Annotated in this window: 59 protein-coding genes; 31 read left to right on the forward strand and 28 right to left on the reverse strand. The window is 62.6% G+C overall.

The genetic code is table 11. From position 1 onward, the window contains the following. From AC0L14_RS13065 to AC0L14_RS13095, 7 genes are all read left to right on the forward strand, one after another. On the forward strand, window positions 1-1,558 hold a 1,558-nt coding region (locus AC0L14_RS13065; RefSeq protein WP_473749765.1), incomplete at its 5' end, for a calcium-binding protein. 60 nt (window positions 1,559-1,618) lie between these two features. Further along, on the forward strand, window positions 1,619-1,990 hold the full coding sequence (locus AC0L14_RS13070) for a hypothetical protein (RefSeq protein WP_473749767.1): 372 nt from the start codon (window positions 1,619-1,621) through the stop codon (window positions 1,988-1,990). 155 nt (window positions 1,991-2,145) lie between these two features. After that, window positions 2,146-2,580, forward strand: a complete 435-nt coding sequence (locus tag AC0L14_RS13075; protein ID WP_473749768.1) for a lytic transglycosylase domain-containing protein — start codon at window positions 2,146-2,148, stop codon at window positions 2,578-2,580. Window positions 2,581-2,865: 285 nt separating this feature from the next. Then, entirely contained in the window at window positions 2,866-4,065 is a 1,200-nt protein-coding gene (locus tag AC0L14_RS13080) for an ABC transporter substrate-binding protein (RefSeq protein WP_473749770.1), read from the forward strand. 124 nt (window positions 4,066-4,189) lie between these two features. Further along, on the forward strand, window positions 4,190-4,801 hold the full coding sequence (locus tag AC0L14_RS13085) for a thermonuclease family protein (RefSeq protein WP_473749771.1): 612 nt from the start codon (window positions 4,190-4,192) through the stop codon (window positions 4,799-4,801). A 365-nt stretch (window positions 4,802-5,166) separates the two neighbouring features. After that, window positions 5,167-5,913 (forward strand): GGDEF domain-containing protein, encoded by a 747-nt coding sequence (locus AC0L14_RS13090; protein ID WP_473749772.1) that lies wholly within the window; start codon window positions 5,167-5,169, stop codon window positions 5,911-5,913. Between the two features lie 612 nt (window positions 5,914-6,525). Continuing rightward, a complete protein-coding gene (locus AC0L14_RS13095) occupies window positions 6,526-6,756 on the forward strand; it encodes a hypothetical protein (protein ID WP_473749773.1) in 231 nt (76 codons plus the stop codon). A gap of 48 nt (window positions 6,757-6,804) precedes the next feature. Here AC0L14_RS13095 and AC0L14_RS13100 read toward each other — a convergent pair whose 3' ends face one another. From AC0L14_RS13100 to AC0L14_RS13135, 8 genes are all read right to left on the reverse strand, one after another. After that, the gene (locus tag AC0L14_RS13100) at window positions 6,805-7,863 is read right to left on the reverse strand and encodes an ABC transporter ATP-binding protein (RefSeq protein WP_473749774.1); all 1,059 of its coding nucleotides are present in this window, start codon (window positions 7,861-7,863) and stop codon (window positions 6,805-6,807) included. Window positions 7,864-7,908: 45 nt separating this feature from the next. Continuing rightward, complete coding sequence (locus AC0L14_RS13105) at window positions 7,909-8,730, reverse strand: carbohydrate ABC transporter permease (protein ID WP_473749776.1); 822 nt, start codon at window positions 8,728-8,730, stop codon at window positions 7,909-7,911. Continuing rightward, window positions 8,731-9,690, reverse strand: coding sequence for a carbohydrate ABC transporter permease (locus AC0L14_RS13110; protein ID WP_473486890.1), 960 nt, complete (start codon window positions 9,688-9,690; stop codon window positions 8,731-8,733). After that, entirely contained in the window at window positions 9,690-11,027 is a 1,338-nt protein-coding gene (locus AC0L14_RS13115; RefSeq protein WP_473486892.1) for an ABC transporter substrate-binding protein, read from the reverse strand. The genes AC0L14_RS13110 and AC0L14_RS13115 overlap by 1 nt, the downstream gene beginning before the upstream one ends. Before the next feature lie 62 nt (window positions 11,028-11,089). Further along, window positions 11,090-11,749: a GntR family transcriptional regulator gene (locus tag AC0L14_RS13120; RefSeq protein WP_473486893.1), complete on the reverse strand. Its 660-nt coding sequence runs from the start codon at window positions 11,747-11,749 to the stop codon at window positions 11,090-11,092. A 23-nt stretch (window positions 11,750-11,772) separates the two neighbouring features. Then, on the reverse strand, window positions 11,773-12,657 hold the full coding sequence (locus AC0L14_RS13125) for a dihydrodipicolinate synthase family protein (RefSeq protein ID WP_473749779.1): 885 nt from the start codon (window positions 12,655-12,657) through the stop codon (window positions 11,773-11,775). A gap of 149 nt (window positions 12,658-12,806) precedes the next feature. After that, window positions 12,807-14,093: a D-tagatose-bisphosphate aldolase, class II, non-catalytic subunit gene (locus AC0L14_RS13130; RefSeq protein WP_473749781.1), complete on the reverse strand. Its 1,287-nt coding sequence runs from the start codon at window positions 14,091-14,093 to the stop codon at window positions 12,807-12,809. Further along, on the reverse strand, window positions 14,090-15,034 hold the full coding sequence (locus AC0L14_RS13135; RefSeq protein WP_473749782.1) for a sugar kinase: 945 nt from the start codon (window positions 15,032-15,034) through the stop codon (window positions 14,090-14,092). Before AC0L14_RS13135 ends, AC0L14_RS13130 begins: the two co-directional genes overlap by 4 nt. Window positions 15,035-15,274: 240 nt before the next feature. Between AC0L14_RS13135 and AC0L14_RS13140 the strand changes: the two genes are divergently transcribed. After that, entirely contained in the window at window positions 15,275-16,300 is a 1,026-nt protein-coding gene (locus AC0L14_RS13140) for a LacI family DNA-binding transcriptional regulator (protein WP_473749784.1), read from the forward strand. Here AC0L14_RS13140 and AC0L14_RS13145 read toward each other — a convergent pair. Both AC0L14_RS13145 and AC0L14_RS13150 read right to left on the reverse strand, forming a co-directional pair. Next, on the reverse strand, window positions 16,288-17,262 hold the full coding sequence (locus AC0L14_RS13145) for an alpha/beta hydrolase (protein ID WP_473749896.1): 975 nt from the start codon (window positions 17,260-17,262) through the stop codon (window positions 16,288-16,290). The genes AC0L14_RS13140 and AC0L14_RS13145 overlap by 13 nt on opposite strands. Window positions 17,263-17,286: 24 nt before the next feature. Continuing rightward, window positions 17,287-18,435, reverse strand: coding sequence for a Gfo/Idh/MocA family protein (locus AC0L14_RS13150; RefSeq protein WP_473749785.1), 1,149 nt, complete (start codon window positions 18,433-18,435; stop codon window positions 17,287-17,289). 315 nt (window positions 18,436-18,750) lie between these two features. Here AC0L14_RS13150 and AC0L14_RS13155 point away from each other — a divergent pair, with 315 nt between their 5' ends. The 7 genes from AC0L14_RS13155 to AC0L14_RS13185 are packed head-to-tail and all read left to right on the forward strand — an operon-like array spanning window position 18,751 to window position 24,157. Then, on the forward strand, window positions 18,751-18,894 hold the full coding sequence (locus AC0L14_RS13155; RefSeq protein WP_473749787.1) for a hypothetical protein: 144 nt from the start codon (window positions 18,751-18,753) through the stop codon (window positions 18,892-18,894). Window positions 18,895-18,946: 52 nt separating this feature from the next. After that, the gene (locus AC0L14_RS13160) at window positions 18,947-19,720 is read left to right on the forward strand and encodes a sugar phosphate isomerase/epimerase family protein (protein ID WP_473749897.1); all 774 of its coding nucleotides are present in this window, start codon (window positions 18,947-18,949) and stop codon (window positions 19,718-19,720) included. A 10-nt stretch (window positions 19,721-19,730) separates the two neighbouring features. Continuing rightward, window positions 19,731-20,807 (forward strand): Gfo/Idh/MocA family protein, encoded by a 1,077-nt coding sequence (locus AC0L14_RS13165; protein ID WP_473525563.1) that lies wholly within the window; start codon window positions 19,731-19,733, stop codon window positions 20,805-20,807. Next, window positions 20,807-21,625, forward strand: a complete 819-nt coding sequence (locus tag AC0L14_RS13170) for a sugar phosphate isomerase/epimerase family protein (protein WP_473749789.1) — start codon at window positions 20,807-20,809, stop codon at window positions 21,623-21,625. Before AC0L14_RS13165 ends, AC0L14_RS13170 begins: the two co-directional genes overlap by 1 nt. After that, a complete protein-coding gene (locus tag AC0L14_RS13175; protein ID WP_473486901.1) occupies window positions 21,625-22,458 on the forward strand; it encodes an alpha/beta fold hydrolase in 834 nt (277 codons plus the stop codon). Before AC0L14_RS13170 ends, AC0L14_RS13175 begins: the two co-directional genes overlap by 1 nt. Continuing rightward, window positions 22,455-23,177, forward strand: coding sequence for a ribulose-phosphate 3-epimerase (locus tag AC0L14_RS13180; RefSeq protein WP_473749791.1), 723 nt, complete (start codon window positions 22,455-22,457; stop codon window positions 23,175-23,177). Before AC0L14_RS13175 ends, AC0L14_RS13180 begins: the two co-directional genes overlap by 4 nt. Beyond that, window positions 23,177-24,157, forward strand: a complete 981-nt coding sequence (locus AC0L14_RS13185; protein WP_473749793.1) for an ROK family protein — start codon at window positions 23,177-23,179, stop codon at window positions 24,155-24,157. Before AC0L14_RS13180 ends, AC0L14_RS13185 begins: the two co-directional genes overlap by 1 nt. Before the next feature lie 348 nt (window positions 24,158-24,505). Here the strand turns inward: AC0L14_RS13185 and AC0L14_RS13190 are convergent, their stop codons facing one another. Together AC0L14_RS13190 and AC0L14_RS13195 are read right to left on the reverse strand one after the other, a co-directional pair. Continuing rightward, window positions 24,506-24,775, reverse strand: a complete 270-nt coding sequence (locus tag AC0L14_RS13190) for a hypothetical protein (RefSeq protein WP_473749795.1) — start codon at window positions 24,773-24,775, stop codon at window positions 24,506-24,508. A gap of 213 nt (window positions 24,776-24,988) precedes the next feature. After that, entirely contained in the window at window positions 24,989-25,525 is a 537-nt protein-coding gene (locus AC0L14_RS13195) for a TetR/AcrR family transcriptional regulator (protein ID WP_123150259.1), read from the reverse strand. Window positions 25,526-25,674: 149 nt separating this feature from the next. On the opposite strand from AC0L14_RS13195, the gene AC0L14_RS13200 reads away from it, so the two are divergent. Together AC0L14_RS13200 and AC0L14_RS13205 are read left to right on the forward strand one after the other, a co-directional pair. Further along, complete coding sequence (locus AC0L14_RS13200) at window positions 25,675-26,937, forward strand: efflux RND transporter periplasmic adaptor subunit (RefSeq protein WP_473749797.1); 1,263 nt, start codon at window positions 25,675-25,677, stop codon at window positions 26,935-26,937. Further along, window positions 26,934-30,017, forward strand: a complete 3,084-nt coding sequence (locus AC0L14_RS13205) for an efflux RND transporter permease subunit (RefSeq protein ID WP_473525572.1) — start codon at window positions 26,934-26,936, stop codon at window positions 30,015-30,017. The genes AC0L14_RS13200 and AC0L14_RS13205 overlap by 4 nt, the downstream gene beginning before the upstream one ends. A gap of 97 nt (window positions 30,018-30,114) precedes the next feature. Here AC0L14_RS13205 and AC0L14_RS13210 read toward each other — a convergent pair whose 3' ends face one another. After that, on the reverse strand, window positions 30,115-30,588 hold the full coding sequence (locus tag AC0L14_RS13210; RefSeq protein ID WP_473525977.1) for a L,D-transpeptidase: 474 nt from the start codon (window positions 30,586-30,588) through the stop codon (window positions 30,115-30,117). Between the two features lie 366 nt (window positions 30,589-30,954). Here AC0L14_RS13210 and AC0L14_RS13215 point away from each other — a divergent pair, with 366 nt between their 5' ends. Next, window positions 30,955-31,299 (forward strand): hypothetical protein, encoded by a 345-nt coding sequence (locus tag AC0L14_RS13215; protein WP_473749799.1) that lies wholly within the window; start codon window positions 30,955-30,957, stop codon window positions 31,297-31,299. Window positions 31,300-31,322: 23 nt separating this feature from the next. Continuing rightward, the gene (locus tag AC0L14_RS13220) at window positions 31,323-31,490 is read left to right on the forward strand and encodes a hypothetical protein (protein ID WP_123150255.1); all 168 of its coding nucleotides are present in this window, start codon (window positions 31,323-31,325) and stop codon (window positions 31,488-31,490) included. A 39-nt stretch (window positions 31,491-31,529) separates the two neighbouring features. Here AC0L14_RS13220 and AC0L14_RS13225 read toward each other — a convergent pair whose 3' ends face one another. Continuing rightward, a complete protein-coding gene (locus AC0L14_RS13225) occupies window positions 31,530-32,216 on the reverse strand; it encodes a response regulator transcription factor (protein WP_123150254.1) in 687 nt (228 codons plus the stop codon). Window positions 32,217-32,262: 46 nt separating this feature from the next. On the opposite strand from AC0L14_RS13225, the gene AC0L14_RS13230 reads away from it, so the two are divergent. Further along, window positions 32,263-33,042: a response regulator gene (locus AC0L14_RS13230; RefSeq protein WP_189522455.1), complete on the forward strand. Its 780-nt coding sequence runs from the start codon at window positions 32,263-32,265 to the stop codon at window positions 33,040-33,042. Between the two features lie 57 nt (window positions 33,043-33,099). Continuing rightward, window positions 33,100-35,187, forward strand: a complete 2,088-nt coding sequence (locus AC0L14_RS13235; protein ID WP_473525574.1) for a GAF domain-containing sensor histidine kinase — start codon at window positions 33,100-33,102, stop codon at window positions 35,185-35,187. A 122-nt stretch (window positions 35,188-35,309) separates the two neighbouring features. Here the strand turns inward: AC0L14_RS13235 and AC0L14_RS13240 are convergent, their stop codons facing one another. The 6 genes from AC0L14_RS13240 to AC0L14_RS13265 all read right to left on the reverse strand — a co-directional run bounded on the left by AC0L14_RS13240 (window position 35,310) and on the right by AC0L14_RS13265 (window position 40,526). Continuing rightward, window positions 35,310-35,714 carry a hypothetical protein gene (locus AC0L14_RS13240; RefSeq protein WP_473749800.1) on the reverse strand — a complete coding sequence of 135 codons (405 nt, stop codon included), beginning with the start codon at window positions 35,712-35,714 and terminating at the stop codon, window positions 35,310-35,312. Between the two features lie 276 nt (window positions 35,715-35,990). Continuing rightward, on the reverse strand, window positions 35,991-37,277 hold the full coding sequence (locus AC0L14_RS13245) for a flavin monoamine oxidase family protein (RefSeq protein ID WP_473749801.1): 1,287 nt from the start codon (window positions 37,275-37,277) through the stop codon (window positions 35,991-35,993). Window positions 37,278-37,413: 136 nt separating this feature from the next. Continuing rightward, complete coding sequence (locus tag AC0L14_RS13250; protein WP_473486916.1) at window positions 37,414-38,472, reverse strand: dipeptidase; 1,059 nt, start codon at window positions 38,470-38,472, stop codon at window positions 37,414-37,416. Between the two features lie 184 nt (window positions 38,473-38,656). Continuing rightward, complete coding sequence (locus AC0L14_RS13255; RefSeq protein WP_095494371.1) at window positions 38,657-38,956, reverse strand: GNAT family N-acetyltransferase; 300 nt, start codon at window positions 38,954-38,956, stop codon at window positions 38,657-38,659. Window positions 38,957-38,959: 3 nt separating this feature from the next. Further along, on the reverse strand, window positions 38,960-39,583 hold the full coding sequence (locus AC0L14_RS13260) for an alpha/beta hydrolase (RefSeq protein WP_473749804.1): 624 nt from the start codon (window positions 39,581-39,583) through the stop codon (window positions 38,960-38,962). Between the two features lie 10 nt (window positions 39,584-39,593). Continuing rightward, complete coding sequence (locus AC0L14_RS13265) at window positions 39,594-40,526, reverse strand: VOC family protein (RefSeq protein WP_473749898.1); 933 nt, start codon at window positions 40,524-40,526, stop codon at window positions 39,594-39,596. 217 nt (window positions 40,527-40,743) lie between these two features. Here AC0L14_RS13265 and AC0L14_RS13270 point away from each other — a divergent pair, with 217 nt between their 5' ends. Further along, window positions 40,744-42,321: an alkaline phosphatase family protein gene (locus AC0L14_RS13270; RefSeq protein ID WP_473486918.1), complete on the forward strand. Its 1,578-nt coding sequence runs from the start codon at window positions 40,744-40,746 to the stop codon at window positions 42,319-42,321. Window positions 42,322-42,371: 50 nt separating this feature from the next. Here the strand turns inward: AC0L14_RS13270 and AC0L14_RS13275 are convergent, their stop codons facing one another. Further along, window positions 42,372-43,769 (reverse strand): PRC-barrel domain-containing protein, encoded by a 1,398-nt coding sequence (locus AC0L14_RS13275; protein ID WP_473749805.1) that lies wholly within the window; start codon window positions 43,767-43,769, stop codon window positions 42,372-42,374. Window positions 43,770-44,062: 293 nt separating this feature from the next. Here AC0L14_RS13275 and AC0L14_RS13280 point away from each other — a divergent pair, with 293 nt between their 5' ends. Continuing rightward, a complete protein-coding gene (locus tag AC0L14_RS13280; RefSeq protein ID WP_473749807.1) occupies window positions 44,063-44,983 on the forward strand; it encodes a diacylglycerol/lipid kinase family protein in 921 nt (306 codons plus the stop codon). A gap of 29 nt (window positions 44,984-45,012) precedes the next feature. On the opposite strand, the gene AC0L14_RS13285 is transcribed toward AC0L14_RS13280, so the two are convergent. Continuing rightward, a complete protein-coding gene (locus tag AC0L14_RS13285; RefSeq protein ID WP_473486921.1) occupies window positions 45,013-45,213 on the reverse strand; it encodes a hypothetical protein in 201 nt (66 codons plus the stop codon). A 196-nt stretch (window positions 45,214-45,409) separates the two neighbouring features. On the opposite strand from AC0L14_RS13285, the gene AC0L14_RS13290 reads away from it, so the two are divergent. After that, window positions 45,410-46,927 (forward strand): sensor histidine kinase, encoded by a 1,518-nt coding sequence (locus tag AC0L14_RS13290; RefSeq protein ID WP_473749808.1) that lies wholly within the window; start codon window positions 45,410-45,412, stop codon window positions 46,925-46,927. A 102-nt stretch (window positions 46,928-47,029) separates the two neighbouring features. Here AC0L14_RS13290 and AC0L14_RS13295 read toward each other — a convergent pair whose 3' ends face one another. Together AC0L14_RS13295 and AC0L14_RS13300 are read right to left on the reverse strand one after the other, a co-directional pair. Continuing rightward, window positions 47,030-47,494, reverse strand: a complete 465-nt coding sequence (locus AC0L14_RS13295; protein ID WP_473525581.1) for a hypothetical protein — start codon at window positions 47,492-47,494, stop codon at window positions 47,030-47,032. Window positions 47,495-47,505: 11 nt separating this feature from the next. Next, a complete protein-coding gene (locus AC0L14_RS13300) occupies window positions 47,506-47,832 on the reverse strand; it encodes an ElaB/YgaM/YqjD family protein (protein WP_473525582.1) in 327 nt (108 codons plus the stop codon). A gap of 340 nt (window positions 47,833-48,172) precedes the next feature. Here AC0L14_RS13300 and AC0L14_RS13305 point away from each other — a divergent pair, with 340 nt between their 5' ends. Then, window positions 48,173-48,544, forward strand: coding sequence for a response regulator (locus AC0L14_RS13305; protein WP_473749899.1), 372 nt, complete (start codon window positions 48,173-48,175; stop codon window positions 48,542-48,544). A gap of 40 nt (window positions 48,545-48,584) precedes the next feature. Here the strand turns inward: AC0L14_RS13305 and AC0L14_RS13310 are convergent, their stop codons facing one another. Together AC0L14_RS13310 and AC0L14_RS13315 are read right to left on the reverse strand one after the other, a co-directional pair. Further along, a complete protein-coding gene (locus tag AC0L14_RS13310; RefSeq protein WP_029348707.1) occupies window positions 48,585-49,136 on the reverse strand; it encodes an RNA polymerase sigma factor in 552 nt (183 codons plus the stop codon). A gap of 3 nt (window positions 49,137-49,139) precedes the next feature. Then, window positions 49,140-49,334 (reverse strand): NepR family anti-sigma factor, encoded by a 195-nt coding sequence (locus AC0L14_RS13315; RefSeq protein WP_065007450.1) that lies wholly within the window; start codon window positions 49,332-49,334, stop codon window positions 49,140-49,142. 236 nt (window positions 49,335-49,570) lie between these two features. On the opposite strand from AC0L14_RS13315, the gene AC0L14_RS13320 reads away from it, so the two are divergent. The 6 genes from AC0L14_RS13320 to AC0L14_RS13345 all read left to right on the forward strand — a co-directional run bounded on the left by AC0L14_RS13320 (window position 49,571) and on the right by AC0L14_RS13345 (window position 53,164). Beyond that, window positions 49,571-50,365, forward strand: a complete 795-nt coding sequence (locus AC0L14_RS13320; RefSeq protein WP_258121726.1) for a response regulator — start codon at window positions 49,571-49,573, stop codon at window positions 50,363-50,365. Between the two features lie 233 nt (window positions 50,366-50,598). Next, window positions 50,599-50,766 (forward strand): DUF1328 domain-containing protein, encoded by a 168-nt coding sequence (locus tag AC0L14_RS13325; protein WP_023797107.1) that lies wholly within the window; start codon window positions 50,599-50,601, stop codon window positions 50,764-50,766. Between the two features lie 149 nt (window positions 50,767-50,915). Beyond that, window positions 50,916-51,950 (forward strand): sensor histidine kinase, encoded by a 1,035-nt coding sequence (locus tag AC0L14_RS13330; RefSeq protein WP_473749810.1) that lies wholly within the window; start codon window positions 50,916-50,918, stop codon window positions 51,948-51,950. A gap of 163 nt (window positions 51,951-52,113) precedes the next feature. Beyond that, the gene (locus AC0L14_RS13335; RefSeq protein WP_473636832.1) at window positions 52,114-52,296 is read left to right on the forward strand and encodes a hypothetical protein; all 183 of its coding nucleotides are present in this window, start codon (window positions 52,114-52,116) and stop codon (window positions 52,294-52,296) included. Window positions 52,297-52,512: 216 nt separating this feature from the next. Next, a complete protein-coding gene (locus AC0L14_RS13340; RefSeq protein WP_473749811.1) occupies window positions 52,513-52,839 on the forward strand; it encodes a hypothetical protein in 327 nt (108 codons plus the stop codon). An 82-nt stretch (window positions 52,840-52,921) separates the two neighbouring features. Then, window positions 52,922-53,164, forward strand: a complete 243-nt coding sequence (locus tag AC0L14_RS13345; RefSeq protein WP_473636830.1) for a YMGG-like glycine zipper-containing protein — start codon at window positions 52,922-52,924, stop codon at window positions 53,162-53,164. 95 nt (window positions 53,165-53,259) lie between these two features. Here the strand turns inward: AC0L14_RS13345 and AC0L14_RS13350 are convergent, their stop codons facing one another. Together AC0L14_RS13350 and AC0L14_RS13355 are read right to left on the reverse strand one after the other, a co-directional pair. Continuing rightward, entirely contained in the window at window positions 53,260-54,903 is a 1,644-nt protein-coding gene (locus tag AC0L14_RS13350; protein WP_473749900.1) for a CHASE domain-containing protein, read from the reverse strand. A gap of 113 nt (window positions 54,904-55,016) precedes the next feature. Then, complete coding sequence (locus tag AC0L14_RS13355; protein ID WP_065007457.1) at window positions 55,017-55,811, reverse strand: ATP-binding cassette domain-containing protein; 795 nt, start codon at window positions 55,809-55,811, stop codon at window positions 55,017-55,019. Window positions 55,812-55,818 lie beyond the last annotated feature (7 nt).

Consider the following 55,818-nt stretch of genomic DNA (forward strand, 5'->3'; position numbering starts at 1 on the left):
CGGCGGTGCAACCGACACCTTCGTCTACACCATCATGGACGGCGACGGCGACCTGTCGACGACGACGCTGACCATCACCCTGTCGGACGTCAACAATGCCCCGGTTGCCGCAAACACCCAGAACTGGATGTCGAGCGATCCGGCACAGCAAACTTTGAGCACGCCGAGCTATCCCGACGGATATCCCTTGCTGGTTACTATCCCGACCGATGCGGATGGCGATAACCTCATCGTCACCGCGACTGGGACGATCCCCACAGGCACGTTCTATTTCGATGGCGTCACCTACGTCGCCCTGACGGCCGGCACTGTGCTCTACGATCCGGCCGGCGGCATCAACCTGCTGGACGACCTGGTCTACAGGCCGACCGCAACGGTAACCGACACCGTCAACGTCAATCTGTCGCTGGACGTCTTCGACGGCACCGCCCACGTCACTCAGACTGTCGGCATCCACGAAGTCCCGCCGACCAGCTTGCCCAGCGATACCGCACAGGTGGGTAATGGTAACAGCCCGCTCACGTCCGGAAATGACCAGACCCAGAACCTGAGCCTCTCCCAAGCCACGGTAAGCGCCATAACGGCAGATCCTCATGGCTCGACACTAGTAGTCTACACCGACTTCCAGGAGTCTCCCTTCGTAACTCCGATCCCGCTAGGGGAGCGCAATCCAGGCGTCTTCGGAGACGGCAGTGCGGGATCGCATCGCGAGGCGGAAGTTCAAGTCGAGATCAGGATTGGAGCGAACCGTTTTGCAGTTGTTGAAGACGATTTGACTGCCGGAACGTTCGAGCAGAGTTGGACCTACGACCCGGCCACCGGACTGATGAAGGCGACCGTCGACTATGACCATATCTTCCTTCTCGACGGCGCCGGGGTCGCAACGACGACGACGCTCGCGGACTATCTGATCGCAAATCCACCGGCCGCCGGCGACACATGGACACTTTCCTATTTCGACAATGATGGCGGCAACTACCAGGCCCGTGCAGTCAGATTCGAATTCTTCTCCCATGATCCTGGCGATCCCGGAATCACGGTGAATGGCGATGCCACCTTGGCCGACCAGATCTATGGCACATCCGGTATCGATCACCTCAATGGCAATGGTGGCAATGACGTCATCATAGGCAGGGGAGGCAATGATTTCCTCAGCGGCGGTGGTGGCAGCGATCTTATCAGCGGTGGCGACGGCAACGATCTCCTCGTTGGAGGTTTCGGCCAAGACACAATGACTGGAGGAAACGGCGCTGATACGTTCAAACTCGACCAGCTGGACATCAAGGATCTCATCTCCGACTACAGCGGCGCCGGCGGCCAGGGCGACGTGATCGACCTGACGTCGTTGTTCGACACAGCCCCGGGGGGAGCCGATATCGGCGAGTTCGTGAACTACGATGCGGGGACCGGCACGCTAAGCGTCGATGCCGACGGTACGACCAACGGCACCAATTTCGTGGACGTGGCCACGCTAACGAACGTGCCGGTGTCCAGCACGATCACGCTGCTTTATGACGACGGAATAACCCAGCATACGACCACGGCCAACGCGGTTTAGGGGAATAGCGCACGGGCTAGGTGCCATGCTATACATTCGAATGGTAGAGGGGAATTCATCATGAAAAAGCCTGCAAGACTTCTGGCTGCCGGTACAACACTGTTCCTGGCTGTTGGATCGACGGCGTATGCCGCCGACATCATCGAAGGTCCGTCGGTCGATTATTGTCGCGTCGTGGGCACGTCCAACCTGGTGCAGACCGACAACATCGTCGATCTCAAGAACCAGGTAGTGCAACTGATGGACGAGTCTGTCGCCGTCGCCAACAGCTCGGAATGGATCCACTCGTCACGGCCTGTCTTCGTCTGGGCCTCCGAGGCCAAGGTCGCCTGCGGCAAGGCTTTCGGCTATTTGAAGACAAATTATCGCGACGAAGACTACCTCAATAAATGCGAGTGTTTCCACGACCGCATGGTCGAGTACATGAACTGACCAAAAAGGCGGCGACGCGCCGGCTGGCTGACAATGATGGCCGCCCGAACACTGCTGCGGGCGATCGCCGGAACGATCGCCTTGATCGGTTTTGACCTGCTTGCCATGCATGCCGGCGCGGGTGCGTCGGAACAATCCACTAGAGTACAAATGCTTTGCCCGAGCGGTTGCGGCCGACGCGCTGCGATGCCACCCAGGAATGGACGAGAGAAACGCTGAAGGCATTTGCAACCTGCCAGTCGTCGATCTACGGCCTGGAGCCGCGTCTCGCACACGCCGTAATGGAGATCGAAAGCGGGTTCGATCCCGAGGCGCGCGGTGCCGACGGAGAAGTCGGATTGATGCAGGTCATGCCGGCGACAGCACGAATGCTTGGCTTTCGAGGCCCGCTCGAAGACCTGAGTGCGCCGAAGACCAACATCGCGCTGGGCGTCAAATATCTCGCGCAGGCGAACAGGCTCGCCGACGGCGACCTGTGCACCACCGTCATGAAGTACCGCGCCGGGCACAACGAAAGCCGTTTCTCGGCACTTTCGGTCCGCTACTGCCAGCGCGCGCTCGATCCTGGCAAGGGAAGGGTTCGAGGTTGACGGGCCATTGCCGGTGGCAACATTCGGCTTTTCCACATTTTCAGCAGGAGGAGAAGACAGCGCCCCTGCCGCAGGAAAACGCGTGTGCGTGCGGCGGGTGTTCGTGCCTGGGCCGCGATACATGAAATGCGCCGACTATCGAAATGCAAGGCAAGCCAGACAGATCAGGACGCTCAGAGCCCGGCTTTTTGCAGGCTAAAGAACCACAAGACGGCGCAACTCAGCCGTGACATGACTGGAAGATCAGACCGGGAAGTGACCCGGCGGCAAATAGGGTGGAAAATAATGGAAGCTGGCCGACAGGTCCTCTGGCTCCGGACGAGGGCAATCGCCTTTGCGCTCGCCGTGACATTGTCAGGTTGCCAGTCGAAAGGCAGCGTTTCCGAAGCGCTCGATCCGGCTGCAATCGCCGCACCCGGAGTGCAGAATGACGCCGCAGTTGCGGGCCGAGCCCAGGCGACGCAATCGATCGGCAGTGGTTCGACGAAGATCACGATGCTGCTGCCCTTGTCCGCCCCTGGAGCCACGGGGGAAACCGGCAGGAAGATGCTCGATGCCGCAAAACTCGCAATGGCGGATCTTGGCAATGGATTGCTCACACTGACGGTCGAGGACACGCAGGGCGACAGTGCACACGCCAGGGAATTGTCGATAAAGGCGATCACGACGGGGGCGAAAGTCGTCATCGGTCCGACCGAACTACCGGCGGCACAGCATATTGCCAAATTGTCGGGACCGAAACGGCCGCCAGTGTTGGCACTTGCCAACAATTTCACAGGCGGTCCAGGCGTTTATGCCGTGCGCCTCAGCGAGGCAGACAGCGCGGCGGCGGGCGCCGCAGGCATCGCGGCGAAAGGCAGCAAGAAGTTCGTATTGCTTGTCGCAGCTGGCTCCAACAGCAGTGCCGTTGAAAAGCGGGTCGCGAACAGCCTAAGCATCTATGGCGCAACGCTGGCGGTCACTATCCCGTACTCGGCAGGCGACGGCGGCACCAAAGCGGTCACCGACATGGGCTCACTCGTGGATGCTCCGGACGCCGTCATTGTCGCCAGCGGAGACGACAGCCCGCTGCAAATCCTTGCCGCCCTGAAATCGAAGGGTATCCCGGGAAGAACAATCGCTGTGGTGGGAACAAACCGCTGGCTGGAACGCCCCATCGAACCGCTGTTTGAAGGGGCCCATATCGCCACGCTCGATCCGCGCGAAACCGGACCAATCGCCGACCGCTTCAAGACGACCTATAACTATCAGCCCGACGTCAATGTCGCCTACGCCTATGATATGGTTGCGCTGACTGCTGGGATCGCCAGCGCAGTTGGACCCAATGGCTTCAGCAAACAGGTACTCGAAAATCCGAGCGGGTTTCGCGGATCCACAGGTCTATTCCGGTTTCGCGCCGACGGATCCAGCCAGCGATCGATGCCGTTCTATCGAGTTGAAAAGGGTGCGCTCAAATTGGTTGCCAGATCGACGTCGGGTTTTTGATCCGGCGCGAACCCGTAGGAACTTCCCGACCTGATGGACAGGCCGAGCCGCATCCGCTTGGCTGTCGCGCTCGCAAGCCTGGAGCTTCTGGCCGGGCTCCTCCTGATCATTCAGGGCGGGGGCATTGCTTTCGGTCGACCGACCTTTTCTTACGCCGTCTCATGATATTCGCGGCAAGCAGCCAACCCGACCTGGCGCAACCGTTCTCGACGCTCAACGGCGAGAGCCGGCACGCAAGATTGCTCAGGACCTCATCGCTCCGCCACAACTTGATTCCTGGGAAATCGAACGGATCGAGCCCCGTCCGCCACTCAGCGAACTCGATCTCGCCGTGCCCCCGAAAACGCCGATGCCGCAAGACTGGCGGGAGGTCCTGCTCTACGCTCCGATTGCGAGTTCGTCCGCGATCTTCGAATCGATGGGACGGACGGTGGTCATCAGCGGGGTCCAGAGCATTGCCACTGACAAGACCTGTTCCTTTGATGACGTCGTCTGGCCTTGCGGCTCCTGGCGCGCAGCCTTCAACTCCTGGTTGCGCGGACGCGCGCTGAAATGTTTCGTGCCACCGGAAGTTGATCGTTTCACTATCGCCGCCCCATGCAGGCTCGGCAGGCAGGATGTCGGCGCCTGGCTGGTTTCCAATGGCTGGGCCCTGTCATTGCCGAGCGGTATCTACGGCAAGGCGGAGGTGACAGCTATGGATACGGAGATGGGTATATTCGGCCCGCCTCGATAGTCAGTCCGTCGTTTGAGCGCTCAGGGAACCGTACTTGCCGACGCTGCAGCATGATCCCGAAAGTGGAATCCGGTTTTCGGAAAAGATCATGCTCAAACAAAAATATAGAGCCCATCCCGATTTTATCGGGGCAGGCTCTAGCGCAGCATGCTGATACAGGCGGTTGCCTGCGCTGCTGGTTGTCCAGCCTGCGCCGACACTTAGTTTGTTAACTGTTGTCTTCCATCTTTCTGGCGGGCAACTCCAGCTTCATCTGTGGGTCAGCCAGAGCTCGTTCAGTCAGATCGATCAAATTGTATTGGCTTTTGAGACGGAATTTGTAACTTGCCGGCCTTATGCCAGCCTATCTGACAGGAGATCGGTTAGTGACAAAATCGATGGCGAACAGCTCTGCCCAGGCGTGGAAGAGTATCGCATGGCTGACGCTTCTGGGGACCGCCGGGAGTTTGGGCTTTTCGCTGGCCCTCAACTATCTGCTCCTGTTCGCCGATGGACTCACGCCATTCGGACGCGGCGTTGTCACGGCAACGCTCGTCCCCCTCGCCATTGGGCTACCGCTCTTCCTGTTGATCGGCTGGGGTCGGGTTGAGATCCGCCGCTATCGGCAAGAGCTAAACAAGTCAGCGACCTACGACGGCCTGACGGGCTGCTTGAACGGAACGGTTTTTACTTCGATCGTCGAACGGAGAGTAAAGAAGCCATCTGAGCATGGCTCTCGTTCGGGCGCCTTCCTGGTCATCCATCCCGAACACCTTCGATCCATCAACCTGCGATTTGGTATTGAATGGGGCGACGAGGCCTTGCGGCTCATAGCCTCGACCATAAAGTCATCAGTGCGCGAGGAGGATCTGATCGGCCGCATAGGGACATCCATCTTTGGGGTATTTCTACCTGGTGCCACCGAAGAAGACGCCAAGGAGGTCGGAGAGCGTATCCGGGCGCGCGTTGCGAAAGTCTATTTCGCGCCAAAAGGGGCGGAGGATGTCCTGAGCATAGCCGTCGGAGGGGTAGTCTTCGAGAATGAACTCGCGTTCGACGACATGTTCCGGTCCGCCGAGCAGCTGCTATCCAGAAATGGAACCGACTTCGAACTGTCTCGTCTGCCCAGTTGACGATCAAAGAGGGGCCAAGACGCCAATCGGAATTTTTGGTCTATGGATCTCCTCTAACCAGATATCTGCACCTGCTTTGGACCGCGGCCGATTGGAAGGTTAATGCATGTCGCGCAAAAGTGTGCAGCGGTTTTGCGACAACGACATGCATAAAAACAACAACCTAAAGCGCGTCGCATGAGGCCGGGCAAACGCGACGCGCTTTAGGTCATCCGCTGGGATGATGGGAGGCTGACCGATCTGCCCAGACCGTGCTGTCGTCCTGGCTGGCCAATCGGCTTCCCCGCTTGCAGGACGGCAACTTGCTCCGCCTGCGGTGTGAATCGCCTGCAGGACAGGCCAAGGCGGACGACGATGAGGATACGCCCCAATCGCCCAGGCGGAGCCATCCGCGAGAGTCGCCTCCACCAGCTTTTTCACCCTTCTTGGCAGCCGACAGACCGCCGGAATAAACAACTTTAAACTGACGGTTGCATGTCGCAGCCGCTACCCGACATGGTACTTGCGCAACCTCTAAAATAATGGGATGTTGGTTCGGGGTATCGAGTATCGAGTATTGGGTTGGGGGAGCCTCTCGGCTGTTGTCAGTTCCGGGACGCTTTGAAAAAACAGATGAATGTTCTGCAGGTCCTGGTGGGGATACTCACTACGTCGTGCCTTGTGTCGATCTCGACGTATTGGGCAACGGGTTCAATCGGCTGGGCGATCATTAGCCCGATAGGTTTGCAGATCGGGTATTTTGTCTACATGCTCTGGACGGTCTACGGCGCAGAAGCCGCAGAAGCTGATCCGGGACCCGAGAGCGTTGGCCCGCTCGACCGTAAAGATGGTATCTGGCTCTAGACTAGTGAACCTCAGCCGTCAGCGAACCCGCCGCACAGGCCGCGCCAATCACACACGCTGGCCGGTTTTCGCGTCGAACAGGTGGGCGCATGCGCGATCGACTTCGATCCGTATCTGCGCGCCCTGCTTGAGCGGCAGCCGCTCGCGGAACAGGCAGGCAATTTCCTCGCCGGCGCAGTCGACCCTGGCGAAGATTTCCGAACCCGTGGCTTCCAGAAGCGTGACCGTGCCCGGCATGCCCTGGGCAGTTGCGCGGATGTGCTCGGGACGGATGCCGTAGACAAGTTCGCGTCCTGCAGCGTCGGTCGGGCGGGCGCCTTCCGGCAGCGGCAGGATCAGCCCGCCGGCGCTGCCGAACACGCCTTCCTCAATGCGCCCGGTAATAAAATTCATGGCGGGCGAGCCGATAAAGCCGGCAACGAAGAGATTGGCCGGCTGGTCGTAGAGGTCGAGCGGCGCGCCGATCTGCTCGACCAGGCCGTCATGCAGCACGACGATCTTGTCGGCCATGGTCATCGCTTCGATCTGGTCATGCGTGACGTAGATGGTGGTGGTGCCCAGCCGCTGGTGCAGCGCCTTGATCTCGCCGCGCATCTGGACGCGCAGCTTGGCGTCGAGATTGGAAAGCGGCTCGTCGAACAGGAAGACCTGCGGGTCGCGCACGATGGCGCGGCCCATGGCGACGCGCTGGCGCTGGCCGCCGGAGAGCTGACGCGGATAGCGCTCAAGCAGCTTTTCCAGGCCAAGGATGCTGGCGGCATTCCTGACGCGGCCAGCGGTATCGGCAGGATCGGCTTTCTTGATCTTGAGGGCAAAGCCCATATTGTCGGCAACCGTCATATGCGGATAGAGCGCATAGTTCTGGAACACCATGGCGATGTTGCGGTCCCGCGCCCGCAGATTGTTGACCATACGCTCGCCGATGGTGATCTTGCCGCCCGAGATCGTTTCAAGTCCGGCAATCATGCGCAGCAACGTCGACTTTCCGCATCCCGACGGGCCGACCAGGATGACGAACTCGCCGTCGGCGATGTCGACGCTGACGTCGTGAATGATCTTGGTGGCTCCGAAAGCCTTCTGCACGTTGTTGATGGTTACCGATGCCATTGGATTTCTCCGGGAGAAAAATTGATGTCGAGCTGGAATGCGTCTTCAGCCGCCCTTCACCGCGCCGGCGGTCAGTCCCGCGACGATCTGCTTTTGCGCGAACATGGTCAGGACCAGCACCGGCAGCGTCACCACCAGTGCGGCGGCGGCGAGCGGCCCCCAGCTCACCTGCTCATAGGAAAGCATGTTGTAGACGGCGACCGGCAGCGTGCGCGTCTCGCGGCTGGCGAGCACCACGCCAAAGACGAAATTGTTCCACGAAAAGATGACCGACAGGATGAAGGCGACAACGATGCCCGGCTTGGCGATGGGCAGGGCGACCAGCCGGAACACCTGCCAGGAGCTGGCGCCGTCGATGTTGGCCGCCTCTTCCAGTTCCATCGGCGTGGTCTCGAAATAGCCGATCATCACCCAGACCACGATCGGCACCGTCACCACCAGGTGGATGATGATCTGCGGCCAGAGCGTGCCGAGGATCCCGATCCATTGGAACAGCAGAAACAGCGGGATGAGATAGGACAGCCCCGGCGTCATGCGGGCGATCATGATGACGACCGCCGATCTTTCGGCCTTGAGCCGCGCTATGCCATAGCCGGCCGGTACGCCGATCAGCAGCGCCAGCAGTGTCGCCGTGCCCGTCACCAGAACCGAATTCCAGAGATAGAGCAGGAAATTGTTCTCCTCGAACACCTTTACATAGTTCGACCAGGCGAAACGTTCGGGGATGAGGATCGGCGGATAGGCGCCGTTGTCGATCTCGAATTTCAGCGAAAGCGAGATCATCCAGAGGAAGAACAGGATCGCCGGCGAGACGATGACCAGAGCCGCGAAAAACAGGCCGATCCGATTGAGCAACCGTGAGCTCATCTATTTGCCCTCCGCATCGTTCCACTGCGAGCGCTGGCGCAGCATCAGAAGGATGAAGGACAGCGCTACGATGACGATGAAGAACACCACGGCCATGGCCGAGCCATAGCCGATGTCGTAGTAGGAAAAGGCGGTGTTGTAGAGATAGATGTTGATGGTTTCGGACGCCGTGCCCGGTCCGCCCTGGGTCATCGCATAGATGATGTCGAAGCTCTTCAGCGCATCGATGGTGCGGATGATCAACGCAATCATCAGGAACGGCGCGATCATCGGCAGGGTCAGGTAGCGGAATTGCTGCCAGGCATTGGCACCGTCGATCTCGGCGCTCTCGAACGGCTCGCGCGGTACCGAGGCCAGCCCGCCCAGCACGATCAGCATCACCAGCGGCGTCCACTGCCAGGTCTCGACCGCGACCAGCGAAGGGATGACGGTGTTGGCGTTGAATATCCATTCCTGCGCCGGGATGCCGACCAGCGATAGAAGGTAGTTGAGCACGCCGAGTTGGGGATGGAACATCATGGTCCAGACCAGCGCCACCGCAACCGGCGTTGCCATCATCGGCATGACGAAGACGCCGCGCAGCAGGCCGCGCAGCGGAAACCTGGCGTCGAAGATCAGGGCGGCGACAGTGCCCAAGAACATCGGCGCTGCCACCGAGAGGGAGGTGTAGGTCAACGTATGAACAAGGGATTCCCAGAATCGCGGGTCGCTGGCCAGACGGAGATAGTTTTCCATCCCGGCAAAGCTCCGCGACTGGCCGAGCGTCCAGCGGTTGACGCTCATCCAGAGCGTGAAAGCCCAGGGAAAGACGATCACGGCGCTAACGACGACGAGCGCCGGAACGACGAAGGGCCAGTAGTTGGGAGCCAGTCGGACCGACTGGCTCTCCTCGATGGCTTGCGTCGCCGCCCCGGTGCGATCTATCGTCGCCCCGGTGCGACCTGGGGCGATGGTCGACATCAGCCCTGCTCGCTCCTGTCGAGAACCGGCTGGAACTGCGCGGTGGCCTTCTTCAGTTCTTCGGCAGGATCGGCACCGGCAATCATGTTGGTCAACGCCACGCCGTAGATGTCGCGGAACTCGGTGACCGGGATGATCACCGGCAGCGCCAGCCTGCTGATATTGCCGGACTGAACCACTGCATCGAGCCAGCTTGCCGGCATGGTGACGCCTTCGCGCACCTTGGGATCTTCCAGCACCGACTTGCGGAACGGCACGCCGGCGCCGGCCTGGAGCAGGCGCGCGCCCATCGCCGGGGAAACCGCCCACTGACAGAAGAGATAGGCAGCTTCCTTCTTTTCGCTGGAGGCGGTCACGCCGAGGCCGTCGCCAAACGTCCCGGAGGCATGTGCCTTGGGCCCCTTTGGCATGACGCCATAGCCGACCTTGCCGACCACGCGCGACTTTTCGGGATTTTCCATCGGCGGGGCAAAACCGACGCCATCGAACCACATGCCGATCTTGCCTTGCAGGAAGGCGGACTGCGCTTCAGCCCAATTGAAGCCGGTGACGCCCGGAGGGGCGGACTTGGTCATCAGCCTCTGGTAGAGGGCAGCGGCCTCGATCGCCTCGGGCGTTTCGGTGCGCAGCTTTCCCTTGTCGTCGAGCGCCGTCATGTCGTAGCCGAGCATCAGCGACGTCCACACCGGCGTGTTGGCATTCTTGAGGCCGCGGGCGACGAAACCGAACGTGTTGGTCGATGGATCGGTCAGCGCTTCGGCGGCGGCCACCAGCTGGTCGAACGATTCAGGGTATTTGAGGCCCTTGGCCTCGAACAGCTCCTTGTTCCAGTAGACGATCCAGTAGTCCACCGAGAAGGGCAGCGAACGCAGCACGCCCTGGTTGTCCTTGGCGAAAAGCATGCCGGCCTCGGCGAAATCGCTTTCGACCAGGCCGGGATCGGTCAGGGTCGGATCGGCGAGATAGCCGGCGATGTCGGCCAGCCAGCCGCCCTTTTCGAACTGGCGCTTCTGCACGTGATAGCTCAGATGCACGACATCGAAGCTCGGCTTGCCGGAGCTGAGCTCGATCACCGTCTTCTGCCGCTGCTGCTGTTCCGGCGTCGCCTCGGCATTGACCTTGATGCCGGTCAGCTCCTCGAATTCGGCGATATATTTCAGGATGGTGTCGCTGCGCGGGCTTTTCACCAGATTGACGTCGAGCGTGGTGCCGGCAAAGCGCTTCCAGTCGACGCTGGCGGAAAAGCTCGGGCGAAGGCCCGCCAGACCCGCGGCGGCGAGCGCCGTGGTTCCTGCAAGGACTTGCCTTCTTGTTGGCTTAAACGGATTGGACGACATTTCTTCCTCCCTGGGTTGCTGTCGTTGTGGATAGTGTCGCGGCAGCCGCGAACCATACGTCCTCAGATCTGGAGCGCCAACCGGCGCGCGTTGTCGATATGCCGGCTGATCGCCTCGACCGCCTTTTGCGGGTCGCGGCTCTCGAGCGCTTCGATCACCGTCAGGTGCTCCTGCATCACCGGCACGACGCGCCCGTCGATACGGAAACGCTCCTGGTGGATTAGCCTGATCTTTACCGAGTTAACCAGATACGCCTTGGCGATGATCTCGTTGCCCAGTGCATCGATGAAGGTGTCGTGCATGGCCCAATCGATGTTCTGGGCCCTGGCTTCCATTTCCGGCGTCGGCGCCTGCGACAGCGCTTGAGCCAGCATGTCCTCATGCTCGTGCCGCAGGCGGGCGAGCTCGGCGTCGGAGGCGTTGACGGTGAACAACGCCACCGCTTCGCGCTCCATGAACAGGCGAAACTGAAAGGCCTCGCGGATCAGGTTGATGTCGATATGGGCGATCTGCATGCCGCGCTGCGGGATGGTCGTCAAAAGCCCCTCGGCCTCGAGACGCGGCACGATCTCGCGGATGGCGCCAAGCGGCAGCCCGGTAAAGGCAACCAGTTCACGCTGCGACACGAACTGTCCCGGCCTGAGATCGCGGGCCAGCAAATGCCGCGTGAAACTGGCATAAGCTCTTTCCCTGAGGGTTCCCGGTTCGCTGCTGTCGTCCATTTCAGCGCGCTTCCCTTTGCCGGTCAGGCCGGCTCTGTCGCAAACAGCCTGTCATAGGCGGCAGCAAGCTGTTGCCGCCCCTGCGAAGCGATCGGCTCCAGCGGCGGACGGACAGCCAGCCAGCGCTCGTCGCCGGTCTTGCGCGCCACCATGACCTTCACCGCCGGGGTGACCGGATATTTGAGCAATTCGAGCACGAAGCTCTCGACACGGGCATCGTCGCGCCCATCCTCGGCCATGGCACGGATTTCACTGGTGACGAAATTGGCCATGCCGGAAATGGCGCCCTGCCCGCCCTGGCGCACACTTTTGGCCAGGTGCCGCTCGTCGCCGATCAGGATCACCAGGTCGCCATGGGCTCTTAGCAGCGCCTCGCTGTAACTCCAGTCGCCACCCGAATCCTTGACGCCTGCGACCACGCCGGGGAAGGCCGCACGCAGCCGACCGATCAGGGCAAGCGGGAGCGGCACCATGGTGACAGAAGGGATGTTGTAGAGGAGGACGCCGCGGGCCAGTGGGCCGAGCGCAGTGAAGACGGCGGAAAACCATCCGAACAACCCGTCCTCGCTGACATTCTTGAAGTAGCTCGGTGGAGCCAGCAGGATGTTGCGAACGCCGCACTGCAAGGCAGGCCGCGCCTGTTCGGCAGCGTCTTCGGCCGCATCGACCAGCACGCTGGCGACGAGCTGATGTGCCGGAATGCCGGCGGCCAGCATGGCCTCGGTGACGATCCGCCGCTCTCCCGTGCCCACCGAGGCGCCTTCCCCGGTGGTGCCGAAGAGCGTTGCGCTGCTGCAGCCGGCGCCAAGGCAAGCCCGGGCCTGCGTGATCATGGGAAAGATGGCGATTTGCCCGGAAGCCTCGAAAGGCGTGGTCAGGGCGACCGAAAGACCAAAGCGCGAGGCCACTGCTATTCTCTCCAGATATCAATGTGCAGCAGCCATAGCACGCTAACATGTTAGCTGTAAATTGCGGCGGCGCCCTTTTCGAAACGACGTCGACATCGGACTCTATGAGGCGGGTTTAGGCAGATGCCGACTTTCCGGCAGCGCGATCCCTACTGTCCCGTCGCGTCCGCGTAGATATCGAGGACACGGGTGATGCTGCCGATCAGAAGGTCGTGCGCGAGAGGCTTGACCCGGCCTGCCGCAATCTCGGCGCCGAGCTGCCCCAGATACTGGCTGATCAGAGGCCGGGGGATATCCTTTTCGCTCAGCACGTCCAACAGCGTCTGTGTCGCGCGCTGCACCTCCGGCGTCGGCCAGTAATAGCGGATGCGGTCGCTGAACGAGAAATGCCGCTGCACGTGCTGCTCTTCCGGCGTGCCCGGATAGTATTTCTGCCAATTGTCCGGCGACGCCAGCATGATGCGTTCCATCGCGGCAGGCAGGCTTTCGCGCGAAGGATCCGGCGCGAGCATATCGGCGATATGGCTGAGCCCATACAGCGCTTCGCGAAGCGCGAAGGTCAGCCAGGGGCCGACCTTGAGGATGGCAAAACCGTCGCGAACGAGAGCGTTGAGCGCTTCGGCCGGCTGGTAGTCGGTCGAATGCGCCTCAAAAACAACTTTTGGCATGCGGTCGAGGACAGCCACCAGTTCGGTCGCCTCGGCCGGCGCATAGGGCACGATTTCGGTATTGCCGAACTCGACTCCCGGCTGGACGACGACGCCTATCGCTCGGGCAAAAGCGGCCTCGAGGCCGGCGCGGGAAAACGCTCGGGCGTGTACCTCCACCGTTCGCAAGGCATCGTCCGGCGCGGTCACATGCAAGTGGTCGAGCGCCTCCAGCGCACCGCCCGGCACCGGAACTTCGGTGCCGATGACGTAGACGGGCTTCTCGCTGCCGGCGCGCTCGACCGCCGTCTCGGCGATTGCAGCAAGTTCGGCCGCGCGTGCGGCGATTGTTTCATCGGCAAGCACGGCTGGATCGTCGGCGCAGGCCATGCTCGTATCCAGATGCATCTTGGTGAAGCCGGCGCTCGCATAGGCGTCGATCATCCCCCCCGCCTTCTTCATCGCGGTAGCTGCTGCCATGTGCTTCCAGGGATTGGGTCCGAGATGATCGCCGCCAAGGATCAGGCGATCGACTGGGAAACCCGCTTTCAGCGCATGCGCCTCGACGACGCTGCGGAAGTCGGCGGGCGTCATCCCGGTGTAGCCGCCCTCGTGGTTGACCTGGTTGCAGGTGGCCTCGATCAGCACATCCGCGTGCCGCGCGACGCCGTGGCGCAGGGCAGCCTCGATGACCAGCGGATGCGCCGAGCAGACCGAGGCGATGCCGCTTTTCTCGCCTGCGGCGCGCCTGGCCGCAATGTTCGCAAACCTTCGCGTCGCGTCACTCACTGCGTGTTGCCCGTGGCGATGAATGCCTCGACCGCTTCAAGCGGGAAAATGCCTTCCATCGGCCCCTTGCGGGTGACGGCAAGCGCACCGCAGGCATTGGCGATCCGCAGGGCTTCGGCAGGAGCCGCCCCGCGAAGCCAGAACGAGACGAAGGCAGCACCGAAACAATCGCCCGCGCCGGTCGGATCGACCTCGTCGACGGCAAAGCCGGACGAGGCGACCGCACCGTGATGATCATGATAAACGGCGCCGGAAGCGCCTTTCTTTAAGACGACGCAGGACAGGCCACGGGCGAGCAATTCGTCGACTGCGCCCTTCTCGTCCTTCGCCGATGAAAACAGGAAGAGCTCCTCGCCGCTCGGCAGGAAGATGTCGGCTCGCGCCAGCACATGATCGAGCGCCGCGCGCATGCCGGACGCCTGCATGATCTCGCGGCGGATGTTCGGATCGAAGGACACGGTTCCACCTTTGGCCTTGACAGTCTCGATCGCCGATAGCGCCACCGCGATGGCGCGGTCGGAAAACAGCGACGAACCCATGACATGGACGTGGTCGGCGCTAGCGAGCAAGTTTGTTGCCGCCGCGTCGGTCTCGATCAGGCCGGAGGCGCTGTTGCGGATGTTGAAGACGAAATGCCGGCTGGCGTCGGCCCGGTAGGTGACGAAGGCCGTGCCCGTTGCATGGCCCTTGTGTACCGCGATCGCCGACACGTCGGCGCCCAGTGCCCGCAGCCGCTCTATATTCAGCCTGCCGAAATCGTCGTCGCCCACGGCGCCGATGAGACCGGCCGGCTGGCCGAGCGCCGCCGCCTGGCCGATGAAGATGGCAGGCGCTCCGGACGGGTAGGGTCCAAGCAGCGGACCAGGCTCGAGAAAGCTCTGGCCGATCCGCTCGGCCATGATCTCGACCAGAATCTCGCCGGCACTGACCAGCTTCCTCATCTCGCGGAATCCCTCCCGGCGTTTCGCCCCGGCCTCGCTTCTGATGAACCGCGCGAGCACTTTCCGGGTGATATGACTTTCGAATTCGCCCACGGAGGTGAATACGGCTTGTACTTTTTCGCGTCAATTAATAAATTGACGCATGAAAACTATCAAAATTGTCTGTAAAGTTTCGCCTTGCAGATGCGCGCTGGCGCACCGTATGTAGGAACGGGCAGCGCAAGCAACAGCGCGAGGGCTTTGATGTCGATGACGCACAAGACGATGGAGGATTTTGCTCGCTCGTGCGGCGTCTCCAGGCCGACACTGTCGAAATATTTCGACGATCCGACGAGCGTCAAGCCGGCGACACGTCAGCGGATCGAAGTGGCGCTGCACTCGTCCGACTACCAGCCCAATCTCTTTGCGCGAAACCTGAACCGCAAGCGGACCCGCAGCATCGGCATTGTCGTGCCGACGGTCGCCGATCCCTTCTATTCCGAGATGGTCAGCCGAATCGAACTCAGGCTGCGCGACGAAGGCTACTGGCCGATCGTGATCTCCTCGCACGGCTCTCGCGAGCTCGAAGTGGAAGCAGCGCGAACCATTCTTTCCCTAAAGGTTTCCGGCGCGCTGATTGCGCCGCTCGGCCTGCGCTCAGACCACCGCACGCTGGAGAAGCTGACACAGACCATACCGATCGTCTATTTCGACACTTACCTCGAGGGCGACACGCCATTCGTCGGCAACAACAACAGCCAGAGCGTCTCGACGATCGTCGATTATCTATGCCGTTCCGGCGATGCCCCGGTCTATTTCGACATCCCGCACGTCAACCACAATTCGCGCGAACGCCTGAACAGCTATGTTGGCGCCATGCAGCGGCTTGGGCATGAGCCGATGCTCATCGGCAACACCTATGACTACACCTGGGATTTCGAACGGATCGGCTACGAGCAGATGGAAGCGATGCTCGCCCGTGGCGGTCTGCCGGGCAAGACCATTCTGTGCGCCAACGACCGTCTCGCCTTCGGCGTGATGGCTGCCGCCTACTCGCAAGGCCGCAAGGTCGGCCGCAAGGGCGATTGCGACCTGCGGGTCGCAGCCCATGACGACCATCCGCTGAGCCGCTACACCTGCCCTGCCCTCACCACCATGGCGCAGGACTTCGCTTCCATGGCGGGACGCAGCGTCGAGACGCTGCTGGCCTTGCTGGACGAGGACGACGCGGCAGTTGCCCCCAAGGTCAATCTCGACGCGACGCTGGTCATGCGTCAGTCGGCCTGAGCGTTTCCAAAGACAGGATGGAAGCTGCGCCATGCGGCAACCGCCGCGCCGACCGCTTGCCGCGCCGCCGGACCATGACGGCCCATCGAGACGAAGCCGTGGATATGGCCGGGCCAACGCCGCAGGACGACCGGCACACCGTCATCTTCCAGACGCTTGGCATAAGCCTCGCCTTCATCGGCGAGGATGTCGTGACCGGCGATGGCGACAAAGGCCGGGGCTGCGGCGGCAAGGCTCGCGGCTTTGAGCGGCGATACGCGCCAGTCGCCAATGTCCCTGGCATCGCGGATGTAGTGGTCGCGGAACCAGGCCATGGTCGCCGCGGTGAGACCATAACCCTCGGCAAAGCGGCGATAACTGTCCGCCGCCTGCGAGGCGTCCGTGTTCGGATAGAACAGCAGTTGCGCAGTCGGCGGGTTCTTATCACCGCGCGCAAGCAGGCAAAGCACGGTAGCGAGATTGCCGCCGGCACTGTCGCCGGCGACAGCGAGTCGCTCTGCATCGATGCCGAGGTCGCCCGCGCTGTCCTGCATGAAGGAAAGTGCGGCACGGCAATCTTCGATCGCCGCCGGAAATTTGTGCTCCGGCGCCAACCGATAGTCGGGAGAGACAACGACGCAGGCCGCCATATTGGCAAGCCAGCGGCAGATCTCGTCATGCGACTCGAGATTGCCGATCACCCAGCCGCCGCCATGCAGATAGAGCAGCGCCCGGGCAGCGGCCCCGCTCACGCCCTGTCCGCGATAGATCCTGAGCGTCAACGGGCCGCCTGGCCCGGCGATGATGCGCTCGGTCAGTGAGCCAACCGGCTCGCGCTCGCCCTGGAGTGCCGGAAAGCCTTGCTCATAGGCGCGGCGCGCTTCTTCGGGAGTGCCAGCTTCGAATGGCGGGGCAGCCGCCTGCCGGTCGAGCCCGAGCACATGCCGCGCCTCCGGATCGAGCAAGGGCGAAAGCGATGTCATCGTCATGGTAGGTCCCCTCCAATATCAGGCAAGCAGGCCGGCCGCTTCGTCTTCCCCAAGAAGCGGCGGCTGATCAACCTTTGTGTTGACGGCGACGGACTTACGGCTCTCTCCTGAAGCGAGAATCGCCTCCATGATCTCCAGCACATGCAGCGCAAGGTCACCGGACGCGCGCGGCCTTCTGTCGGTGGTCAGCGCGCGCGAAAGATCGGCGACCCCGAGCATGCGATAGTTGGCGCGGTCGGGCGCGGCATAGGGCCAATTGCGCAAGCCATAGAGTTCGCTCTCACTGTGGAAGTCGGCCCAGTCGGCCCCACGTTCCGACAGCGAAACGGTGCCGCCGAACGTGTCCGGATCGGGCAGCCTGAGCGAGCCTTCGGTACCGTGCAACTCGATCGGATGGTTGGAGTGCCTGAAGACATCCCACGAGGCGCCGAAGGTGACGGTGGCGCCTGAGCGGAACTCCAGCAGCGACAGGATGTTGGTCGGTGTGCCGACCTTGAAGCTGGTGTTCCGGTAGGGGCCTTCGGCGGTGACCAGCCGTTCTTCCTGGCCCCGCGTCGCCATCGCCATCACGCGGGCCACCGGCCCGAGCAAATTGACCAGCATCGTCAGGTAATAGGGCCCCATGTCGAAGACCGGTCCGCCGCCGGGCTGATAGTAGAATTGCGGATTGGGATGCCAGTGCTCCATGCCGCGCCCCATCATGAAGGCGGTGCCGGTCACCGCGCGGCCGATCGCGCCCTCGTCCATGAGGCGGCGCGCCCGCCGTCCGGCGGCGCCGAGGAAGGTGTCCGGGGCCGAGCCCAGCAGCAGCCCGCGCTCCGCCGCCTCGGCGACAAGGCGCCGGCCGTCGCTTGCCGAGGTTGCCAGCGGCTTTTCGGTGAAGACGTGCTTGCCCGCCGAAAGCGCTGAAAACGAAATATCGAAATGCGCCGCCGGGATGGTCAGATTAAGGACAAGCTCTATCTCCGGGTCGGCCAGAAGCGCATCGACGCTGAGAGCCCGGATGCCGTATTCGCTGGCGCGCAAGGCCGCAATATCGGGCGATATGTCGGCGCAGGCGCGCAGTTCCACCTCGCCGAACAGAGCCGCATTGCGCAAATAGGTCATCGAGATGTTGCCGCACCCGACAACGCCGATGCCGAGCTTGGCTGCTGATCTTTCCAGCATTTTCTATTCCACCTCCCGACGTCGCAACGCCCTGGGATCACATTCGAAAGCAGGCTTTACAGCATTTTTAAATGTTGACGCGCGTAAAATTTTTATGGAACATGCGGAAATGCTGTCTGGAAGGCTGCCAGAGCAAGGAGGAGAAAATGACTGAATCGTCAGGCTCGCCATCGCTGATCCCCGCGCTCGAGCCCTGCTACAACGCTGGCCACGACATTCCTGTGCCTCTTCGCCGGGTCGCCAGCTGCCTTCGCGCTGTCACGGCTCAACGTCAAGGGCCGCTTCGGCATCCTGACGGTCATCCTTTCGGTGTCGATGTTTTCGCAGACCGCGCTGGGTCGGGCCCTGGGTGACATCGCCGCAGCTTCGGCCGTCGCCACCGTCCCTTTGATCGTGCTGGTGCTGTTCTTCCCGCGGCACATCATCGAGGGGCTGACGCAGGGCGGCATCAAGGAATGAAAGGACGATCGTGAAAGACCTGAAAGTCGGATGCCAGACCTTTACCTGGGAAATGCTCGGAGAGCGTTTTACCGGCGGTCCCGACGACCTCCTGAAGGCGATCGCCGATGGCGGCTATGCAGGCATCGAGATCACCGACACGATGATCGGCCACTATGCCGACAGGCCGGCGGAATTCGCCACGGCACTGAAATCGGCTGGGCTGGCGCTCGTCTCCTTCGCATTCGGCTCGAACAGCGGCTTCACGCTGAAGGAGAACATCGGCGCCGACCTAGAGGCGGCGCAGCGCTGGATCGAATTCGCGGCTGCCTTTCCAGGCGCGCTGGTTTCGATGGGCTCGGCCACCGTCATGTCCGACGGCCCGCGCGACGATAAGTTCAATATTGCTGCGGAGTTCTACAACAAGGCCGGCGAACTCGGGCTCAAGGCCGGCGTCCAGGTCGCTGTCCATCCCAGCTCCCACCATAACACCCTGCTGTTCGATCGTGCCGACTACGACCGGATCTTTGCACTGATCGACCCCTCGCTCGTCGGCTGGGTGCCCGACACCGGCCACATACTGCGCGGCCATCAAGACATGATCGACACACTCACCACCTACCGCGACCGCATCCGCTACGTGCATCTGAAAGACGTCGATGCCAGCGGCACCTGGGCGATGCTCGGCAAGGGCGTCTGCGACACCCAAGCGGTGATCGATATCGCCAGCGCCGCACCTCGTTTCAACGGCTGGCTGGTGCTGGAAGAGGAATCCGAGATCGCCGCCGCCGATCCGGCCGCCGCGGTCAAGACCAACCGCCAGACGATGCGCGGCTACGGCGCGTAAGGAAGAGACCATGATCCGGAAGCAAGACCGTCGCCTTCGTGTCGGCGTGCTCGGCTGCGGGCCGATCGCCCAATTCGCCCATCTCGAATCCTGCGTGAAGGCTGGGAACGCCGATCTCTATGCGATCTGCGATGCCGCCCCCGATCTTCTGGCGCGCATGGGCGCGACCTATGAACCCGAAAAAATGTATGGCGATTACGATGAGATGCTCGCCGACCCGCAACTGGAGGCGGTGATCGTCGCGACCTCCGACGCCTACCACGTGCCGATGTCGATCAAGGCGCTCAAGGCCGGCAAGCACGTGCTGTGCGAAAAGCCGATCGGCGTCTCGATCGAGGAAGGCGAGATGCTCGCCGATGCGGTCAGGCGCTCCGGCAAGGTACTGCAGGTCGGTCACATGAAGCGCTTCGACCCGGCGCTGGAAGCGGCGCGCAATTTCGTCCGCGATGAGATCGGCGAGATCCTGGCGCTAAAAGCCTGGTATTGCGATTCCACTCACCGCTACACCAACACCGACGCGGTCCAGCCGCTGCCGGTCACCAGCAAGCTGGCGCGCAAGCCGGGTGGCAATCCGAAGGCCGATCTCAGGCAGTATTTCATGCTCGCGCACGGCTCGCACCTCGTCGACACTGCGCGCTTCCTGTGCGGCGAGATCGTCGCCGTGCGTGCCCGCCTCAACGAGCGTTTCGGCGCCTATTGCTGGTTCGTCGAAACCGAATTCGCCAACGGCGCGCTTGGCCATCTCGACCTCACCGTGGCTGTCCGCATGGACTGGCACGAGGGCTTCCAGCTCTATGGCGAAAACGGCTCGGTGATCGCGAAGACCTTCAACCCCTGGTATTTCCGGGCGAGTGAAGTCGATATCTTTCACGAGAAGGATGCAACGTCGCGAAAGCCGCTCGGCGCCGACGGGCATTTCTTCAGGCGCCAGCTCGAAGGCCTCGCCGAGACAATCCTTGACGGCAAGCCGATGCGCGGCGCCAACGTCGAGGACGGCCTTGCCTCGATCCGCGCCATGGTGGCGATCGCCCGTTCGGTCGAAACCGGCGATCGCGTCGAGATCGCCAGCGTCACGGGAGCGGTCTGATGCAGATCGGGGTGTTCGCCAAGACCTTCCCGGGCAGCGAACCGGCCGGCGTACTGGCAGCGGTCCGCGACGCGGGATTTGCCGTCACCCAGTTCAACCTGGCCTGCGCCGGCCTGCCGTCGATGCCGGATGCGGTACCGGAAGACGCCATTAATGCCATCGCGGCCGCGTCAAATGCTTGCGGTGTCGCGCTGGTGGCGCTCTCGGGCACCTACAACATGGCCCATCCCGACAGAGCTGTGCGCGACGACGGCCTGCGCCGGCTTGGCGTGGTCATCAAGGCCGCGGCAGACCTTTCTGTTCCGCTGGTCACCTTGTGCACGGGAACGCGCAACGCGGACGATCAGTGGGCGTATCACCCTGACAATGCCGCCCCTGAGGCATGGGACGACATGGCGAGCGAGATGGAAAAGGCGCTTCAACTCGCCGAGCGCCACGGCGTTGATCTCGGCATCGAGCCCGAACAGGCCAACATCGTCACCTCGGCGTCGGACGCGATGCGCCTCATCGCCGAGATGGGCTCGAAACGGCTGCGCATCGTGCTCGATCCGGCCAACCTGTTCGAACAGGCGAGCCCGGCCGAAGCACGCGACATCGTCGCCGCCGCCGTCGAAACCACGGCAGGCCATGTCGCCATGGCGCACGCCAAGGACCGTTTCGCCGACGGCCGCTTCGCCACCGCCGGGAAAGGTGTCGTCAATTTCCCGGATTTTGTCGCTCGACTAAAGGTATCAGGCTTTGACGGGGCGCTGGTCACCCACGGCCTTTCGGCCGACGAAGCGCCCGGGGTCGCCCGCTTCCTGAAGGGGCTGACCTGATGCGCCGCCTTGCCAAGCTGCTTCGCGATGACGCATTGCTCCAAGTCTGCGACCACGGCGACGGGCTTGCGGTTGTCTTTCAGCACGGCCTGGGCGGTGGCGAGGCGCAGGTCGCCCAGGCTTTCCCTTCCGGGCCGGGGTTGCGGCGCATCACGCTGGAATGCCGTGGACACGGCGCGTCCGGACTGGGCAGCCGCCGGCCGTTTTCCCTGGAGATGTTCGCGGACGATGTTGTTGCCGCCGCCGATCAGGCCGGTCTCGACCGTTTCGTCGCGGGCGGCATTTCCATGGGCGCCGCGATCGCCATGCGCCTTGCCTGCCGTCATTCTGACCGCGTCGCGGGCCTGCTGCTGGTGCGGCCGGCCTGGATTTTCGACAGCGCGCCGGTGAACCTGCGGCCGATCGCCGAGGTTGCCAAGCTTATCCTGGACCACGGCCCCGACAAGGCGAGGGCGATCTTCGCGCAATCGGAAACCGCCGCGCGCCTGCAGCGCGACGCGCCCGACAACCTTGCCTCGCTGTTCGGCTATTTCGACCGGCCGGACGCCGCGCCATTCACGCAGGTCCTCGCCGACATTGCCGCCGACGGCCCGGGCGTTTCAGCGAGTGACGCCGCTGCCCTTGGCATCCCCACGCTCGTCATCGGCAATGCCATGGATGCGGTGCATCCGCTGACGGCGGCCCATACGCTCGCGGCGGCGATCCCCGGCGCCACGTTTGCGGAGATCTCTTCCAAGGCGCTCGACAGCGTCAGGCATTTCGCCGAGCTGCAGGCTGATATCACGACCTTCCTTCACACCTCCTCGAACTTCCGGAGCCTCATTCCGTCATGACGACCAAAACCCTGTCCGGTCCCGACGCCATCGCCGCCCTGCCGCGCAACCGGCTGCTCGGCGAGTTTTCGCTGTGGTCGGCCGATCTTGCCAATATGGAGCGCGACCTGAAGCGCATAGAACCTCATGTCGACCTCCACCACATCGATGTCGCAGACGCCCGCTTCACCCCCGGCTTCCTGTTCTTCCCGGATCTGGTAGCGCGGATCGCCGGGCTGACGGCAAAACCGATCCATGTGCACCTGATGGTCGAAGCCGAGATCGTCGAGGAGCAGACGCGTCAGTTCATCGATGCCGGTGCCGACCTGGTCAGTGTCCACGCCGAAAACGGCGAAGCCGGCCTGCGCGCCGTGCGGCTGGCGCATGCGCTCGGCGCCGAGGCCGGCGTGGTGCTCAGGCTGGAAACGCCGGTCGCTGCGGTCACCCCGTTCCTGCCCGAAGTCGCGTTTGTGACGCTCCTCGGCACATCCATCGGCGTCAAGGGCCAGAGCCTTTCCGACCAGGCTTGCCCCCGCCTGATTGAAGCACGCACGCTGATGCAGCAAGCGGGTCGCGAGGCCGACATCATCCTGGCTGCCGACGGCGGCATCCGCCACGAGACGGTGGCGCGCCTGCGCGCCGCCGGGGCCGAGACGGTGGTGCTCGGATCGCTGGCATTCGGCGACCCCGACCTCGCGCGGCGCATGGCCTGGCTGCGTGGGCTGAAGGTCGCCGCCTGATGACAAGACTGGCCCTCGCCTTCGATCTCGGCGGAACGGAGCTGCGCGGCGCGCTGGTCGAGAGCGGCGGCCGCATTGTCGCGCAGGTTTCGGCGCCGACGATGGCGATCGCGGGATCGGATGCGGTGATCGGCCAGATCATCGCACTGGCCGGGGCGCTTCTGGCACAGCGCCCACTTGCGGATGTCGCCGGGATCGGCATCGGCGCGCCGGGACCGCTCGATCCCAAGGCCGGCATCGTGATCGCGCCGCCGACGCTGGCCGGCTGGCACGACGTGCCGTTGATCGACATTCTCGGCAAGCATTTCGGCCTGCCGGTGCGGCTGGAAAACGACGCCAACGCGGCCGCCCTTGGCGAATGGCGCTTCGGCGCCGGCCGGGGCAGCGGCTCCCTGGTGTTCGTCACCGTGTCGACCGGCATCGGCGGCGGGGTCGTTGCCGACGGCCACATCTATCACGGCCGGCGCGGGCTGGCGGCCGAGATCGGCCACATGACCATCACCGGCGAGGGCGACCGCTGCTTCTGCGGCGCCGTCGGCTGTTTCGAGGCGGTCGCCTCCGGAACCGCGCTCGGACGGCGTGCCACAGCGCTGACAACGCCGGGCGACGGCTCCCTGCTCAGGCGCCTTTCGGCTGACGGCGACGTTTCGGCCAGGCACGTCGTCGAAGCCGCACGTGCCGGCGATATCAGCGCGCTCGAATTGATCGAGGCGGAGGCGAGGTGGCTCGGCATCGGCTTCACCAACCTTCTTCACCTCTATTCGCCGGACCTGATCGTCATGGGCGGCGGCCTCGCCAATGGCTTCGACCTGCTGGCTCCAACCATCAGGGCGACCGTCGAGCAGCGGGCGATGCCGGCCTACCGGGATGTGCCGATCGTGCCGGCGCAGCTTGGCGACCGCGCAGGACTGATCGGCGCGGCCAGCCTGATCCTGTGGGAAGGCGAAGCGGGGGCGCCATTGGCGATGGCGACCTGCTGATCGATGGCGTTCGCGCCAACGACATCGATCCGTCCGAGCGTGGGCTCGCCATGGTGTTCCAGTCGAATGCGCTTTGGTGCAAAACCCTCGAGATGCCGGCGGGACAGCGCCCCCCTCTGTCCTGCCGGACATCTCCCCCACAAGGGGCACACGGGGGGAGATTGGCGGCTTCACCGGCGGCTCGATCCGTCCAGCGTCGGCGATTGGCGAAAGCGGCGATGACTGCCAATCTCCCCCCAAGTGGGGGAGATGTCCGGCAGGACAGAGGGGGGCGCGAAGGATCGCTACAGTCTTCATTCTGCGCCGCTGCATCGCCCGACTGAGCTGGCGATCGCCGCAGCCTGCCGCCTACTTCCCGCAATAGTGATCGTTGATCTTGTTCAACGCATTCGCGTCGGGTCCGACCCTTTGGTAGGAGCAGGCTCCGGCGGCTGTCGTGAACAACTGCTGGTCATAGTAGCGCGGGCCGCCGAACAGGATGTCGATGATGTCGCCTTCGGCGGGAACGTAGCGTTCAGGGTCAGCCCGTTGGTCGCGACTTCCAGCGAAGGCCGCGGCGGACATGCTGCAGCCCATCGCGAAAGCGAGCGCGCAGATCGCAAAGCGTTTTGTCGTCATCGGCAACACCCTTCTGGCCGTTCGGGTTCCCACCATACATCCAAAATCGCCAGCCGAACAAAAGTTCCCTGAACGGCACTCTGGCCAACCAGCTCAACCTGTTTCTCGACCAAGCTGGTCACCACCGGCATCGTCTACAACAGCAAGGCGCCCCTCGTGCCGGCGAGCGGAGAGGATCTCACCAAGGTGGCTACGCCCGGCCTACGCGGCAATCTATCCCGCGATGTCCAGCAAGGACGATACCAGCAACCGGCGTTCGTCGACCGAAAGGACGTCCGAATCGAACAGGTTCATGCTGCGAAGTCCTTCGATGGCGAGGTAGCAGACCAGCAGCGCCTTGAGGTCCGGCGTCTCTCCCTTGAGGCGCTCGAAAACCTGGCGCCTGAACGATTTTATAGGTGTCAGGAAATCGGGATCCTCGGCGATCGCTGAAAATATCCAGGAAGCCGAAGGTTTCGATTCCTCGGCATGTTCGGCCGAAAGCTTGATGTAAGTCGCAAGCGGGCTTTCGCCGTCGACGCCGGCCGTGCGGGCGGACTCCAGCGCCTGTTCGAAGGCGCGCAGGTAATCCTCTACCAGCGCCTGCATCAGTTTCGCCTTGGTCGGAAAATTGTACAGCAAGCCGCCTTTCGACACGCCGGCTCGGCTGGCGACGGCGTCCAGCGACAGGCTGCCGGGCCCTGTCTCGCGTGCCACATCGGCGGCGGCGGCGAGAATTTTATCACGCGAATTTGTTCTGCGGGCCTTCATCATTCGCTCCCCATACTTAGCCTACGCGGAATTGACAAGACCGTCCAGACGGTACAGTAAGATCGCCGTCATTTGAAATCGGGACCAGTCACAGGTATGTGTTTCGGTCATCCGACCGTTATGCCGGGCCATGGCCAAGGGGACTGTTCGTGATCAAGCGTTTCATCATTGCCTTCATTCTGCTCGTGCTGGTGTGCGGCGGCATCGTCGGCTTCAATTTGTTCCGCGACAATGCAATGCAGCAATTCTTCGCCACGATGAAACCGCCGGCCGCGACCGTGTCGACGACAATCGTCAAGCCGACGGAGTGGACGCCGGGCGTCGAGGCGATCGGCACTGTCAGCGCGGTCCGCGGCGTCGACCTGACCGTCGAAACCGCCGGCATCGTCAAGGACATCCTGTTTCACGCCAATCAGAAGGTTGAAGCCAACGCGGGTCTCCTTCAGCTCGACGATGCCGCCGAACGCGCCGATCTCGATGCGACGAAGGCGCAAGCAGCGCTCGACCAGACGGCGTTGACACGCGCCCTTGAATTGCAGAAACGCGATGTCGGCTCGGAATCGACGCTCGATACGGCGCGGGCAGCCGCATTGGCTTCCGCTTCGCGGGTCAACAGGCTGCAGGCGGTGCTCGAGCAGAAGCTGCTGACAGCGCCCTTCAGCGGCACCGTGGGTATCCCCAGGATCGATCTCGGCCAGTATCTCTCACCCGGTACTTCCGTAGTCACCCTGCAGGATCTGGAGACGATGCGGGCCGATTTCTCGGTTCCCGAACAGCAGCTTCCGCTGCTCAAGATCGGCCAGAAGGTACGGCTTGGCGTTGGTGACGGCGAGCTGCCGTTCGCTGGCACCATCCGCGGTATCGACCCGAAGATCGACCCGACCAGCCGGCTGGTGACAGTCAGAGCCGAGGTCGCCAACCCCGAAGGCAAGCTGACCCCTGGCCAGTTCGTGCAGGTGCGCGTCGAACTGCCCGAGGAAAACAACGTGCTGACGGTGCCGCAGACCGCGCTGACCTCCAGCCTGTACGGCGACTTCGTCTTTGTGGTGCGTCCGGCAAAGCCCGCGGACAACGGCGCCGCCCCTGCTGCTCCTGCGAAGCCGGAAGAAAAGCCCGCCACGGATACTGCGAAATCCGCGGCCGAGGCGCGCGCGGCAAAACCCGAGGAAGAACCGGCGGCAACGCCGGCCGAACCGACGGCGGAAGAACAGAAACCGCAGCTCGTGCTTGCCCAGGTGTTCGTCAAGCCAGGCCGCCGCAATGCCGGCCTGGTTGAGATCCTGGAAGGCATCGTGCCCGGCGACGAAGTCGTTACCGCCGGCCAGAACCGCCTTTCCAACGGCATGTCCGTTGCCGTCGACAACACGATCGATCCGACCAAGCCGGCAGACCAGCAGGCAGCCCAGAAATGAGCTTCTCCGACATCTTCATTCGCCGTCCGGTCCTTTCGACCGTGCTCGCCTTGATGATCCTGCTCCTGGGTTTCCAGGGCATCTTCAGCCTCTCGATCCGGCAGTATCCGGAGGTCGAAGAAACGGCCATCACGATCACCACGGCCTATCCCGGCGCCAGCGCCGACCTGATCCAGGGGTTCATTTCCGCGCCGATCGCCCGTGCCGTCGCTTCGACCGAAAACATCGACTATGTCACGTCGGCAAGCCGGGCGTCCTCCAGCACCGTGACGGTGCAGATGAAACTCGGCTCCAACCCCGACGTCGCGCTGAACGAAGTCCTCTCGAAGGTGCAAGGCGTGCGCGGCGACCTGCCGGACGAGTCCGAAGACCCGGTGATCGTCAAGGGCACCGGCGAGCAGTTCGCGATGATGTATATCTCGATGCAGAATCCGAACATGACGCCGGAACAGCTCACCGAATATATCGAGCGCGTTGTGCGGCCGCGCATGTCGACGGTCGAGGGTGTCGCCGACGTGCAGATCTTCGGCGCCGCCGAATATTCGATGCGCGTCTGGATCGACCCGATCAAGCTGGCGGCGCGCGGCGTGACGGCGGCAGAAGTGCTGACCGCCATCAACGAATCGAATTTCCTGTCAGCACCCGGCAACACCGAAAACGAATACGTCGCTTCCTCGATTACCGTTCGCTCGACGCTGCAGACGCCGGAAGCTTTCGCCGCTCTTCCGCTCCGATCGAAGGACGGCAATGTGGTGAGGCTGCGCGACGTGGCACGCGTCGAGCTCGCCGCAGCGAACACCGACACCAGGGTCACTTTCAACGGCAAGCCCGGCATCTTTCTCGCCATCTTCCCGACGCCGGCCGCCAATCCGCTGACGACGGCGGAGGCGATCCACGAAATTGTGCCGACAATTCAGGAGACGCTGCCGCTCGGCATGACGATCGAGATCGTCTACGATTCGACCGAGCAGATCAGCGCGTCGATCGAGGAGGTGTTCAAGACCATCGGCGAGGCGGTCGCCATCGTCATCGTCGTCATCCTGCTCTTCCTCGGCTCGTTCCGCTCGGTGCTGATGCCGATTGTAACCATTCCGCTGTCACTGATCGGCGTCTGCTTCCTGCTGTTTTCGCTGGGCTATTCGATCAATCTTTTGTCGTTGCTGGCCATGGTGCTGGCGATCGGCCTCGTCGTCGATGATGCCATCGTGGTGGTGGAAAACATCCACCGCCACATGGAGGAAGACGGTTTGTCGCCGATGCAGGCGGCCTTCAACGGCATGCGGGAGATCTCGTCCGCCGTCATCGCCATGACGATAACGCTGGCCGCGGTGTTCGCGCCGCTGGCCTTCACCGGCGGCCTGACCGGCGCACTGTTTCGCGAATTCGCGGTGACGCTTGCCGGCTCGGTGGTGCTTTCGGGTGTCGTTGCCCTCACCGTCACGCCGATGATGTCGGCACGCATCCTCAGGGCCGGCTCGCACAGCCGCTTCCAGCGTATTGTCGACAACACGTTCGGGCGCGTCGAAAACATCTATGAGCGGCTGGTCAGCGGCTCGTTGAAATATCGCCCAGTGACGCTGATGATCGTCATCGCACTGGTGGCCACGACCGGTTTCATGTTCACCAAGACCGCGAGCGAACTGGCACCGGAAGAAGACCAGGGCTTCTTGCTGTCTATTGTGAATGCGCCGCGCTATGCCACGTCGGACTACACCGAGACCTATGTGAACCAGATTCTCGGGCTGATGAATGATATCCCCGAAACCAGGGCGCGGTTCTCCGCTGTTGCGTTCCAAGGCCCGACGAACAACGCCTTCGTCGGCTTCGCATTCAAAGACTGGGCCGAGCGCGCGCGCAGCTCGAAGGAACTTCAGGAAGACATCACCGCCCGCCTTGCCAAGGTGGCGGGCGTCGAGGCTTTCGTCTTCGCCCCGCCGACGCTGCCCGGCTCCGGCGGCGGCCTGCCGGTCACGATGGTGGTGCGCTCGACCGGCGATGCCTCCCAGGTGTACGAAGCGGCCGAGGACATCAAGAACAAGGCGCAGGCCTCCGGTCGCTTCCTCGCCGTGCAGAACTCGATGTCCTACGACGCGCCGCAAGTGACGGTGACGATCGACCGCGACCGCGCCGCGGCGCTCAACCTGCCGATCGCCGACATCGGCCGGACGCTGACCCTCTTGGTCGGTGGCGCCGAAGTGGCGCAATTCGACCGCGAATCCAACAGCTACGACATCATCCCGCAGGTGCCGCAGAACTTCCGCGACAACCCTGAAAAGCTGGCCGAGTATTTCGTGCGCAGCGCGTCGGGCGAGATGGTGCCGCTCTCGGCGGTGGTGAAGATCTCGAACAACGCCTCGCCGGCCGTGATCGAGCAGTTCAACCAATTGAACTCCGCCACGATTTCCGCTCTGCCATTGCCAACCGTCACCACCGGCGACGGGCTGAGGACCATCGAGGACATCGCCAGGGAAAGCCTGCCCGAGACGTTCTTCATCGACTATACCGGCCAGTCGCGGCAGGAGAAGGAACAGGGCTACACGATCATCATCGCCTTCGCGGCAGCCGTTCTCGTTATCTATCTGGTGCTGGCGGCGCAGTTCGAAAGCTTCCGCGATCCGTTGATCATCATGATGTCGGTGCCGCTGTCGATCTTCGGCGCGATCGTGCCGCTCAATCTGGGGCTGGGAACGCTCAATATCTACACGCAGGTCGGTCTGATCACGCTGATCGGCCTGATCACCAAGCACGGCATTCTTCTGGTCGAGTTCGCCAACCAGCAGCGCGAGCTCCACGGGATGCGGCGGCGCGATGCGATCGTCGCCTCGGCCAGGGTGCGGCTAAGGCCGATCCTGATGACGACGGCGGCGATGGCGCTCGGCGTGGTGCCGCTGATCATCTCCAGCGGCGCGGGTGCGGCGGCGCGCTATTCGATGGGCCTGGTGATCTTCACCGGCATTCTGGTGGGGACCATGTTCACCTTGTTCGTGGTGCCGATGTTCTACACCTTCATTGCCAGCAAGGACCTGCCGCATCACGCCGAGAAGCCGGATCCGAAGCTGATGCCGGTCCCGGTTGATTGATTGACAAAAAAGGCCGGAAATTTCCGGCCTTTTTCTTGGGCAGTGATATCCGACCCGCAATATATTTATACCCGGCAGGCGGATAGTCTTTGGTTATCTATTTGACGATGACGATCCGGGTGTTGGCCGGACCGAAAATCTCGACAAGCTGGTAGAAATCGGCGGCGTTGTCCGGATGCAGCCGCACGCAGCCATGCGAGGCCGGGCGGCCGAGACGCTTGACGAAATTGGTCGCATGCACGGCGTAGCCACCCTTGAAGAAGACCGAATGCGGCATCGGCGCGCTGTCGTATTTCCTCGAATACCACATTTGGTGCATGCGGGTCGGCTTGAACGAGCCGGTCGGGGTGACATGCCCCTTGCCGCCGGTCGAGACTTTCCACGCGAAGGTCGGCCGCCCGTCGACCAGGACTTCCATCGTCTGCTGCGAAAGCGAAATCCGCGCCACGATCTGATTGGCGGCCCGATTGGCGGCATGGGCAACGCCGTTGCCGGCGCCGAACAGAAGAACCGTACCCGCAGTGACGGCGGCGGCGATGTTGATGAGCTTGGCGGAAATGCCAGTGTACATGATATCCCCCTGTCTGCCGGGCACGGCCGGCTCCAATTCGATGAGTGGCTTATCGTTGGGTCACGTTTCGAATTGATTTCGCACGGCAGACGTTTCTGTTTCGAATCTGTTTCCTCTGGTTAACGGACGGAAGCCCATCCGAGGGGTTTGCAGGGGTGAATCAAGGACACAACGCCTCGGCTGATCGAGCCCGGATTCCGCAAAAAGCTACTGCCATCTCCAAGCGAAAGTGCGGTTTTCGCTCCTAGGAAAGAAACTTGACTTGGCTCGAAACCAATCTGCAACAAAGCGCGGACTCTAGCGGCATGAGCCGGATACAGGCCACCCGCAGAGTTGACCCAACGAAAACAGCCGGCACAAACGAAGATGAACATGCAATCGAACGCGATCTCCTGGCTCTTTAGGATAAGCATAGCCGCAGCGATCATTGGTGGTGTCGGCACCTTCGCCGGCAACCCGATGACGAAGCTTGCGGAGATGACTTCAGGCGAAGTTTCGACGCTGTATGCCGCACTGTTTTTCGCCACGGTCTGGATCGTGTCCAGTCTGCGCATTAACCGGCTCAAGACCCTCTGGCGGGTCGGTTTTGGGCTGAAGAAGATGCGCGGCCCCTCCGGCAACTTGCAGCCGAGAGGACCGAAGGCCCGCGCCGCGCCGGGGGGCTCCGCTGGCGGCGCGGGCACTTCGGGGGTTTCCCTGAACCGAACTTAAAACCAAATTGGGGGACGAAAACGATGAACACGAAATTTGCAGCTTCGGTGCTTTCCGCACTGCTCTACGCACAGGGCCTGCTCGGCTTTGCCGGCCTCGCCACCGTGCTTCTTAGGGATCGTGCCCATGCGAGCGAATTCGTCGCGGCCAGCGAAATGCCGACAGGTCCGTCGCTTCTCGTGGTGCGCTGAGCGCCTGGGCCTGTGGACAGTACGGTGAGGGCCCCGGCCTCAGTCGGCGAACTGCGTCGGCGGATCGAACCGGTAGCCCGCACCCCTTATGGTGGTTATGGTTTCAGTGTCGAGCTTGCGGCGCAGCCGCACGATGCGCGAATCGATCGAGCGATCGAAGGCATCGGCATTTTCGGCGGGCGCGGCGGCAATGATGTCGTCGCGCGTCAAGACCTTGCGCGGACTGGCCAGGAACAATCTGAGCAGCGCCACCTGACCCGGCGACAATTGCTCTTCCGTGCCGGACCGATGCATGACCATGGCCGACCGGAGGTCGACCGTCGCGTTCTCCAGCACCACCAGTTCCCCGGCGTTCCTGCCGCGCCGTGCCAGCAAGCCGCCGATACGGGCGGCGAGTTCCCTGACGTTGAGCGGGCTCTCGACGACGTCGGCGGCGCCGAGTTCGAGCGCCAGCACCTTGTCGACGAGATCGGCCGGCCGGCAGATCAGGATGAAATCCGGCCCGCCCTCGCCGCCATGGCGCCTGAGCAGATCACGCCCTTCCGCCTGGCTGAGGCTGTCGCCGACGACGACGACATCGATGCCCTTTCCGGAAAGCAAGGATTCGGCCTCCCACGGCTGCCGCACCGCGCGCACGTCATGGCCACGCCGTTCGAGATGGTCGGCGAGATCGGTCGCGACCACTTCGGCGACCGAAACAAGCGCGATGACGGATCGTGCAACCATTTTTTTCCACCCTGCAACCGGCAACCGAAGATGAGTGCTGGACATGATGTTTATACCCAATCTACTTTCCGCTGAAAGCGGGAGCGAGAGCATAGTGCGGGCACGAATTGTCATCGTCGAGGACGAGCCCGATCTGAGGGACGCGGTCGCCGAGTATCTCGGCGCCAGCGGCTACGATGTCGCGACGGCCGAGAGTGCCAGCGCCGCGCGAACCTTGCTGGAAACGCAGTCGTTTCATCTGGCCATCCTCGACATAGCCATGCCGGGCGAGGACGGCCTGTCGCTCGGCCGCTGGTTGCGCTCGAAAATGCCGATCGGCATCATCTATGCCACTGCCGCCGGCACCGCGCTCGACCGCATAGTCGGGCTGGAACTCGGCGCCGACGACTACATCGTCAAACCTTACGAATTGCGCGAGGTGCTGGCGAGGGTCCGCAGCGTGCTGCGCCGCGTGCCGCAGCCGGCCGAACCACAGGGCGCCAAGGCTGAAACAACTGCCAACCGCCGTTTCATGAGCTTCGGCCCTTTCCATGCCGATCTCGACGGCCGGTTCGTCACCGGCACCAATGGGACGGTCATCGACATGGCCAAGAGCGAATTCGACGTGCTGGAGGTCTTCCTGACACGTGCCAACCGTTTGCTGACGCGTGCGGCGATCTCCGAGGCGATCGGCTTCGTGGAAGATCCGGAATCGTCACGCGCGGTCGATATCCGCATCATGCGGCTGAGAAAGAAGATCGAGGCGGACCCTGCCAATCCGAAATTCCTGCGCACGGTCCGCGGCGAAGGCTATATCTTCTCGCTGCCGACCGGCGAAAGCAACTGAGCGGCGCGACCACTGGTACCACTGTGGCCGGGCACGACTGTGAAATGACGGCTGACCATGACGGCTGAAGCAGCACGCAGCGGTATGCAAGGCGTCAGGCAGGGCGCGGCGATGGCGGCTGTCCATGTCGTTCGCCGGCTTCGCGAAGCCGGCGACTGGCAGCGCGAGATGGACGGCATCCTTGAAAGGCTTTGCGAGGCCATGGATTGCCAGCGCGGCATCCTGTTTCGGCTGCGCGAGCTGCCCGGCCAGGGCTTTGCCCAGTCGGTCGCGGCCTACTGGATCAACCCGCGATTTGGCGGCGAACTGGCATCGCCAACGGTGATCTTGCAGTCGGTTGTCAATTCGGACCCACTGCTGGAACGGTTGGCGGAGGACGAGCGGCAAGGCAAGATCTTCGCGGGACACACGCGCGACCTCGAAGGTTTTCTGAGAATCGACTTCGAAAAGCAGCACATCAAGTCGTTCCTGTCGGTGTCGGTCTTTGCGCATGGCCATCTGTGGGGCACGCTGGCGGTCAACGACTGCGTCAACGAGCGCGAATGGACCGACGAGGAAGAGGCAACGCTGCACATCGTGGCACTGGCCATAGGCGACGCCATCGAACGATCGCTTTCCGATGCCCATGCCAGCGAAGTCATCCGCCGCACCATGCTGCAGGCTTCGCTCGACGCCATCATCGTCATCGACGAGACCGGTTCGATCATCGAATTCAATCCGGCCGCCGAAAAGATGTTCGGCTACCAGCGCAGCGACATCCTCGGCAAGGACCTGCTCGACACCGTCGTTCCGGAATATTATCGAAAGGGCTATGTGTCGGGCGCCGAATACATGTCGGGCCGCGGCGCGCCGATGGTCGGCCAGCGGATCGAGACCGTAACCCAGAATGCGGCCGGCGAGGTCTTTCCGATCGAACTGACCGCGACCGAGATGCGGGTCGCCGACCGCCGCCTGATTTTCGGCTCGATCCGCGACCTTCGCGACAAATTGCGCGCCGAAGAGGAGATCGGCCGCCAGCGTGAAAAGCTGCACCAGAACGAGAAGATGGCGGCGATGGGCTCGCTGCTTGCCGGCGTGTCACACGAGCTCAACAACCCGCTCGCCGTGGTCGTCGCCCAATCGACGCTGCTGCACGAGTTCGCCTCAGACCCGCAGACCAAGGTGCGGGCCGAGAAGGTGCGAGCAGCCGCCGAGCGGTGCGGCCGCATCGTCAAGAGCTTCCTCTCGATGGTCCGCCTGCATCCCGCGTCGCAGGCCGAAACCGACCTCAACCAGGTGGTCCGCGCGGCACTCGAAGTGACAGCCTACGGCGCCAGGTCAACCGGCATCATTATCGATACCGATTTCGCCAGCGGTCCGCTGCTGGCCATGGCCGACGCCGACCATGTGACGCAAGTGGCTGCCAACTTCCTCATCAACAGCCAGCACGCTCTGGCCGGCATCGGCGGCGACCGGCTGATCAAGGTACGCACGTTTCGCAGCGATCGCGGCAATCCCTGTTTCTCGGTCGAGGACAACGGGCTGGGCGTGCCGGAAGCGATACGCTCCCGCATCTTCGAATCCTACTTCACCACCAAGCCGGTCGGCGTCGGCACCGGCATCGGCCTGTCGATCTCGAAATCGATCATCGAACGGCACAATGGCGATGTCTGGTTCGAGGAAGTTCTGCCGAGGGGCGCCCGTTTCGTCGTCCAGTTGCCGGCGATCGCCGCCGGCGCGGCCGCCGCCGGCGAAACCCCGTCGCGCTCGAGCGGATTGCGCCATGCGCTGATCATCGACGACGAGCCGGATGTCGCCGCGTCGCTGTCCGACATTCTGGAATTGATGGGCATCAAGTCGCGGATCGTGCCGGCCTGGGCATCGGCCGCCGCGACCTTGACCGGCCACATGCCACCGGACATTGTCTTTTCCGATCTGCGCATGCCCGGCACCAGCGGCATATCAGTCTATCGCGAACTGCTCGCCGAAAAGCCTGATCTGGCGCGGCGCTTCGTTCTGGTCACCGGCGACCTGATCGGAGCGAAAGCCGAAATCGAGGCGTTGCCCGCGCCGCAGCGTCCGCAAATCCTGGAAAAGCCGTTCAGCACGCTGGACGTGCGCGGCGTGCTGTCGGCCATTGCCGAGCAGGCCGCCTTGGGCAGCTAGAACACTGGCGGAAATCGGTTTTTGAAAAAATCCGATGCTCAAACAAAGGGCAGAGAAAAAAGACTCCCAGCCGAGGATGCGGCGGGAGCCTGCCTGGAGCGCTGGAGGGTCGCTCGGGGGCATCAAAAAACGTTCGGCGTATGGGTCAGCGGCGCGGCATTGGCGATCACGCGGACCGCGCGAGCCTTGTGAATGCCGGATTGCTCGGCGATGACGCGCAGGCAGTCCGCACTTTCGGCGCCCCAGGCCTGCCCCTTGCAGACAAAATCGATCTCCGGCATCGGCAGACGCGCGGTCTTGGTTGTGGTCGGCGCGCCGTTGACGATGTTTGCCGGCGGGTTCAGTGAAGCAAAGGCTGGACCGACCGTCGGCGCGAAGGCCATGCCGACGAACGCGGCGGCGCCCAGCACCACGAACAGCGCCATCGGATGGTCGTTGGCGCGCCGGCGCAGCGCCAGCTTCGGCCGCCGATCGTTGCGCTCCGCCTGCAGGCGGGCGCTGTAGGCAGTCTGGATTTTCGTATGCATCGCCATTCCCTTCATTGATTTTCTTTTTCTGTTGAAAGGAACTTAGCCGCACCCGGTAACGGACGAACGACGCGCGCAAACTGACCGTGTAACAGATTTGAAACGGGAATTCGGGCAGTACCGGGCATATTCGGTCATGCGAGGGCGAGGGAGTTCGTTGCCGAACTGTTTCATGCAGTCGCATGTTCACGGGATCAAATCACGCCGCCGCTCTGGCCCGGCGACGTCCGGTCGCCACCTTGAGACGCCTCTTCTGCGACCATGAGGCGCTTTTGACTATTGCGGATTGAATTTCGAGAGGATTTTCTGTGCAGCAGTGCGCCCAGCCACGATTGCGCCTTCGACATAGCCCGGAAATGACGGAGACAATTCCGAGGATGCGAAATACACTGGCGGGGCGCCGGCCAGGATGGTTTGTTCGGCGTCGGTGGCACTTGTATCGATGATGAGATCGCTGTAGCCGCCGCCGCTCCAGCGATCGTCGGTCCAGTCGCGACATGTGAAATCGGTGAAGCTGCCTGCATCCGTGCCGAGCGCCTCCTTGAGCCGCGCCGTAACCTCCGCGCGCAACGCGGCATCTCCCAATTCCCGCCAGCGTAGGGCAAGCGGCCCGCCGACGAAGACGACCAACGCAGGGTGGCCGCCATCCTTGCTGACGTCACAGGCAAAAAGGGCCGGCGGATCGCGCCACATCACCATGCCGCTCAAGCCCTTGGCGCGCCAAAAGGCTGTGGGGTAGCGCACCTGCATTTTGATCACCGCGCCGCTTTGCCAGACACCGAGGGCCTTTTCCAAGGCAACCGGCAGCGGCGGCGCGAAATCCAGCTTCGAAGCCATCATAGGCGGCATGGCGATCAGCGCCGTTCGCGCTGTGATCGAGCCCGTCGTCGACGCGAGACGAACGCCTCCCAGTCTGCGCTCGATCGTTCTGACCGGCGTGTTCAATCGCAGGCGGTCGCCGAGATCGCCAGCCAGATCATCCGCCAGAGACTGCATGGTTTCGTGCACGAAATACTGCAGTTCCGACACTTCATTGGTGATACGACGGTCATTGTTGATGAGGTGCCAAAGCGGCAGTTTTTCGAGCGCCTGGCACCACAGGCCCTCGATCATCGAGCGAAAAGCCGCCTTGGCCTCACCGGGATCGTTCTGGCGATCGAGCCATGCGGCGACGGTCAAGCCGGCAATAGTCGGATCGGCCGGTGCAATCGCGTTCATGCGGTCGCGGATCGCCATCGAGGCGCAGTAGATTCGCTCGGCTTCCTTTTCGCCCGTCCGCGGCTGGGCAATGACTTCGCCCTTAACATAGGTCTCGACCAACGTCTTACCGCGCGTTCGCACCAGGGCCATCAGTTCCGGCATGTCCTCGCACAGGAACTGACCGCCGCTGTCGATCAGCTCGCCAAGCCCATTCCACTTGGCCTCGACCCGCCCGCCGACGCGGCCGCGCGCCTCGAGCAGCACAAAATCAATGCCGGCCCTGTTCAATTCATGCGCGGCCGACAGGCCGGTAAAGCCGGCGCCGACGATGGCGACATCGGCTCGTACGGTCTGGCGCTTCAAGAGCCGGCCCTAAAGTTCTCGAAGTCCGCAATCATCCGCGGCTTGAGCTCCGGAGACAACGGTCTTGTCGAGATCATCAAAACCCCGCTCGATCGATATATTGCAGGTCGCTGGCTACTCTGCCGGGCGACACGCTTTAGCCGATGGTCTTTTCCAGCATACTGATCCAGTTGCGATAGGCGATCTTCTCGATCAGCGCGCGACCGAAGCCGCGCTCGGCGAACGCATCGAGCAGCTTCGGCAGGCCGGTGACGTCGCCGATCACAGCCGGGATCATGGCGCCGTCGAAATCGGACCCGAGGCCGACGCCGTCTTCGCCCAGCGCCTGCAGCAGCGAATCGACATGGCGCACCATGATGTCGAGACTGGTATCGGCATTCATCCTGCCGTCCTCGCGCAAAAACCCGGTCGCGAAATTCAGCCCGACCATGCCGCCCGACTCGCGGATCGCGCCGAGCTGCCAGTCGGTGAGGTTGCGGGAATGGCCGCAGATCGCATGGACGTTCGAGTGGGTCGCCACCAGCGGTGCGTCGCTGATCTCGGCGACGTCGCGAAACCCCTTTTCGTTGAGGTGCGAAAGATCGACCATGATGCCGAGCTGGTTACAGGCCTTGACCAGTGCCTTGCCGGCATCGGTCAGGCCAGGTCCGGTATCGGGCGTCGACGGGAAACGGAACGGCACGCCGTGGCCGAAAGCGTTCGGGCGGCTCCAGACGATGCCGAGCGAGCGCAAGCCGGCCGCATGCAGCACGTCGAGCATTGTCAGTTCGGGGTCGATCGCCTCAACGCCTTCTATATGGAACACCGCCGCGATCGACCCTTGCGCCATCGCGTTTCGCACGTCGCCGGCGCTGCGGCAGACGGTGAGCGCCGACGCTCGTTCCAGCCTGAACAGGATCGAGGCCATCGCGATGGTGGAGGCGAGCGCGTCGGCGCGCGGAAGCTCGGGCGGCAAGGGCTCAGTATCGCTCGGCGCAGGAGGAACCGCACTGCGCTTGGATTTCTCGAGCGGCGGCGGAAAGATCGCGAACATGCCGCCGGCAAAGCCGCCCTTTTTCGCACGCGGCAGGTCGATGTGGCCGCCCTGCGTTCCCTCGATGAACAGCTTTTCGACATCCGCGTCCTTCGACTGATGGAGCCTGAGCAGCGTATCGTTGTGGCCATCGAAGACGGGAACAAGGTCGGTTTCGGTCATCAAGGGATCATTCGGTTCGATTGGTCGGGCGGCAATATACCTACTTAGGCAAGGCGATACCCACTAGGCAAGACAACCCACCGGGTAGGACAGGCGATCTGCGCAAATGCCACAGCGATGGATGCCCTTGTGGCTGCCCGCCCTCAACCGTCACCGCGGGCTAAGGCCTGTGGTAGGACCAGCGCTATTGCTTCAGCACGTCGGCCCATTCCGGGTGACGATGGAACTGGGCATTGGCGAACGGACAAAGCGGGATGATCTTCTTGCCCGCCGCGCGCGCGTCCTCGACGGCGCGGGTAACGAGGCGAAGCCCGGCGCCCTGGCCGCGAAACGCATCCGGCACCTCGGTGTGGTCGATGATGATCTGGTGCTCGCCGATCTTGGTGAAGGTCATCTCCGCCTCGGCGCCATCAGGCCCGCGCAAGAGATAACGGCCCTTGGAACCGCGATCCTCCAGTTCGATCTCCGGCAATTGGTCAAGCATTGCTTACGCTCCTTCTACCGGCGTAGCGGACAGGAACCGCCGCGCCGCCTCGATCTCGTTCGACTGCACCTCATGGCCGCCGTCGTGCCACTCCACTGTGACATCGGCGCCATCGGCGCGCAAATAGGCTTCGAGCCGAGCGGTCAGGTTGGGCGGACAGATCGGATCGCGCCTGCCTGCTGTGACCAGGATGCGGCGGCCGGCGAGACTTCCCTCGATTTCCGGCTCGAACGGAATCAGCGGATGCATCAGCACCGCCACGTCGAACAGAGAGGGCGCCGCGAACACCACCGAGGCCAGGATGTTGGCGCCGTTGGAATAGCCGAGGCCAAGCACCGACGAGGGCTTTGCCGCCTCGACATGTGCCTTGACGAAGCCAACCATCTTGTCTGTCGCCCGCGCCAGATCGTCCATGTCGTAGACGCCCTCGCCGGTGCGGCGAAAGAAGCGCGCGGCACCGTGTTCCGAGACATCGCCGCGCGGCGATACGATGGTCGCCTGCGGCGCGAGATCACGGCCGAGCGACAGAAGCTGGCTCTCGTCGGCCCCGGTGCCATGGAAGACGAAGAGCAGCGATCCATCAGGCGAACCGGGCAGTGTCTTGTAGATGTAAGCGTCCTTGCTCATTGCCTTGTCCTCAGCCTTCCAGCTTTTGCAGATGTTGCTCGAGATAGGGCCGCAGATGCTGGTGCTGCGACGGCAGCTTCAACGCCTCGCCGAGATGGGCGGTGTCCTCGTCGCGGTCGAAGCCCGGCTCGTTGGTGGCGACTTCGAACAGCACGCCGCCCGGCGTGCGGAAATAGATCGCCCAGAAATAGTCACGATCGATCACCGGCGTCACCTGATAGCCGGTGTCGATCAGCGCCTTGCGCACTTCGAGCTGCTTGGCGCGGTTTTCGACGGCGAAGGCGACGTGGTGGACGGAGCCGGCGCCGAGATCGGCAAAAGCGGCGCCCGGCAGCGATTCGATGTCGACGATATTGGCGCCGTTGCCGTTCTTCACCGCCAGCCTTTTTACAGTGCCGGATGTGTCGACTTCTTCATAGCCCATGAATTTCAGCAGCTCTTCCGTGGCGCCGCCATCCTTCAGCCTGAGCGACACCGAGTGAAAGCCGCGGATCGCCTCGTCGGAGGGAACATCGCCCTTCGCCCACGGCGTACGGGTGTCGGCGTTGTTCTCGACCAGCGCAAACCCGTCGCCGTCGGGACCGGCGAAGCCAAGGCGCTTCTCGCCGAAGCTCTCGTCGCGCGAGAGGCCGGCGACGCCCTCATCGGCAAAACGCTTTTCCCAATAGGCAAGCGTGCCTTCGGGCACCGAATAGATCGTTGCGCCGACTTCGCCGACGCCGTGGCGGCCCTTGCCGATGTTGGGGAAAGGAAAATAGGTCATCACCGAACCGGGCGTGCCGACCTCGTCGGCATAGTAGAGATGGTAGACATCCGGCGCCTCGAAGTTGACGGTTTTCTTGACCCGGCGCAGGCCGAGCTTTTTTGTGAAGAACTCATTGTTCTGGCGTGCATCCCTGGCCATCGAAGTGACGTGATGCAGGCCCTTGATCTGGTCGAGCATTTCCTGCTCCTTCCCTTGTCCTGTGCGGCCCATGCCGCGCTCCACGCCAATATGAGGACCCGCCGGCCGACGGCAAAGGTCGCAAACACAGAATGGACTGTGCTCTATAAGTGAACAATAAGACAACTTTTGTTCACCGTTTCGCGAACACCTCAGGCTTGCGTCGCCACAAAAATTCGGCTCCATGAGCGGCACGTTCTCAATGAAGGATACAGCATTGGTCAGAAAAGACAGACGCCCGAATGTTCTCCTGATCACCTGCGATCAGTGGCGCGGCGAGTGCCTGTCGGCGGCAGGCCACAAGGTGGTGCGGACGCCGAATGCCGACGCGCTCGCCGCCGAGGGTGTACTGTTTCGACAGCATTATGGCGGCGCGGCGCCGTGCTCGCCGGCACGCGCCTGCCTCTACACCGGCCTCTACCAGATGAACAACCGCGTCTGCCGCAACGGCACGCCGCTCGACGCCCGCCATGGCAACATCGCGCTCTCGGCGCGCAACCTCGGCTATGATCCGACGCTGTTCGGCTATACCGACGTATCGCCCGATCCGCGCACGCTGGCGCCGGGCGACCCGCGGCTGAAAAGCTACGAAGGCGTGCTGCCCGGCTTCACCGTGCGCCAACTCCTGCCGGAGCACCAGAAACCATGGCTGTCGTGGCTCAAGGCGCGCGGCATCGATAGCGGCGCCGGCTTTCCCGACATCCATCGCCCAGCCGACGAGCATGGAGGCACGACCGACAGCGCAGTGACCAACGCGCCACCCGTCTACTCGAAGGACGAATCCCCAGCCGCTTTCCTGACCGGCGAATTCCTCCGCTGGCTTGGCGAACAGGAGCGCGATACACCGTGGTTCGCGCATCTTTCCTTCCTCAGCCCGCATCCGCCGTTCATCGTGCCAGAGCCCTACAACAGCAGGTATGATCCTGCCGAGGGACCGGCTTTCCACCGCGCCGTGAGCTGGCAGGCCGAGGCAGAATGCCATCCCTACCTTGCCTACAACCTTAACCTGCAGGAGCGTTCGAATTTCCGCCCCGGCGCCGAGGGCAAGGTGCGCGATTGGGGCGACGACGATTTTCGCCGCATCCGCGCGCTCTATTACGGCATGATCTCGGAAGTCGACGCGCAGCTTGGCCGTATCTGGCAGGCAGTCAAGGCAGCGGATGCCTGGGATGACACCATCGTCGTGCTGACCTCCGACCATGCCGAAATGATGGGCGACCATTACATGCTGGGCAAGGGCGGCTTCTTCGACGGCAGTTATCATATTCCGCTGATCGTCCACGACCCGCGTCGCCGCAAAGCGGCCGGCGCCAGCGTCGACCGCTTCACCGAGGCGGTGGACATAGCGCCGACCTTGCTCGATCTACTTGGCGAGGAAACCCCGCCGCATCTCGACGGACAGTCGCTGAAGCCGTTCCTGGATGCCACGGAGCCGGACAACTGGCGCGAGGCCGCGCATTGGGAGTTCGATTTCCGCTCGATTGCCGATGGTCATGCCGAGCGCCATTTCGGCATCGGTCCGCGCCAGTGCAATCTGGCCGTCATCCGCACGAAGGAATTCAAATATGTACATTTCGGCGGCGGCCTGCCGCCGCTGCTGTTCGACCTGGAGCAGGATCGGGACGAACTAACCAATGTCGCTGCCGATCCGGCCTATCTGCCGGTCCGGCTGGAGCTTGCCGAAAGGTTGCTTGCCTGGCGGGCCGAACATCTCGATCAGTCGCTGGCGCTTGCCGAACTGACCGAGGACGGCGTTGTCGGCCACGTCGCCGGCCTGCCACCTTTCCAGTCATAAGAAAGGCCCGCGCCTTTGCCGGCACGGGCCTCCTTCGTCGTTGGAGTAAACTAGCGCATCATCATGCGCTGGGTGTCGCGGTTTTGCGCATATGTGGCCTTGTCATAGGGGGCCTGCGCCTCGAGCTGCTCCTTGGTGAAGTTCGTGTAGAGATAGCGCTTGCCATCCTTGTCGGTCATGAATTTCAGGTTATCCATGCCGATCGCCACTTCCTTCTCGCCAACGCCAAGGAAACCGCCGACGTCGATGATGACGGCATCGACCTTCTTGTCGCCCGTCAGCACGACGTCACCAATCTCACCGACGTTGACATCATTGGCGCCATAGACGGTGGTGCCAACCAAATCCTCGGACCGGATTTTGTCGACCGGCATTTCGGTCAGCGCCGACTTGTCGATCGCCGCGGTCTGTGTCTGGTCGGGGGTTGCATCAGGCGCTGCTGCAGCCGGAGCCTCGGCTGTCTTGTCCATTGGAGCCGGAGCAGCGGGTTCAGGCGTTGCCGCCGGAGCTTCCGCGGTCTTCTCCGCCGGGGCTGGAGTGACAGCAGGGGTGGTGGTCACCGGCGCCGGCGTCGCCGCGTCAGTCGATGCGGTTGTCGCCGGGGCGGGATCATAGGGCTCGCGGTTGAACTCCGGCAACGCCTCCAGACCCTCCCTCGTGGTCTCGGCTACCAGCCAGCGATCGCCATCCCTCTCAGCCCACTTGGCCTTGTCGAACTGATAGGCGACATTCTTTTCGCCAATCTCAAGGAAGCCGCCGACGCCGATGATCAGCGACTCGGCCTTGCCATCCTTGGCCAGGACGATGTCGTTCACGTCACCGATGTTTTGAGCGTCGTCGCCAGTGCCGTTGTAGACGGTTTCGCCGATGATATTGGTGGCAAGGTTACCGTCGGCACGCTTCACGGGTTCGGCCGGAACCGGTTCGACCGGAGCCGCCGGAGCGTTCTGTGCGGTGGTATCGGTCGCGCCAGAAGGGGCTGGAGGAGCCGTAGCCGTGGTGTCGGTGGCCGCAGGAGGCGGATCGTAAGGCCTGCGGTCGAAGTCCGGCTGAGCCATCAACTCATCCTTTGTAGTTTCGGCGATCAGCCAGCGGTCGCCACCCCGTTCGGCCCATTGCAGCTTGCTGTAGTCGAAAGTGACATTCTTGGCGCCGACGCCAAGAAAGCCGCCAACACCGATGACGACGGATTTCGCCTGACCGTTTTCATCGAAGACGACATCACTGACATTACCGATGTTCTCGGCATCGTCGCCGGTGCCATTATAGACCGATTCACCGACGATGTTGGTTACCAGGCTGCCCTCGGCGCGTGGAACGGGCGCAGCCGGAGCGGTCTCCTGAACCGCCGGATCCTGGGTCGGCGCCGGGGTTGTGGCTTCCTGCGCATACGCACCAGTCGCAATCAACGCTGCCAGTGCGGTGGTGGTTAAAAGGGTGCGGATCATCATAATCCTCCTCAAGCGTTATTTCGTTCACGCCACGAGCCGCCGGGTGGGAGATTGGTCGCGGCGTTACATATTCACAACGTCGTGACCGCGCCGTTGTTCCGAAACCATGGCGAGCGTCGTGAAAAAACCACCCGAATCGCGCTCAATCATGCGTTCGGCCGGTGAGATTCGCTCCTGTATTTTCGTCAGAGCTGCGGAACTTTTTTTCAGCCGCCCCGTTCCAACCTGTGGCTGGGTCTGTCCTGGCCGATGATTATCCAATGGTTGGCAAGAAAAAACGGAGCGGGGGGATGAGATTTGCGGCGGTGCTGAACCAAGAGGGCGGCACGCTGCGTACGATTGATCTTTCCGCCTTCACGGACCGGATGCGCCAGACGTTGGAGGCAGCAGGTCACTCCATCGATATCGACATCGTTGCCAGCAAGGACATCGTCGCAACGCTGGACCGCATCGCTTCGAAGCACAGCGTCGACATTGTGCTGGCCGGCGGCGGCGACGGCACCATTTCGGCCGCGGCGGCTCGGTTGATGGGCAGGAAGACGGCACTTGCCATTTTACCGGCTGGCACGATGAACCTGTTCGCGCGCGGGCTCGGCATTCCACAGACCCTGGACGCGGCCGTGAAATCTTTTGCCGACGGCGAGGTGATCGCAGTCGATATGGCAACCGCCAACGGTAAGCCATTCGTGCATCAGTTCTCGATCGGCATGCATGCCAGGATGGTTCAGCTTCGCCAGACCATGGAATTTGGCTCGCGGTTGGGAAAGATGCGGGCTTCAGTGAAGGCTGCCTGGGCGGCGATCAACAACCCGTCGGCATTGAAGGTGACGCTGACCATCGGCGAAGCCGAGATCGTGACGCGCACCACCGGCATCGGCGTCACCAACAATCTGTTCGGTGAGGGTCACCTGCCCTATGCCGACAATCCCGCCGGCGGCGTGCTCGGCATCTATGTCACGGTGGCGCGGCGACGTGGCGAACTGGTCAGGGTCATCTTCGACATGGCGCGCGGCAAATGGCGCGACAGTGAACATGTGGAAATCCACCAGGCTGACCGGGCCGTTTTGAAAGTCCACTCGGCTGCGAAGAAGTTCCGCGCCGTCATGGACGGCGAACTGGTCAGGCTTGACCGCGAAACGACGATCGAAATTCATCCTGGCGCGCTGAACGTTCTCGTCCCGGCGCGCGCCGTCCAAGCGAAGGCCGCGTGATGCAGCCCGGCATAGTCGATTGGACAGTTTCAGCCTTTGGGAATCTCGCCCTGTTCGTCCCTGGGAAGCTCGCCCTGTTCGGTTGTCGACCTCTTGTCTATCATGTTGCCGTAAATCTCCGCGATGCCCCAGGCGATAAACGCCAACAGCAGCGCGGCGATCAAGATACGGAAAGTATGCCACCCCCAGCGTCCCTGGCGGGCTTTGTCTTCAGGAACGATCCTGGGCATGATCGGCCTCCATTTCGTTGGGCGCCGGCACGTCGTTTAGCGCCGGCAAGTCGTTTGGCGCCGGCGGGCGCGGCTGGCAAAACGTGGTTGGGTAACGGTTCCTCAAGGCGAAGGTTCCGGTTTCGGAGCCAGGCAACTGGCCTGGCGCGAATGGCTGCAAGCCGATGCATTTGGGGGCCTTGTGGATAGCAGGGTAGTGAAAAAGCCGAATCTGCCGGTCGGTGTCCTTAGCGTGGTAAGGGCGCAGGACCGGCTTGCCGTACTCCACGGTCTCGATGCAATCGACACGGCGGCCGATCCTGACTTCGACCATATCAGCCGTCTTGCCGCCGCGGTGATGCAAACGCCTATCGCGCTCGTCACGCTGCTTGACGTCGAGCGGCAATGGTTCAAGTCCTGTGTCGGCCTCGATGAGACCGAGGCCGCGACAGATACATCTTTCTGCGCCCATGCCATTGCCGCCGGCGACGAGCCGATGGTGGTGACCGATGCGACCACGGATCTACGTTTCAACGCCAGCCCGCTGGTCACTGGCCAGCATCATGTCCGTTTCTATGCGGGTGCGGCGATTGTGGTGGCCGGTGCCCGGATCGGCACGCTCTGCGTGTTCGACCGGAAGCCGCGCGCGTCCCCGTCTGCCGCCCAGCTCGAACAATTGACGGCGCTCGCCAGCCTCGCTGCCAGCCTGTTCGCATTGAAGGACGCCACCCGCAACGGCGCCAGCGTCGCTGCGGCGCTGGCGCGCGAGGAAAAGCGGCGCGGCATCGCGCTCGATGCCGCCTCGCTCGCAAGCTGGGCATGGGATATCCACACCGATGTGATCGAATGCGACGTCCGGTTGTCCGAACTGTTCGGCCTGCCGCGCTCGAATCGGCTGAGGGCGCGCGATATCCTTGCCGCCATCGACCCGCGTGATGTCTACCAGACCGAGACGCGCTTTCGTGACGCGCTGACCGGCGGCGACGATTATTTTGGCGAATACCGCATCAAGGGCTTCAGTCCGCCGCGCTGGCTCGCGACGCGCGGCCGTGTCATCGAGCGCGACGGCGACGGCAAGCCGACGCTGATCTTCGGCGTCAATTACGACATCACCGAACGCAAGCTCGGCGACGAGCGGCAACGGCTCTTGCTGCGCGAGCTGAACCATCGCGTCAAGAACACGCTGGCGACCGTGCAGGCGCTGGCGACGCAGACCGTTCGCCATGCCCGCCAGCCGAGCGAGTTCCTTGAAGCCTTCAGCGCCAGGCTTCAGGCGCTGGGCGCCGCCCACAGCCTGCTGTCCGACCGCGAGTGGCGCGGCATTGGCATCCGCGAACTCGTGCAGATCGAGGTCAAGCCGTTCGATACCGCCGAACAGCCGCGCATGACGATCTCAGGCGCCGATCTGCTGCTTTCGCCCGATCAGGCAGTCGGGCTCGGCCTGATCCTGCATGAACTGGCCAGCAACGCGTTGCAATACGGAGCGCTGTCGGCGGCTTCGGGCAAGGTCGATCTCGACTGGCAGGCACAGGGCCGGAAAGGCGCACGGCGCCTGGTGCTGACCTGGCGCGAAAGCGGCGGGCCTGAGGTTGCCTCGCCCGAACGCCACGGCTTCGGCTCGATCCTGATCCGCCGCAGCCTGGCCAAGGTCATCTCCAGCGAAGTGACCCACGAATTCCGGCCGGAAGGCGTGTTCGCCGAAATATCGATGCCGCTGGAGGATCTGCCGAAGTGACGGCCCGGCCATGATCCCGAACCGAAGGTCCGCGTCAGCGAAAGGTGGGAGCCCGGTTTTCGGATAAGATCATTGTCAAACAAGGAGAAGAATCGCTTCGAGCTATTTCGCTTCGCCGGCATCCGGATCGTCGGCATCGGGCTTGGTGTTCTCGCGGTAGATGGCGTAGGCGGCGAGTGCAATCGCCGGGCCGAGTATCGTGCCCAGGCCGCCTTTCCCCTTGAGTAGCGCCGGCAGTACGGCGAGCGCGGCCGTGATGCCGACCGCCTTCATGTCGGCATTGCGCCTCCGCGCCCGGCGTCGGGCGCGCGCGCCGGCCGACAGCTGATGGATGAGCAGGAGGAGCCCTGCGATCACCAGGAAGCCGACCCCGAACCCAAGGCAGGCTGCCATCGGCCCGTAGCGACCCGCCACCCAGATATAGGCCGCTCCGACGAGGAAACCGACGCCGCACAATGCAGCAAGTGCTGCGAGCGCATAGACGATTGCAGCCGTGCGCGCGCGGCGCACGGCTGCAGCGGCTTCACCCGAGACGAGGCCCGAGATCAACGATGCCAGCATTCCCATCTGGGCTGAGACTAGCGGCGCGCGAGAAGCGCGAACAGAAAGCCGACGCCTGCCGCGATTGCCAGCGACGTCACCGGCTTTTCGCGCACGCTCGCCACCACTTGCGCCTCGATGTCCTTGGCGTTGCTGCGCAGGGTATCGAAGGCTGCTTCGCCCTGGGCGCGCAATTGCTCGACACCTTCGGTCGCGGCGCGGCGGGCCGTCCCATAACCATGTTCGCCGGTCTTGGCCAATTGCTTGGTGAGTTTTTCGATATCGGCTTTCAATTGCCTGATGTCGGCCTCAAGATCCGATTCCGCCCGGCTTGCGTTCGCGGCCTTTCCTGCAGCAGTCGCCATTGCTTAACTCCTTGCTTGCTTGGCTCCAAACGCTCGATACACGCCAAGGTTCCGAAATCGGAATGAGGTCCATGAAAGGGTGTTTCCGCGTATGAGTCCAGCCCGACCCGAGCGTCCCGGGACCGGCGTCAGATCATCGGCCGGCGATCCTCGCTCAACCCTCCCAGCGAGTTGAGCTTTCGTTAAGGATCGAGATTTCCGTCATCTGCGACGGGCATGCCTTTAGATGACAGGATGCCAAATAACTTTAGATGACAGGAAGCCAAATAGAGATCATGACTCCTCTGTTCCCTGCGCTTCCCCTTTTCCCTGCGCCCCACGGAGACATTGCCACGTGCCCTTGCTTGACGGATTGCGGATTCTTGTTCTGGAGGATGAATTCCTGATCGCCATGGATGTCGAGCAGCTTTGCCGCGACTACGGCGCCGGCAACGTGATCATCGCCCGCGATCTGGGTGAGATCGATCGGAAGAGCGTTGCCTCGCAATTCGACGCAGCCATCGTCGATCTCATGCTGGGCGGCGCTTCGACACTCGATTTCGCTTCGCGGCTGCGCGAATCGGGCGTGCCTTTCGTCTTCGCCTCGGGCTATTCCGACATGGACGAAATCAAGGTGTCCTTTCCGGATGTCAGATTGGTCACCAAGCCTTATTCGGGAGACGATCTCGTGCAGGCAGTGGCGGCGGCGTGCGGTCGCGGCCCTCTTGTTTGATGCCCGGAAACCGGGGCCCGTATTACCGGGGGTCGGTATTTCAGGCGGCGTTCGACCCCGTCACCTGAGCCGATATCGCATCCGGCCCAAACTCGTCATCGCCGGAAATCTTCAAGATTTCCTGCAGCCGCGTGCGGGCGCGGCTGACGCGGCTCTTGATCGTTCCGACCGCACAGCCGCAAATCTCAGCAGCTTCCTCGTAGGAAAAACCCGAAGCGCCGATGAGGATGATGGCTTCGCGCTGGTCCTCGGGCAATTGCTCGAGCGCGCTACGAAAGTCCTTTAGGTCAAGCTGGCCGTGCTGGGCCGGATGGACGGCTAGCCTGGCCGTCATGATGCCGTCGCTGTCCTGCACCTCGCGGCCGCGCTTGCGCATCTGCGAATAGAATTCGTTGCGCAGGATGGTGAACAGCCATGCCTTGAGATTGGTGCCCGGCTCGAAGCTTTCATGCTTGTCCCAGGCCTTCACCAGCGTTTCCTGCACCAGATCGTCGGCCTTGTCGGCGTTTTGCGTCAGCGACACGGCAAAGGCCCGCAGGCTCGGAATCGAGCCGAGCAGATCCGTCTTGAAGCTCTGGGAGACGGCCGCCATGCCTCAGTCCTTTTTCCGTGCAGGCTGGGCCTGTTCCAACTGGCTGAGCAATTGGGCGAAGCGATCCGGCACATTGTCGGAGACCAGCTCGTCGTAGTATTGCTTGAGTTTGCGGCCGATTTCCGAGTTTGGCCCGAGCGGGTCGCCGGAAGCTGCACGGCGCCTGTTTGCAGCGCCAGCCGTGATATCTTTCGTCATGTCTTCATTTCGCCCTTTGTTCCCAGCACCCTGCCGCCCTTCAATACACGATGCAAAGCAGGCGGTCCCCTCGTCTGGTTACCCGTCCCGACCTCAAACGCCATCCTCTTACATTAGTTCCAAACCATCGGAACTTTTTCGGAAAGCCGGCGTTTATATTTTCAGGGTTTATTTTCGGGGCTTGTAATCACCTTGGCCTGCAATCTATGCAATTACGTCAGAGGGAGACGTCCGTCATGAGCCTATCCGCAACCATCGCTCCGCACCTGCCGTTCCTGCGCCGCTTCTCGCGGGCCGTTTCCGGATCGCAGGAGAGTGGCGACGCGCTGGTCGCCGCGATGCTCGAAGCCATCATCGCCGACATCGACATCTTTCCGGACGCGTCGAACGACCGCATCGCGCTCTACAAGGTCTTCGCCAGGCTGTTCACCTCGGTCGCCATCCGCGTTCCGCAAGAACACCCGCAGTCGGCGTGGGAACAGCGCGCCGCCGCCAATCTGAACGCGATCTCACCCCGCCCCCGCCAAGCCTTCCTGCTGGTCGCCGTCGAAGGTTTCAGCGAAGACGAGGCGGCGGAGATTCTCGACGTCGACGATCAGGAGTTCTCCGAACTTCTCGCCGAGGCCAGCAACGAGATTTCCCGCCAGGTGGCAACCGATGTGCTGATCATCGAGGACGAGCCGCTGATCGCCATGGACATCGAGCAAATGGTCGAAAGCCTCGGCCATCGCGTCGTCGGAACTGCGCGTACCCACGCCGAGGCGGTGGCGATGTTCACAAAGACGCGGCCGAAGATGGTGCTGGCCGACATCCAGCTTGCCGACGGCAGCTCGGGCATCGAAGCGGTGAACGAGATCCTGTCGTCCACGCCGGTGCCGGTGATCTTCATCACCGCCTTTCCCGAGCGCCTCTTGACCGGCGAGCGGCCGGAGCCGGCCTTCCTCGTCACCAAGCCGTTCAATCCGGATATGGTCAAGGCCCTGATCAGCCAGGCGCTGTTCTTCGACCGGCATGCGAAAGCCGCTGCATAGGACCGGGCAGGCCCAGCCTCGCGCTGCCCGTTCCACGGATCGCCCGTTTTCCCACTGATCGAATGATGCTGGCCGCTTGCGGCTGGCAAACGTCACTTGCGCCTCGAACTTCCCCCTGCGCATGGCGATTCAATTCGGGCCGGAAAGATTTCCAGGGATCGTCTTTTTCGGGAAATGGTGGAACAAACGGTAGCGAAAGACGTTTTTGCCGTACCATTCAAAGGAGATGGATCATGCTTTACTGGGCGCTCGTGTTTCTCGTCGTCGCGATCATTGCAGGCGCTCTTGGTTTCGGCGGTATCGCCGGCACCTCGGCCGGTATAGCGCAGATATTGTTTTTCATCTTTCTCGCTTTCCTGATCATTTCGCTTATCGCGGGCTTGTTTAAACGCGCGTCGTGAACTGCGATCGAACACTGGGAGCCGCACCCCTCAAGCGGTTTCCAGCTACCGCCGGGCGGAGTCCTTACCGGACGTCGCTCGGCGGACCTCTTTTGGGAACCCATTTTTCCGTCAGCCGTTCAGCCTGCATTGGGCGGGTGAAGTGAACAATGCAACCCAGAGCCGGAGACATGAAAGACAGCGGACGGAGCGATGAGATCATCGCTTTGCAGTCCGCTGAGAGTGGAATGCAGCTTGGCCGTGCCCTTCTCCATGCGCTGCACAATGCCGGCATTTCGGTTCTCTATCAGGATCGCGAGATGAAAACCGTCTGGGCCCGCAACATGCGCCCGCCATGGGCGTCCGATACGGCCGACAGCAACGGCATCCTGCCGCTGGCGCAGGCGGAGCGTATCGGTGCGGCCAAACGCAACGTCGTCGCATCCGGCAATCCGGAACATCTTGAGCTCAGCCTTCCCGCCGACGATGGCATCCGTTGGTTTCAGGTATGGGTAGACGCTGATCGCGACGGCGGCGGCGCCGTACAGGGCGTCGTCACCACCATGGTCGAAACGACCGAGCAGAAACGTCGCGAGCAGACCCTGAAGACGCTGCTGCGCGAGGTCAGCCACCGCTCAAAGAATCTTTTGGCAATCATCCAGAGCATCGCCACCCAGACCAGCCGTTATTCGGACACGCTCAGTGATTTCCTGACACGCTTTCGCGGCCGGCTGCAGTCGCTTGCCTCATCCCAGGACCTGGTGACCTCGTCGAACTGGCGGGGAGCGGCACTGCGCGAACTGGTGTCCGGCCAGGTCGGCCGCTATGGAGCCGACCCTGTGCGCAGCTTGCGTTTCCAGGGTGCAAATCCGTACCTCAACCCCAATGCCGCCCTGCATATCGGCTTGGCCATGCACGAGCTTGCCGTCAATTCGGTCAGCTACGGCGCTCTGTCGCGAGCCGACGGATTCGTCGAGGTGACGGCCGATCTGACGGCCGCTTCCGCTGGCGAGACCGCACTGTCGCTGACATGGGCCGAAGCCATCGGAGCCAACGACAATCAGCCCAGTGAGAAGCGCTTTGGCAGCGTCGCGCTGGAGCGCGTCGTGCCTGCGTCGTTGAACGGTACGGCGACACTTGAAATCACCGGGGACCGTCTCGAATATCGTCTTGTCGTTCCTCGCGGCAATTTCGAGACGGATTGAACGGACAGCAGCCGAGCCCAAGAGAGCCGGGGCCAAGAGGGCTGGGGATCGATACCGGCCGCGCCGGCTTAACCATCTGTTCACCATAAAGTCCGATGCTGTTTTTCCCAGACACCGCTCCGCATGACGTTATCGATCGCAGTTGCTGCGCAGTACGGGAGGAATGGCTTTGACGGTTGCCGACATCAACAGGCTGGAACAGGCCGCGCGCGTTTCGATGGGCGGGTTTCAGGATCTCGAAGCATCCGCGATGCCGTCGCCCCGTACTTCCCTCCCGACCCCCGGCGTCGCCGCGATCGGGCTGGCTGCAGTGGTCGTCCTGGTCGCCGCGTTCCAGTTGATCTAATGCATGTCGCGCAAAAGCATGCCCTCGGGCCTGACCCGAGGGTGTGCAGCGGTTTTGCGATAACGACATGCATAATACAATTTAAAGCGTCGGACCCAAAGTGGCCGGCGGCTTGTGCTTGCCTCATGTCGACCTGTTCTCCAATCAGTCGCGCCAGCCTGCATGGCAGGAACTTTGACGGATGTGGCCCGTTCTTATGGCCGGAGGACCGTCGCCATGGAACACATCGCTGCCGTGTTGCTGGTCATTGGCTGTTCGAACGCGATGACCGAGTGTCGCGAACTGCCCGTATCGGTGAGCGTTTTCGAAATCGCTCAGGAATGCACCGCCGCGCGGCCCTTTGCCTTGAGCGATTTGCAGGGTCAGGCTCCGCGCATAATTGCCAAATGCCTTTCCGTCGATCCGGCACTTGAGGATGATTACGACCAGATCGTCTGGAATGTGCGTCCGGACGGCACGCTCGACGCGTCCGTGGAGATTTCCAATCTTGAGGTTGCCTCGAACGGCGCGCGCCCCGAAAAAGATTCCCTTAGCCAACAATGAAATCGAGCAGGCAAAACGCTTTTTCGCATGATACATGACGGGTAGAGCTACAAGTGAGGACAAAAAGGCGAGGAGTGACCCTATGCGGAAGATGATTATTGCCATGGTTGCCGTGATCGCAGTCAGCGGTTGCAGCACCACTGAGAAGGATGTCGCCGTCGGCGCCGGTGTCGGCGCTCTGGCCGGCGGCCTGATTGATGGCGGCAAGGGTGCGCTCGTCGGCGCAGCCATCGGTGCCGGTACCGGCCTGCTGGTGCGCAACCTGCGCAATGGCTATTGCCAGTACCGCGACAACCGTGGCCGTCTGTTTACGGCTCGCTGTTGATCCGTTTCAAACGCATGAAGCAATAGAAGCGGAGACCGGACGAGCCGGTCTCTGTTTACTTGCGCCTTCGAAAACGGTCGGTTTGCGGCAGCGTTTCAGTCCGACAGTGGAATCCTGATTTCCACGCTCAACCCGCCATCGTGAAAATCGCGATTGATCGTACCGCGCAATTCGCGCGTGACGTTCAGATCGATCAGCTTGGTGCCAAAACCGGTTTTGACAGGTGGTTCGAGCTTCTTCTGGCCGGCTTCGCGCCAGTTGAGGACCAGCGTCCGGTCGCTCCTGCGGCCCTCGACCGACCAGTCGACCTTGAGTGACCACTCGCCCGTTCTAGCATTGACCGAATTGCCGGTTTCGCCATATTTCAGCGCGTTCGTTGCCAGTTCATGAAAGGTCAGGCCGAGCGCTTGCGTCGTCGTCTCGTCGAGCAACACCTCTGGCCCCGACAATATCCCCTCGGGAAGCTCCTTGCCGAACACCTGGCCAAGTTCGATGCGCAAGAGATCGCCGAGATCGGCCTTCTGCCAGCGCGAGCGCGTCAGCATGTCCTGGGAAGCCGCCATAGCTTGCAGCCGGGCCGAAAAAGAGGACGAGAACTCATGGACGTCGGTGGCGTGCGACGCCGTCTGGCGCGCGATCGCCAGCACCCGCGTGATCGAGTTCTTGATGCGGTGCTTCATCTCCTGCAGCATCAGGTCTTTTTCGAGCAGGCTTTTTTCCGTCGTTTCATGAAGCAGCGAGACCGCGTCATAGGCCCGCTCCTGATAGCGGGCCACCAGCGCGATGGTTCCCGCAAGCAGCAGCCCGAACAGGCCGAGCATCACCGGAATGGCGCGCGAGGAGGGTTGCGAGAATGCGCTTGTCGGTCTGAACAGGACGGTCCATGGACGTCCGGCGATGGTGATCTCGCGAGAAACCACCAGCCTGTCACCGAAGCTCGACGCCGGCGGCGTTTCCGACTGGAACAAAAGATGGTCGGCATCCACCTTGCCGTCATAGATTTCGATGTTCACCGGCAGCAGCGGCGTTCGGCTGAGCGCGGTCTGGAACAGATCGCGGGCGCGGAAGGCCGCATAAAGAAAGCCTGATGTCGAGGATCTGGACGCATCGATGCCGTCCTGGGCGGTTTCGACGTTGAGCCGCACGAAGACCAGGAAGCCGGTGAAGGTCTGCGCAGCACCTGTTTCCTGGCCCAGCTGCACGCGCCCGCTCGCGTGCTGCTGGTTGTCGGCCATCGCCCTTTCGATCGCCTCGCGCCGCACCGGTTCGGTGAACATGTCGTAGCCGATGCTGGATTGATTGGAAGGATCCAGCGGCTCGAACAGCGTGATGGGCGTACGCCATGGCAGCGTTGTCGTAGCCGGATAGATCGCATCGCTGGCGCCATAGTCGTGCAGGATGGCACGCTCGACGGCTGCCTCGTCGCCGGCTCTCACCAGCCGGAGAAAGCCGACACCGCGCAGGCCGGTAAAATTGTCGTTGATACCAAGCGCTTCGAAGAACGCCTTGAACTCGCCCCGCGAAATGCCGCCATTGCGCGCCTCGAACAGCGCATGGGTCGATCGCAGCAGCGACAGATGCAGGTCGATGCGGCTGTCGATCCGGTTGAGCGCGTCGTCCGCCGTCGCCTCGAACTTGATGCGCGCTGCTTCCTGCGTGGCGAAATAGGCGAATCCCGCCATCGTCAGGCTGATCAGCGCGACGGCGATGAAAGCGACGATCGGGAAGAACTTCTTCAAGTTGCTGCTGCGGCCCATGGTTCCCCATCTTATGGGCAAGTCCCCGTGGCAACACAATGGCGCGGCCAAACCATCATGACGACTGGCATATCACATGACAGGTATTTGACGCTTCAGGCGGCGATCTTCAGTGCACCTGGGCCCGGAATGGCACCGGGCGGGCACTTGCCCAAAATGATCATGCCGAGCACCTCGTCCTGGGTCACGTCGCTGGTGCGCGCCGTGCCGACGACCCGACCATTCTTCATCACGCAGACGCGGTCGGCAAGCTCGAACACATCGTGGATGTCGTGGCTGATCAGGAAGATGCCGATGCCGTCGGCCTTGAGCTGCATGACCAGTTCGCCGACCTGCGCCGTTTCCTGCGGTCCCAATGCCGCCGTCGGCTCATCCATGATCAGGATTCGGGCGTTGAACAGGATGGCGCGCGCGATTGCCACCGACTGCCGCTGGCCGCCCGAAAGCTTGACCACCGGCTCCTTGAAGCGCTGGAAACGGGGATTGAGCCTGCCCATCACCTTGCGCGCCTCGGCCTCCATGGCGCCGTCGTCGAGCGTGCCCCAGCCGGTCATCAGCTCGCGGCCGAGGAAGAGATTGGCGGCGGCGTCGACATTGTCGGCGAGCGCCAGCGTCTGGTAGATCGTCTCGATGCCGTATTTCTTGGCGTCGCGCGGATTGGAGATCGAAGCCTCTTCGCCATTGACGAAGATCTGGCCCGAATCGCGCTTGTAGGCGCCGGACAGGATCTTGATCAGCGTCGACTTGCCGGCGCCGTTGTGGCCAAGCAGTGCCACGACCTCGCCCGGGAAAAGGTCGATCGACGCATCGTCGACAGCACGAATGCCGCCAAAGGCAATCGAAATGTTGCGCATATCGATCAGTGGCGTGGGCGCAGTTGTGTCAGCCATGATCGTT

It is taken from the genome of Mesorhizobium sp. WSM4841 (genome assembly GCF_055811515.1).

Coding starts and splice junctions, on each gene's coding strand:
- AC0L14_RS13285 (WP_473486921.1), bottom strand. CDS start 45,213: ATGCCCAGGATCGTTCCTGAAGACAAAGCCCGCCAGGGACGCTGGGGG.
- AC0L14_RS13265 (WP_473749898.1), bottom strand. CDS start 40,526: ATGCTCGACCAGATCAAGGGCCTGCATCACGTCACTTCGATGGCCAGG.
- AC0L14_RS13215 (WP_473749799.1), top strand. CDS start 30,955: ATGAACATGCAATCGAACGCGATCTCCTGGCTCTTTAGGATAAGCATA.
- AC0L14_RS13205 (WP_473525572.1), top strand. CDS start 26,934: ATGAGCTTCTCCGACATCTTCATTCGCCGTCCGGTCCTTTCGACCGTG.
- AC0L14_RS13095 (WP_473749773.1), top strand. CDS start 6,526: ATGAATGTTCTGCAGGTCCTGGTGGGGATACTCACTACGTCGTGCCTT.
- AC0L14_RS13120 (WP_473486893.1), bottom strand. CDS start 11,749: ATGGACGACAGCAGCGAACCGGGAACCCTCAGGGAAAGAGCTTATGCC.
- AC0L14_RS13150 (WP_473749785.1), bottom strand. CDS start 18,435: ATGCTGGAAAGATCAGCAGCCAAGCTCGGCATCGGCGTTGTCGGGTGC.
- AC0L14_RS13335 (WP_473636832.1), top strand. CDS start 52,114: ATGGCTTTGACGGTTGCCGACATCAACAGGCTGGAACAGGCCGCGCGC.
- AC0L14_RS13175 (WP_473486901.1), top strand. CDS start 21,625: ATGCGCCGCCTTGCCAAGCTGCTTCGCGATGACGCATTGCTCCAAGTC.
- AC0L14_RS13310 (WP_029348707.1), bottom strand. CDS start 49,136: ATGGCGGCCGTCTCCCAGAGCTTCAAGACGGATCTGCTCGGCTCGATT.
- AC0L14_RS13180 (WP_473749791.1), top strand. CDS start 22,455: ATGACGACCAAAACCCTGTCCGGTCCCGACGCCATCGCCGCCCTGCCG.
- AC0L14_RS13235 (WP_473525574.1), top strand. CDS start 33,100: ATGACGGCTGAAGCAGCACGCAGCGGTATGCAAGGCGTCAGGCAGGGC.
- AC0L14_RS13195 (WP_123150259.1), bottom strand. CDS start 25,525: ATGAAGGCCCGCAGAACAAATTCGCGTGATAAAATTCTCGCCGCCGCC.
- AC0L14_RS13255 (WP_095494371.1), bottom strand. CDS start 38,956: ATGCTTGACCAATTGCCGGAGATCGAACTGGAGGATCGCGGTTCCAAG.
- AC0L14_RS13070 (WP_473749767.1), top strand. CDS start 1,619: ATGAAAAAGCCTGCAAGACTTCTGGCTGCCGGTACAACACTGTTCCTG.
- AC0L14_RS13295 (WP_473525581.1), bottom strand. CDS start 47,494: ATGGGAATGCTGGCATCGTTGATCTCGGGCCTCGTCTCGGGTGAAGCC.
- AC0L14_RS13320 (WP_258121726.1), top strand. CDS start 49,571: ATGAGCCTATCCGCAACCATCGCTCCGCACCTGCCGTTCCTGCGCCGC.
- AC0L14_RS13210 (WP_473525977.1), bottom strand. CDS start 30,588: ATGTACACTGGCATTTCCGCCAAGCTCATCAACATCGCCGCCGCCGTC.
- AC0L14_RS13250 (WP_473486916.1), bottom strand. CDS start 38,472: ATGACCGAAACCGACCTTGTTCCCGTCTTCGATGGCCACAACGATACG.
- AC0L14_RS13260 (WP_473749804.1), bottom strand. CDS start 39,583: ATGAGCAAGGACGCTTACATCTACAAGACACTGCCCGGTTCGCCTGAT.
- AC0L14_RS13330 (WP_473749810.1), top strand. CDS start 50,916: ATGCAACCCAGAGCCGGAGACATGAAAGACAGCGGACGGAGCGATGAG.
- AC0L14_RS13230 (WP_189522455.1), top strand. CDS start 32,263: ATGTTTATACCCAATCTACTTTCCGCTGAAAGCGGGAGCGAGAGCATA.
- AC0L14_RS13165 (WP_473525563.1), top strand. CDS start 19,731: ATGATCCGGAAGCAAGACCGTCGCCTTCGTGTCGGCGTGCTCGGCTGC.
- AC0L14_RS13080 (WP_473749770.1), top strand. CDS start 2,866: ATGGAAGCTGGCCGACAGGTCCTCTGGCTCCGGACGAGGGCAATCGCC.
- AC0L14_RS13155 (WP_473749787.1), top strand. CDS start 18,751: ATGTTTTCGCAGACCGCGCTGGGTCGGGCCCTGGGTGACATCGCCGCA.
- AC0L14_RS13315 (WP_065007450.1), bottom strand. CDS start 49,334: ATGACGAAAGATATCACGGCTGGCGCTGCAAACAGGCGCCGTGCAGCT.
- AC0L14_RS13110 (WP_473486890.1), bottom strand. CDS start 9,690: ATGTCGACCATCGCCCCAGGTCGCACCGGGGCGACGATAGATCGCACC.
- AC0L14_RS13355 (WP_065007457.1), bottom strand. CDS start 55,811: ATGGCTGACACAACTGCGCCCACGCCACTGATCGATATGCGCAACATT.
- AC0L14_RS13300 (WP_473525582.1), bottom strand. CDS start 47,832: ATGGCGACTGCTGCAGGAAAGGCCGCGAACGCAAGCCGGGCGGAATCG.
- AC0L14_RS13135 (WP_473749782.1), bottom strand. CDS start 15,034: ATGAGGAAGCTGGTCAGTGCCGGCGAGATTCTGGTCGAGATCATGGCC.
- AC0L14_RS13280 (WP_473749807.1), top strand. CDS start 44,063: ATGAGATTTGCGGCGGTGCTGAACCAAGAGGGCGGCACGCTGCGTACG.
- AC0L14_RS13115 (WP_473486892.1), bottom strand. CDS start 11,027: ATGTCGTCCAATCCGTTTAAGCCAACAAGAAGGCAAGTCCTTGCAGGA.
- AC0L14_RS13160 (WP_473749897.1), top strand. CDS start 18,947: ATGCTCGGAGAGCGTTTTACCGGCGGTCCCGACGACCTCCTGAAGGCG.
- AC0L14_RS13145 (WP_473749896.1), bottom strand. CDS start 17,262: ATGACATCGCTTTCGCCCTTGCTCGATCCGGAGGCGCGGCATGTGCTC.
- AC0L14_RS13225 (WP_123150254.1), bottom strand. CDS start 32,216: ATGGTTGCACGATCCGTCATCGCGCTTGTTTCGGTCGCCGAAGTGGTC.
- AC0L14_RS13100 (WP_473749774.1), bottom strand. CDS start 7,863: ATGGCATCGGTAACCATCAACAACGTGCAGAAGGCTTTCGGAGCCACC.
- AC0L14_RS13325 (WP_023797107.1), top strand. CDS start 50,599: ATGCTTTACTGGGCGCTCGTGTTTCTCGTCGTCGCGATCATTGCAGGC.
- AC0L14_RS13190 (WP_473749795.1), bottom strand. CDS start 24,775: ATGACGACAAAACGCTTTGCGATCTGCGCGCTCGCTTTCGCGATGGGC.
- AC0L14_RS13170 (WP_473749789.1), top strand. CDS start 20,807: ATGCAGATCGGGGTGTTCGCCAAGACCTTCCCGGGCAGCGAACCGGCC.
- AC0L14_RS13345 (WP_473636830.1), top strand. CDS start 52,922: ATGCGGAAGATGATTATTGCCATGGTTGCCGTGATCGCAGTCAGCGGT.
- AC0L14_RS13340 (WP_473749811.1), top strand. CDS start 52,513: ATGGAACACATCGCTGCCGTGTTGCTGGTCATTGGCTGTTCGAACGCG.
- AC0L14_RS13185 (WP_473749793.1), top strand. CDS start 23,177: ATGACAAGACTGGCCCTCGCCTTCGATCTCGGCGGAACGGAGCTGCGC.
- AC0L14_RS13220 (WP_123150255.1), top strand. CDS start 31,323: ATGAACACGAAATTTGCAGCTTCGGTGCTTTCCGCACTGCTCTACGCA.
- AC0L14_RS13275 (WP_473749805.1), bottom strand. CDS start 43,769: ATGATCCGCACCCTTTTAACCACCACCGCACTGGCAGCGTTGATTGCG.
- AC0L14_RS13105 (WP_473749776.1), bottom strand. CDS start 8,730: ATGAGCTCACGGTTGCTCAATCGGATCGGCCTGTTTTTCGCGGCTCTG.
- AC0L14_RS13240 (WP_473749800.1), bottom strand. CDS start 35,714: ATGCATACGAAAATCCAGACTGCCTACAGCGCCCGCCTGCAGGCGGAG.